This is a genomic window from Pseudomonas sp. NPDC090755 (assembly GCF_044769005.1).
Classification (GTDB): Bacteria; Pseudomonadota; Gammaproteobacteria; order Pseudomonadales; family Pseudomonadaceae; genus Aquipseudomonas.
On sequence record NZ_JBIVXC010000022.1, the window covers coordinates 1 to 57,671 of the forward strand.

The 57,671-nt window shown below is 61.3% G+C and carries 40 protein-coding genes (1 of these 40 running past the window's edge); 17 read left to right on the top strand and 23 right to left on the bottom strand.

The features are described from left to right. Positions 1-2,994, bottom strand: a 2,994-nt coding sequence (locus ACIQUS_RS23815) for an autotransporter outer membrane beta-barrel domain-containing protein (RefSeq protein WP_403052420.1), incomplete at its 3' end; no start/stop codon positions are given. A gap of 594 nt (positions 2,995-3,588) precedes the next feature. On the opposite strand from ACIQUS_RS23815, the gene ACIQUS_RS23820 reads away from it, so the two are divergent. Next, positions 3,589-4,449, top strand: a complete 861-nt coding sequence (locus tag ACIQUS_RS23820; RefSeq protein ID WP_403052423.1) for a CAP domain-containing protein — start codon at positions 3,589-3,591, stop codon at positions 4,447-4,449. A gap of 57 nt (positions 4,450-4,506) precedes the next feature. Continuing rightward, positions 4,507-4,749, top strand: a complete 243-nt coding sequence (locus tag ACIQUS_RS23825) for an SDR family oxidoreductase (RefSeq protein WP_403052426.1) — start codon at positions 4,507-4,509, stop codon at positions 4,747-4,749. Between the two features lie 19 nt (positions 4,750-4,768). Here ACIQUS_RS23825 and ACIQUS_RS23830 read toward each other — a convergent pair whose 3' ends face one another. From ACIQUS_RS23830 to ACIQUS_RS23865, 8 genes are all read right to left on the bottom strand, one after another. Next, complete coding sequence (locus ACIQUS_RS23830; RefSeq protein WP_403052429.1) at positions 4,769-7,411, bottom strand: LuxR C-terminal-related transcriptional regulator; 2,643 nt, start codon at positions 7,409-7,411, stop codon at positions 4,769-4,771. 12 nt (positions 7,412-7,423) lie between these two features. Next, positions 7,424-8,992 carry a long-chain-fatty-acid--CoA ligase gene (locus tag ACIQUS_RS23835; protein WP_403052432.1) on the bottom strand — a complete coding sequence of 523 codons (1,569 nt, stop codon included), beginning with the start codon at positions 8,990-8,992 and terminating at the stop codon, positions 7,424-7,426. Between the two features lie 111 nt (positions 8,993-9,103). Further along, positions 9,104-10,255 carry an acyl-CoA dehydrogenase family protein gene (locus ACIQUS_RS23840; RefSeq protein ID WP_403052435.1) on the bottom strand — a complete coding sequence of 384 codons (1,152 nt, stop codon included), beginning with the start codon at positions 10,253-10,255 and terminating at the stop codon, positions 9,104-9,106. Positions 10,256-10,273: 18 nt separating this feature from the next. Continuing rightward, positions 10,274-11,104 (bottom strand): SDR family NAD(P)-dependent oxidoreductase, encoded by an 831-nt coding sequence (locus ACIQUS_RS23845; RefSeq protein WP_403052438.1) that lies wholly within the window; start codon positions 11,102-11,104, stop codon positions 10,274-10,276. A 46-nt stretch (positions 11,105-11,150) separates the two neighbouring features. Further along, entirely contained in the window at positions 11,151-11,522 is a 372-nt protein-coding gene (locus ACIQUS_RS23850) for a MaoC/PaaZ C-terminal domain-containing protein (protein ID WP_403052441.1), read from the bottom strand. A 72-nt stretch (positions 11,523-11,594) separates the two neighbouring features. Continuing rightward, positions 11,595-12,035: a MaoC family dehydratase N-terminal domain-containing protein gene (locus tag ACIQUS_RS23855; protein ID WP_403052444.1), complete on the bottom strand. Its 441-nt coding sequence runs from the start codon at positions 12,033-12,035 to the stop codon at positions 11,595-11,597. 31 nt (positions 12,036-12,066) lie between these two features. Further along, the gene (locus ACIQUS_RS23860; protein ID WP_403052447.1) at positions 12,067-13,254 is read right to left on the bottom strand and encodes a lipid-transfer protein; all 1,188 of its coding nucleotides are present in this window, start codon (positions 13,252-13,254) and stop codon (positions 12,067-12,069) included. 147 nt (positions 13,255-13,401) lie between these two features. After that, positions 13,402-14,529 carry a CaiB/BaiF CoA transferase family protein gene (locus ACIQUS_RS23865; RefSeq protein ID WP_403052450.1) on the bottom strand — a complete coding sequence of 376 codons (1,128 nt, stop codon included), beginning with the start codon at positions 14,527-14,529 and terminating at the stop codon, positions 13,402-13,404. A gap of 214 nt (positions 14,530-14,743) precedes the next feature. Between ACIQUS_RS23865 and ACIQUS_RS23870 the strand changes: the two genes are divergently transcribed. Next, the gene (locus ACIQUS_RS23870; protein WP_403052453.1) at positions 14,744-17,458 is read left to right on the top strand and encodes a LuxR C-terminal-related transcriptional regulator; all 2,715 of its coding nucleotides are present in this window, start codon (positions 14,744-14,746) and stop codon (positions 17,456-17,458) included. Here the strand turns inward: ACIQUS_RS23870 and ACIQUS_RS23875 are convergent, their stop codons facing one another. After that, positions 17,459-19,927 (bottom strand): LuxR C-terminal-related transcriptional regulator, encoded by a 2,469-nt coding sequence (locus tag ACIQUS_RS23875; protein WP_403052456.1) that lies wholly within the window; start codon positions 19,925-19,927, stop codon positions 17,459-17,461. 296 nt (positions 19,928-20,223) lie between these two features. Between ACIQUS_RS23875 and ACIQUS_RS23880 the strand changes: the two genes are divergently transcribed. Together ACIQUS_RS23880 and ACIQUS_RS23885 are read left to right on the top strand one after the other, a co-directional pair. After that, positions 20,224-22,056 (top strand): DUF1302 domain-containing protein, encoded by a 1,833-nt coding sequence (locus ACIQUS_RS23880; protein WP_403052459.1) that lies wholly within the window; start codon positions 20,224-20,226, stop codon positions 22,054-22,056. A gap of 23 nt (positions 22,057-22,079) precedes the next feature. Further along, positions 22,080-23,450 (top strand): DUF1329 domain-containing protein, encoded by a 1,371-nt coding sequence (locus ACIQUS_RS23885; RefSeq protein ID WP_403052462.1) that lies wholly within the window; start codon positions 22,080-22,082, stop codon positions 23,448-23,450. Positions 23,451-23,553: 103 nt separating this feature from the next. Here the strand turns inward: ACIQUS_RS23885 and ACIQUS_RS23890 are convergent, their stop codons facing one another. Both ACIQUS_RS23890 and ACIQUS_RS23895 read right to left on the bottom strand, forming a co-directional pair. Beyond that, positions 23,554-24,111, bottom strand: coding sequence for a DUF1214 domain-containing protein (locus ACIQUS_RS23890; RefSeq protein ID WP_403052465.1), 558 nt, complete (start codon positions 24,109-24,111; stop codon positions 23,554-23,556). 140 nt (positions 24,112-24,251) lie between these two features. Then, a complete protein-coding gene (locus tag ACIQUS_RS23895; protein ID WP_403052468.1) occupies positions 24,252-25,607 on the bottom strand; it encodes a DUF1214 domain-containing protein in 1,356 nt (451 codons plus the stop codon). Between the two features lie 274 nt (positions 25,608-25,881). On the opposite strand from ACIQUS_RS23895, the gene ACIQUS_RS23900 reads away from it, so the two are divergent. Further along, positions 25,882-26,442: a TetR/AcrR family transcriptional regulator gene (locus ACIQUS_RS23900; protein ID WP_403052471.1), complete on the top strand. Its 561-nt coding sequence runs from the start codon at positions 25,882-25,884 to the stop codon at positions 26,440-26,442. Positions 26,443-27,268: 826 nt separating this feature from the next. Here ACIQUS_RS23900 and ACIQUS_RS23905 read toward each other — a convergent pair. The 3 genes from ACIQUS_RS23905 to ACIQUS_RS23915 are packed head-to-tail and all read right to left on the bottom strand — an operon-like array spanning position 27,269 to position 32,955. Further along, entirely contained in the window at positions 27,269-28,672 is a 1,404-nt protein-coding gene (locus ACIQUS_RS23905) for an efflux transporter outer membrane subunit (protein WP_403052474.1), read from the bottom strand. After that, positions 28,672-31,806: a multidrug efflux RND transporter permease subunit gene (locus ACIQUS_RS23910; RefSeq protein WP_403052477.1), complete on the bottom strand. Its 3,135-nt coding sequence runs from the start codon at positions 31,804-31,806 to the stop codon at positions 28,672-28,674. The genes ACIQUS_RS23905 and ACIQUS_RS23910 overlap by 1 nt, the downstream gene beginning before the upstream one ends. A 15-nt stretch (positions 31,807-31,821) precedes the next feature. Next, positions 31,822-32,955 carry a MexC family multidrug efflux RND transporter periplasmic adaptor subunit gene (locus ACIQUS_RS23915; RefSeq protein ID WP_403052480.1) on the bottom strand — a complete coding sequence of 378 codons (1,134 nt, stop codon included), beginning with the start codon at positions 32,953-32,955 and terminating at the stop codon, positions 31,822-31,824. Between the two features lie 94 nt (positions 32,956-33,049). Here ACIQUS_RS23915 and ACIQUS_RS23920 point away from each other — a divergent pair, with 94 nt between their 5' ends. After that, positions 33,050-33,631, top strand: coding sequence for a TetR/AcrR family transcriptional regulator (locus ACIQUS_RS23920; protein WP_403052482.1), 582 nt, complete (start codon positions 33,050-33,052; stop codon positions 33,629-33,631). A gap of 62 nt (positions 33,632-33,693) precedes the next feature. Here the strand turns inward: ACIQUS_RS23920 and ACIQUS_RS23925 are convergent, their stop codons facing one another. Beyond that, the gene (locus ACIQUS_RS23925; RefSeq protein ID WP_403052485.1) at positions 33,694-34,893 is read right to left on the bottom strand and encodes a PucR family transcriptional regulator; all 1,200 of its coding nucleotides are present in this window, start codon (positions 34,891-34,893) and stop codon (positions 33,694-33,696) included. A 293-nt stretch (positions 34,894-35,186) separates the two neighbouring features. On the opposite strand from ACIQUS_RS23925, the gene ACIQUS_RS23930 reads away from it, so the two are divergent. Then, complete coding sequence (locus tag ACIQUS_RS23930) at positions 35,187-36,056, top strand: phytanoyl-CoA dioxygenase family protein (RefSeq protein ID WP_403052488.1); 870 nt, start codon at positions 35,187-35,189, stop codon at positions 36,054-36,056. Positions 36,057-36,187: 131 nt separating this feature from the next. Here ACIQUS_RS23930 and ACIQUS_RS23935 read toward each other — a convergent pair whose 3' ends face one another. The 7 genes from ACIQUS_RS23935 to ACIQUS_RS23965 all read right to left on the bottom strand — a co-directional run bounded on the left by ACIQUS_RS23935 (position 36,188) and on the right by ACIQUS_RS23965 (position 46,207). Then, positions 36,188-37,150 (bottom strand): WD40/YVTN/BNR-like repeat-containing protein, encoded by a 963-nt coding sequence (locus tag ACIQUS_RS23935; RefSeq protein ID WP_403052491.1) that lies wholly within the window; start codon positions 37,148-37,150, stop codon positions 36,188-36,190. A gap of 10 nt (positions 37,151-37,160) precedes the next feature. Further along, positions 37,161-39,575 carry an RND family transporter gene (locus ACIQUS_RS23940; protein ID WP_403052494.1) on the bottom strand — a complete coding sequence of 805 codons (2,415 nt, stop codon included), beginning with the start codon at positions 39,573-39,575 and terminating at the stop codon, positions 37,161-37,163. 8 nt (positions 39,576-39,583) lie between these two features. Further along, the gene (locus tag ACIQUS_RS23945) at positions 39,584-41,230 is read right to left on the bottom strand and encodes a DUF1302 domain-containing protein (RefSeq protein ID WP_403052497.1); all 1,647 of its coding nucleotides are present in this window, start codon (positions 41,228-41,230) and stop codon (positions 39,584-39,586) included. A 24-nt stretch (positions 41,231-41,254) separates the two neighbouring features. Beyond that, positions 41,255-42,676, bottom strand: a complete 1,422-nt coding sequence (locus tag ACIQUS_RS23950) for a DUF1329 domain-containing protein (RefSeq protein ID WP_403052500.1) — start codon at positions 42,674-42,676, stop codon at positions 41,255-41,257. A gap of 475 nt (positions 42,677-43,151) precedes the next feature. Beyond that, the gene (locus ACIQUS_RS23955) at positions 43,152-43,799 is read right to left on the bottom strand and encodes a hypothetical protein (protein WP_403052602.1); all 648 of its coding nucleotides are present in this window, start codon (positions 43,797-43,799) and stop codon (positions 43,152-43,154) included. 86 nt (positions 43,800-43,885) lie between these two features. Next, complete coding sequence (locus ACIQUS_RS23960) at positions 43,886-45,253, bottom strand: NAD(P)/FAD-dependent oxidoreductase (RefSeq protein WP_403052503.1); 1,368 nt, start codon at positions 45,251-45,253, stop codon at positions 43,886-43,888. 66 nt (positions 45,254-45,319) lie between these two features. Further along, positions 45,320-46,207, bottom strand: a complete 888-nt coding sequence (locus tag ACIQUS_RS23965; protein WP_403052506.1) for a phytanoyl-CoA dioxygenase family protein — start codon at positions 46,205-46,207, stop codon at positions 45,320-45,322. 290 nt (positions 46,208-46,497) lie between these two features. Between ACIQUS_RS23965 and ACIQUS_RS23970 the strand changes: the two genes are divergently transcribed. From ACIQUS_RS23970 to ACIQUS_RS24010, 9 genes are all read left to right on the top strand, one after another. Continuing rightward, the gene (locus ACIQUS_RS23970; RefSeq protein WP_403052509.1) at positions 46,498-47,079 is read left to right on the top strand and encodes a TetR/AcrR family transcriptional regulator; all 582 of its coding nucleotides are present in this window, start codon (positions 46,498-46,500) and stop codon (positions 47,077-47,079) included. A 311-nt stretch (positions 47,080-47,390) separates the two neighbouring features. Further along, a complete protein-coding gene (locus ACIQUS_RS23975) occupies positions 47,391-48,917 on the top strand; it encodes a flavin-containing monooxygenase (protein ID WP_403052512.1) in 1,527 nt (508 codons plus the stop codon). Beyond that, a complete protein-coding gene (locus ACIQUS_RS23980; RefSeq protein WP_403052515.1) occupies positions 48,914-49,789 on the top strand; it encodes an alpha/beta fold hydrolase in 876 nt (291 codons plus the stop codon). The genes ACIQUS_RS23975 and ACIQUS_RS23980 overlap by 4 nt, the downstream gene beginning before the upstream one ends. 217 nt (positions 49,790-50,006) lie before the next feature. Further along, positions 50,007-51,161, top strand: coding sequence for an iron-containing alcohol dehydrogenase (locus ACIQUS_RS23985; protein WP_403052518.1), 1,155 nt, complete (start codon positions 50,007-50,009; stop codon positions 51,159-51,161). Positions 51,162-51,176: 15 nt separating this feature from the next. Beyond that, complete coding sequence (locus ACIQUS_RS23990; protein ID WP_403052521.1) at positions 51,177-52,508, top strand: APC family permease; 1,332 nt, start codon at positions 51,177-51,179, stop codon at positions 52,506-52,508. A gap of 79 nt (positions 52,509-52,587) precedes the next feature. Then, positions 52,588-54,012 (top strand): gamma-aminobutyraldehyde dehydrogenase, encoded by a 1,425-nt coding sequence (locus ACIQUS_RS23995; RefSeq protein ID WP_403052524.1) that lies wholly within the window; start codon positions 52,588-52,590, stop codon positions 54,010-54,012. 50 nt (positions 54,013-54,062) lie between these two features. Then, positions 54,063-55,316, top strand: a complete 1,254-nt coding sequence (locus tag ACIQUS_RS24000; protein WP_403052527.1) for an aspartate aminotransferase family protein — start codon at positions 54,063-54,065, stop codon at positions 55,314-55,316. Positions 55,317-55,413: 97 nt separating this feature from the next. Then, complete coding sequence (locus tag ACIQUS_RS24005; RefSeq protein WP_403052530.1) at positions 55,414-56,793, top strand: aspartate aminotransferase family protein; 1,380 nt, start codon at positions 55,414-55,416, stop codon at positions 56,791-56,793. A gap of 56 nt (positions 56,794-56,849) precedes the next feature. Further along, on the top strand, positions 56,850-57,671 hold the 5' portion of the coding sequence (locus ACIQUS_RS24010; protein ID WP_403052533.1) for an NAD(P)-dependent oxidoreductase. It continues 87 nt past the right edge of the window; the window shows 822 of its 909 coding nt (coding positions 1-822); the start codon lies at positions 56,850-56,852; the stop codon falls past the right edge of the window.

Sequence of the window (57,671 nt, forward strand, 5' to 3'; positions counted from 1 at the left end):
GGCGCCTTCGTCGACCTCGAAGCGCTTGCCGATGGCGCGGGTCCAGATGCCGCCTTCGTCCTTGCCCATGCGCAGTTCGCCCAGGCGCTTGACCACCGCATTCATCTGCGCGTTCCACATGCCGGCGCTGGCGCCGTGCAGAGCTACGGCCGCATTCGCACCACTGGACAGGTTGTCCGGCGACGGGTTGAAAGGCCTGGCCGGTGGCGTTACCGGGGCCACTGGCTCAGTTGGCGGCGTCACAGGTTCCGTCGGTGGCGTCACAGGCTCGGTTGGTGGAGCTACCGGTTCGGTCGGCGGCGTCACAGGCCCAGTTGGCGGAGCTACCGGCTCCGTCGGCGGGGTCACAGGCTCGGTTGGCGGCGTTACCGGCTCCGTCGGTGGAGTCACCGGCTCGGTTGGCGGCGTTACCGGCTCCGTCGGCGGGGTCACAGGCTCCGTCACCGGCGTCGCCAGGTACCAGTCATCTCCCTGGCGCTGCAAGGTGTAGCGGAACGCACCGACATCAACATGATCACCGTACAGACCAAAGGAACCCGAACCGCCGTTGCCGTCCACCAGCATCAGCTGGGCAGCCGACACCGGTTCCTGGCCGGAGTCTTCCACCACCAGGGTGTGGGCGCCCAGGGTCTGGCCTTTCACTTGCAGCAGGTCACCCTGCGGCGTGGCCAGCGACGTACGCATGGCAAACACGCCATTACCGGAAAGATCACCGTTCACTTCCAGGGTCGAGAAACCCGCGCTGCCAGCACGAAAATCCACCACGCCATCGTTGACCAGGGCACCGACCGAAGAGTTGCCGGTCACATCCCAACGGCTGCTGCCATCGACCTTGACGTTGACCGGGTCGATGGTGCCGGTCAGACGGCTATTGTCGAGTAGGTTCAGCCAGCCCGAGCTGCTGTCACGGAAGGCGATATCACCGGTCAGGATCGAGCGCTCGACAGTGGTCGTCAGCTGGCTGCCGTTCTTGGCTTCCAACAGCAACGAGCCGCTGGTTGCCGCCAGCGCGGTGTCCTTGATAGTTAACTGGGCATCGCTAGCACCATCAGCCATGACCAAGCCACTCGCGCTTTCCAGCACGGCCTTGTCGACGATCGCGTGCATCGCGGCCGGGCCAGACAAAGTCAGGGCGGCCTTGCCGACTGCGGCGCCATGCCGGCTGTCTTCCAGCCACAGGGTGCCGCCCTTGAGTTGCAGGCCGCCGGCCAGCGAGGAGTCCTTGCTGATGCGCAACCCACCCGCCCCTTCCTTGACCACGGAACCTTCACCCATGAAGGTCAAACCAGAGTTGTACATGCCGTTCTGGCCAAGGGCGCCGGAATAGTCATACACCAGGTCGCCATCGGTAACCACGTAGGTCGAAAAAAGAGACTCCAGTTCCCCATCAATGAGGCGCGTGGTGCCGGTCAGGTGCGCCCCGGATTTAACCATCAGCACGCCACCATCGATGGTGCTGTTGTGAACGCGGTCCAGATCATTCATTGCATAAAGAGCACCACCCTTTTCGATGAGCACATTATTGGTGGTATGGGCATTGCCATCGATGTAAAAGTTACCGAGCGCATTCGTACCGGATGCCGAAGCACTGGTATAGGCAACCAGAAGTCCGCCAGCCTCCTGAGTGACATTCGTCGCACGTGAATCATCTTGTACGAAAAGCATACCGCCCGACTTCACGACGGTGCTGTCGGCGGTGGCTCCCGAGTACAGCCGCTGAATACCTGTTGCCGCTACCTCAGTGGCGAGGCTAAAGCCGTTCGCATGAACGAACTGCCGGCCATTGCCGGTTACTTTCGTGTCCTGCGTGAAACCAGTGACGTATTGAATCCCGCCGTTAACGAGCGAGGCAAAGGCCGAGCCATCAGTACCCACGTCCTGCGTAGCGCCTTTTTTCACCAGCGTGTTGTGGCTGCGACCATAGGAGTTTACGGTCTGCAGTCCGCCGGACTCGACAACGCTATCATTGCTCACGCCCATGCTGACAACCCGCTGCTCGCCCTTGACGATGCGCGTGCCATTACTGCTGCCGCCCGAGACAGACTGGAGGCCGCCATCGATCACCACATTGTTGGTTACGCCCGCAGTGACCGACTGGGTGCCGCCCTTGATCTGCGTGCCATTGGCCACCACGCCTTCGCTGGCCACGCGTTGTTCGCCGCTGATGATCGTCGTGTTGTTGTCCAGAGCGCTTTCAGAGAGATCCTGGATACCGCCATCAATGACCGTGTCATTGGACACGCCACCGCTGTTGACAAAGGTACCGCCGGCGCCAACGTGAGCGCGGTTGGTCGTGCCGCCAACCAGCAAGGTCAGGCGTCCTGTGTCATGAATGACGCTGTCGTTGGCTATGCCCCCGGCCCGTACTTCTTGCTTACCATAGTCGTAAACGTCCGAAGCGTTGGCGGTCCCACCTTTCAAGACCTGGCTGCCCCAGCCGTGCACTTTAGTGTCATTGGCTACACCACTGGCCTGGATTTCCTGATACCCGCCGTCTACATCCGTACCTTGTGCCGTGCCCAGGACGTATTGATAGCCACCACCGTAGATGGTCGTATCTTCTGCAACGCCAGGCCCAAAGACCGACTGGACACCATTGGCCTGGATGACGGTACCTGTCGAGACACCTGAAACTTCCTGGGAGCCGCCTGCGTTGATGGTTGCCGCACTCGCAGTACCTGCGACTTTTTGAGTCCCGCCATTCTTGATCGCCGCAGCATGACTACTGGCGTCCAGCTGAACACTCTCAACACCCTTGTCGTTAATAGCAGTGCCGCTTGACGACGCTCCACCTTCAAGATTCAGGATACCGCCACCATTGACAATAACGTTGGTAGCAGTCTCGCCCGCGTCCAGCGAATGATAGGTGTTGATTTCCTCATCATTCAACGATGCAGCATGAGAGATACCGCCAAACAACAACGAACTCGACGCGCACATCGTAACGGCAACCCCTTTGCCACACTTGTTAATCGCGCGAAAGATAATTGACATTACCGTGCTGCCTCGTCAAATGACAAAATTGAAATTCAGTCAACCTGAAAACATCAGCGCCTATTCAAAGAACGGCGCCGGTTTATGGACTGGAATTATTCGCTGACACGCTGGAAAATTATTGATGGTGCGCGAACATTTTTTGACATTTGATGACCGCAGCCCCTCACCCGCCACGGATCCGTAGCCGGCGACTCTCGGGACCGTCGCAAGAGCCGGGCTCGACGCGATTACGGTTGGAGAACGGCCCCAACAGCCGCCCCCTTCAATATTCGAGCCTCCACTGAATCAGAAACATAGAGACGGCAAATGCGATCTACGAACTGCATATAAACAGCACAAACCATCATGAATCTAGCGTGTTTTCATATGCCATGAGTCAGCGATGTTGCAGAGTCCTTAATTATTAAAACCAGAACCCGAGCGTGATCTACCCACGCAGACAAACAATATTTGCCATTTACGACAGGAACGGACGCATTGCTCCAACAATAAATTTGTACCCTTGCTCGTGAACCTTGTGTTGAGGACCGCAGTCTTAGCCGAGCCCTTTTATCGGCATTACCGCCCTCATCCCTTTAGAGCTATTCGCCCATGCGTCAAGCCGTCCGCTGCTCCCGCGTTGTCTCGCTCTGCCTCATTCCTCTACTCCCCTTGTTCGCCAGCCCCGTCCATGCCAGCGGGGAAAGGCAACTGGTGCAGGCCATCAACGACTACCGCGCCCAGCCCCAGCGCTGCAAGGGGCGCGTGGTTAAGGTTCCGACGCCGCTGGCGTTGAAGTCGAACCTGGCGTTGCCGATCGACTATCGCGGCGGTTTGCGGGAAAGGTTGAAGGCTGTTGGCTATCAGGCGGTGACGGTGCGGACCATCCGCCTGGTCGGCGCGCAAGATGCCGAGGAGGCCTTTGATATGCTCCAGAGCGACTACTGCGCAGCCTTGCTCGATACTCAATTTGCCGATATCGGCGTCAGTCGCGCCCGGAGCGAGTGGCGGGTAGTGCTGGCGCGACCCTTGCTCGATGCGCGGCTCGGCGATGGGCGATCCGGGAGCAAAGCGTTGCTGGCAGAGGTCAACGCAGCACGGGCGAAGCCGCGCCTGTGTGGTCGCCAGCGCTTCGGCGCGGCACGACCGTTGACCTGGAATACCGCCCTGGGGGTGGCGGCGCAGAGACACAGCCGGACGATGGCCAACGACAATTACTTTGCGCACCGTGACCCAGACGGCGATATGCCGGCAGATCGGGCGCGGGCTGCCGGCTACCGTGGCCGTCAGATCGGCGAGAATATCGCCGCCGGACAGGGCTCCCCCAGCAAGGCGATGGCAGGCTGGCTAGCCAGCCCCGGGCATTGCGCCAATCTGATGAACCCGATGTTTACCCAAGTGGGTGCTGCCTATGCCGCGAACTCGCGTAGCGATAAGGGTGTGTATTGGACGATGCTGTTCGGCGCGCCTTGAGGTCAGCGAGCAAGTCTGGAGCCACAGGTTATCGACCAACCTCAACGGTGCTGGCGCGTGGCCCGTTATGACATCCGGATCAACGCCATTGCACCGGGCTACTTAACCACCGCAATGACCGACGGTTACTTCGACAGCGAGCAGGGTCAGGCTTACCTGCGCAATGTCGTGCCAATGCGCCGCCTTGGACGCCTGCAAGAGCTTGAAGGGCCGCTTCCGCTACTGGCCAGTCAGGCGGGTGCCTATAGGTCAGGGTCGGTATTGGCGGTGGATGGCGGCCAGTGGCTGGGGAGTTGGTGAGACCACCTCCCGGTGGGCGTCATTCGCGCTGCCGACGCACCACCAGAATGGCGTCGTAACGGCTGGACACGCCAAGCTTGGAGAAGATGTTCTTCAAGTTCCACTTCACCGTCTGCAGGCTCAGGTTCAATGTCAGGGCGATGCGTTTGTTGGACATCGATTGCTCCAGCAGCTCGAGGATCTCCTGCTCCCGCCGGGTCATCAACGCGCTGGACGCGCGCGCAACCGGAGCAGGACGGATCGCCGGCGTCTTGAGCAGGCCATTGCGATAGCCCTCCAGCACCGCCCCGTCCCCCAGCTCAAGCTTGCCAAGCATCAGTTGAAACGGCTCACCTTCATCGAGCAACGTGCGCGCCAGGCCCAGCCGGTATCCGCAGGCCAACGCTGCCTGGAGCTTTTCCCGCGCTTCGGTATCACGCGTCAGGGCATGCAAGGCGAACGCCCGCAGCAGCTCGACCTGAACCCGCCAGCGTCCGCGATCGAACTCGCCCGCATAGCGATCAGCGATATCCAGCACTTGCAGCGCCGCCTCGGGTTGCCGGCGCGCCAGCGAGAGACGCGCCTTGGACAATGCCGCCAGGGCCATGATCTCGGCATCGCAAGGTGACGCCCCGCGATGGTTGCGGGCCAGCTCATCAAGCCTGCACTGCAACGTCTCGGCGTGAAACAGATCACCGCACGTCAGGGCCAGGCGCAGCTGCTCGGCAAGCATGCTGCCAGTGCCGCGATCCAGGCCCAGGTTGCAAAAATGCTCTTCCTTCTCAGCCAGGTAGTCCAGCGCGACCCGCGGCGATGCTTCCAGCGTCATCAACCGCGCATGGCAGAGTGCGGCACCGATCATCGACATCGGGGTGGAGAAACGCAGGATATCCAGGCGATTGGCCAACACCTCACGAGCTTGCCCTACACGGTCCAGCTCATAGCACGCTTGAGCCATCACCACCGCAGCGCCGCAGGCACTCACCGAGCGCCGCCCATGCGCAGCTTCAGCCTGTTCCAGCAACGGCGCGCACAGGCGTTCGGCTTCAAGCACCTTACCCTCCAGCAGGCTTATCGACGCCATGCTCAACTGTCCCATCAGCGCCATCTCGTCATCACTGCGCAGGCAGCGTGCCTCAGGCTGGCGGAACAGGCTGCGCGCCAGGGCATGCTGGCCGCGCAAGGCCAGACAGTTAAGGGTCAGGCCGATCCGCACCTGCTCCAGAAACGGCAGGTCCAGCACCTTGCCCTGCAGCGATTCCAGCAGGGTCATGCAGCGGCTGTCGTCATCGTTGTGCATGGCCAGTGATGCCTTCAGCAGCACCACCTGGACGGCCCATTGTTCCGCCAGCGGCTCACGCTCGAGTTCAGTGATCCAGGCCTGCGCCTTGTGCGTCAGTACCGTGAGCACAGCCCCCCAGATCCCCAGCAACAACAGATTGGGGTGCGCCGTCAGAACCCCACTGGGTACCTGATCCAGCCAGCGCATGAACTGGTTCAGGTGGCTGACCCGGCGCGTGGACGGCTGCATGCGTTCAAGCATTTCCACGATCAAGCCGAAGTCCTCGCACAACAGGCCGTGGCGCAATGCCTCCTGCACCAGTCCGGCGCGCTCGAACCACTGCGCCGCCCGCCGATGCAAGCAACGGACATCGCTTTGGCCGTTGTGCAGGCGCTGGCCGAGGAATTCGACAAACAACGGATGCAGCCGATACCACTGCTGGCCCGGCTGATCCACCGGCTGAATGAATAGATTGCGTTCTTCGATCAAGGCGATCAGCGCGCCAGCCTCGGGCAACCCGGTGACATGAGCGGCGAGCTCGGCGTTGAATCGCCGCAGTATCGACAGCTTTTGCAGGAACTCGAACAAATCATCCGGCAAATCAGCCATTACGTCCTGGGCCAGGTAGTCGGCCAGCGCTGTGCTGTTGCGTACCAGCAAGGTGCTTTGTACCGCCTTGCGCAGGTTGCTCTTGAGCGCGATGGCCAGCAGTTGCAGGCCGATCGGCCAGCCGTCGGTGAGTTCATGGGCGGCGTGTACCGTATCCAGGTCCATGTGCTCGTCGAGCTGTGCCCTGAGGAAGGCCAGAGACTCACGAAAATCGAAGGACAACTGTGCGCAATCCACCTCATGCACGTCCCCCTGCGCGCGCAACCGCCCCAACTGCAGGCGCGGCGCAATACGTGACGCCACCACCAGGTGAACGTCTTCTGGCAGGTGCTCGACGAGCATTTGCACCAGCCTGGTGATGCGTTCGTCGTGAGCAAGATGAAAGTCATCGAACATCAGGTAAAGATTGCCGTCACATCGCGCCAGTGCGTTGACCAGCAGCGCCGAGACCGTCTGCACCGCGCCACGCTCGGCATCGGCCAGCAGCAACAGGTCTTCGTCGACCGCAACCGCTGCATGGCGCAGCGCACCCAGCAGGCTGGTGCAGAAGGATTCGAAGTTGGCATCGTCCGCCGACAACGACAGCCAGGCCACCTGCGCACCGGCTGTGATCAAACGCTGTCGCCATTGGGCAATCAGTGTGGTTTTGCCGAACCCGGCGCTGCCGGTCACCAGCAACAGGCGACTGTTGCGCCAGTGTTGCAGTTTTTCCAGCAACTGCTCTCGCGCCACCGCCTGGGAGCCGAGACGCGGTGGTGCGAACTTGGTGGTGATCAACTGAACACGGGGCATAAATGAATCCGCTCAGCCGACATTGCGCGTGCGGTTTTCCCAGAAGGACTTACGCAGCTCGTTCTTGAGTATCTTGCCTACACCCGACAGGGGCATGGCCACGCGAAATTCGACACTGCGCGGGCACTTGTAGCCGGCAATACGCTCACGGCAATGGGCGACGAGCTGCTCGATGTCAGCATTGCCCTCGGGTTTGAGCACGACCACGGCGTGCACGGTTTCACCCCACTTGTCCGACGGGATGCCAATCACCGCGCATTGGGCCACCGCAGGATGACTGCACAGGGCATTTTCCACCTCGGCTGAGTAGATGTTTTCGCCACCGCTGACGATCATGTCTTTCAGACGATCGACGATAAAGACGAAGCCCTCATCGTCCATGTAAGCGCCATCACCGGTGTGCATCCAGCCATCTTTAAGGACTTGCGCAGTGTCTTGCGGCTTGTTCCAGTAGCCCAGCATGACGTTGGGGCCATGGACGATGATCTCGCCGACCGTACCACGTGGCACCTCGTGGCCCTGACTGTCGACGATCTTCACCTCCACGCAACTCACGGCGCGGCCCGCCGAGTACATCTTGCCGCTGACCTGGTGTTCTACGCAGTGGTACTCGGCATCAAGCATGGTGCCACCGGTGGTCAGCTCGGTCATGCCGTAACCCTGAAAAAAGCCGGCCGCCGGGAAGGCCTGGCAGGCACGATCAAGCAACGCCGGGGTAATCGGCGAGGCGCCATAAACAATATGGCGGACGCTCGCAAGTTCCAGATCGACGATGTCCGGGTTCGCCTGGCGGGCGTCCAGCATCATCTGGATCATGGTCGGCGCCAGCATCAGATCGGTGACCCCTTCATCGACAACCGTGGCCAGCGCAGCTTCGCCAGTGAATGCTGGCAGAATAACGTGCGTGCCACCACTGACCATCAGACAGTACAAGGCCGAGAAATCAGCGAGATGGAACATCGGCATGGCATGCATGAACACTGAGTTCGGGCCGAAAAAGCCCCGGGTCATCGCCGCCAGCCCGGCGAACGCCAGGTTATCGTGACTGATCATCACCCCCTTGGGGAAGCCCGTGGTACCGCCGGTGTAGAAGATCCCCAGCAACGCATTACCGCCACGCCGCACGTCTTCTACAGGTGACGCTTGGGCCAGCAGCGCTTCGTAGTTGAGCATGCCTGGCGGGGTTTCACCGTCGCCGGCATAAATGACATGACGCACGGATTCGGCCTGGCTGGCAATCAGCGCACCCAGGTCCTTGAAGGCATCATCGACGATCAGCAGGGTTGAGCCAGAATCGTTCAGGGAGTAGACGATTTCAGCGATGCTCCAGCGGGTGTTGACGGGGTTGAGCACGCCGTCGGCCCAAGGCACGCCAAGACTGTATTCGATGTAGCGTTGCGAGTTGCGCGCCAGCATGGCAATGCAGTCGTCGCGGACCATGCCCAGGCCCTTCAGGGCACCGGCCAGGCGCGCAACCCGCTCGGCAAGCTGGGCAAAGGTCAGGCTACGGCCTGATTCACGCACTGCAACGGCATCGGCACGTTGCTGCAGATGGCGGTGCAGTCCTTGGGTGATATTCATCCTAACCTCCAATCTTATTGTTGTTGTCTGAGCCTTCGGATCAAAAAGCTCAAGCCATCCCTGGCGAGCCGCGCGACACTCTCGTGGATGAGCGTTGCCCGGCCCATCCCCTTACAGAGAGCGTCCCACCAGCTCACGCTGGATTTCGTTGGCGCCGCCATAAATGCGAGCCACCCGGGCATCGGCGAACATGCGCGCAATCGGGTACTCGTTCATGTAGCCGAAACCACCGAAAAACTGCAGGCAATCGTCGATCACTTCACCCTGACGATCGGTCAGCCAGAACTTGCCCATCGAGGCCAGCGTAGTATCCAGGGTGCCCTCTACCCAGCGCTGCACAATCAGATCGGCGAACAGCCGTGAGGCGAGCACCGTGGCCTTGACTTCGGCCAGGGTGAAGCGGGTGTTCTGGAAGTCCAGGATCGATTTGCCAAAGGCCTTGCGTTCGCGGGTGTACTCCACCGTTAGCGCCAGCGCACGTTCGAGCGAAGCGGCGGCCTGGATCGAAATCTCGGCGCGCTCATAGGGCAATTGTTGCATCAACTGGACGAAGCCCTGGCCTTCGACGCCGCCCAGCAGGCAATCAGCCGGCACTTCGCAGTCCTGGAAGAACATTTCCGAGGTGTCCTGGCCTGGCAGGCCGATCTTGTCCAGGCACTTGCCGCGCTGAAAGCCCGGGGTATTGGTGTCGACGATGAACAACGAGATGCCGCGCGAACCCTTGGCTTCCAGGTCGGTCTTGGCGATAACGATCACCATATCGCTGTTCTGACCGTTGCTGATAAAGGTCTTCGAACCGCTGATCAGGTACTTGTCACCATGCTTCACTGCTCGGGTACGCACGCCTTGCAGGTCGGAGCCGGTACCTGGCTCAGTCATGGCAATCGAACAGATGCACGCACCCGAGGCGATCCTCGGCAGCCAATGGCGTTTCTGCGCCTCGGTGCCACTGGCCAGAATGTAGTGGCCAACAATGTGGTTGATGCTCAGGGCGATACTCATCGCACCGGCATAGGTCAGTTCTTCCATGGCCACCGCGTAGTGGGCCGGGGTGCCGTCGGCGCCGCCGTACTCGGACGGCATGTCCGGCAGGATCATGCCCATTTCGCCACAGGCAAGCCAGGCGCTGCGGTCGGAGCGATGCTGTTGGCGCCACTTGTCTTCGTGCGGTAGCAGTTGCTCGCGGACGAAACGGCGGATGCTGTCGCGGAAGGCCACCAGGTCGGCGTCTTCCCAAGGGGATACGTAGTTCTCTACACGCATGATGCGCTCCTTATCAGGTCAGACGTTGCCGAAGCCGCCGCCGCACACCAGTACCTGGCCGGAGACGAAATTGGATTCAGGAATGCAGAACAGGTAAACCGAACCGGCGGCCTCGTCCGGGGTGCCCGGACGGCCCAGCGGGCACAGCTGGTTGCTGGCAGCAATCGCAGCGGGCTGGATACCAACCTTGATCTCGCGGCCTTCGATGCTTACGGTTTTGCTGGCATCACCGGCCAGGGCTTGGGTCATGCGCGTGTCGATATGGCCGAAGGCCACGGCGTTGACGTTGACGTTGTAGCGCCCCCACTCCTTGGACAAGGACTTGGTCATGCCGAGGATGCCGGCCTTGGCCGAGGAATAGTTGGCCTGCCCAGCGTTGCCACCGGCGGCAATCGAGGAAATGTTGACCACTTTGCGATTGACCACACGACCTTCTGCGGCTTCCTGTTTGGCCAGCGCGCTGATGATCGGCTGGGCGGCGCGCAGGATGCGGAACGGCGCGGTCAGGTGACAGTCGATGATGGCGTACCACTGCTCATCGCTCATCTTCTGGATCACGTTGTCCCAGGTGTAACCGGCATTGTTGACGATGATGTCGATGCCGCCAAAGTTGTCGACTGCGGCCTTGACGAAGCGCTCGGCGAAATCGACAGCGGTGACACTGCCTACGCAGGCCACGGCTTCGCCGCCAGCGTCACGGATCTGGGCCACCACTTCTTCAGCAGGTCCGGCATCCAGGTCATTGATCACGATACGGGCGCCATCAGCCGCCAGTTTCAGCGCGACGCTGCGACCGATGCCACGACCGGAACCGGTGACCAGGGCGACTTTGCCTTCAAGTTTTTTCATTGTTATTGCCTTCTAATAAAGTCGGGTTGTCAGTGCGTAAGGAGCGTCAGGCCAGGGCCACGACCGCCTCGCCAACCACCTTGGCTTCGCCATACTGGTTGGCGCACTGGATCTGCAGGCGTACGCGCCTTTCGCCGTCGGCCTCGAATTTTTCGGTGATGCGCCCGCTCAGGTGCGGGATGTGGCCGATCTGGGTGATGCCGACAAAGCGCATCGACAGCGCGCGGATCTGCGTCTGTGGCACCCAGCCGGTCAGCAACCGGCCCAGGTAAGCAGCCGAGAGCATGCCGTGGGCGAACACGTCCGGAACGCGGGCCTTGCGGGCAAAATCGATGTCGATATGGATCTGGTTATGGTCACCGGACGCGCCGGCATACAGCGCCAGCGTGGTGCGATCGACCGGGCGCAGCTTGAGCAACGGCAGCTCGGTACCGACCTGGACGTCGCTGTACTGCGGGCTGTAGGTTCGTGAGTGAGTGATGGCTGTACCTCAGCGCTGCACCAGCGAAGAACGAAGGTCGGCGATGTGTTCGCCGTCCTGATTGGTGATACGGGTTTGCTGGACCACGAACTGCAGGGCCCCGCCCTTCTTTTCGTAGACATCGACGATGCGCGTATCGAAGGTCAGCACATCGCCCGCAAAGGCCATACGGTGGTAGCTGAACGCCTGCTCGGCATGCAGGATGCGCCCAAGGTCAAAGCCCAAGATGTCCTCGACGATCGCTTGCGGATTGCGCCCCTCGCTTTCCAGACACATCAAGAAGGTCGGTGGCACCGGCAGGGCCGGATAACCTGCCGCCTTGGCGGCTTCTTCATCGGTATATAGCGGGTCGGTCTCGCCAATAGCCTTGGCGAAGAAGCGCAAACGACCTTTTTCCACCGCACTGGTGGTGATACCAATGGAACGTCCGATCAGACTTTTGTCTGCCATTTCGATTGATTCCTGAAGGTTGACGGGGCGATCAGCCGCGACCGTAGAGGGTCACGACACCCGCACCACCCAGGCCGAGGTTGTGCTGCAGCGCATGCTGCAGGCCTTCGACCTGGCGGGCCTGGGCGGTACCGCGCAGTTGGTGGGTCAGCTCGTAGCATTGCGCCAGACCGGTGGCACCCAGTGGGTGACCTTTGGACAGCAGGCCGCCGGACGGATTGACCACCACTTGCCCGCCATAGGTGTTGTCGCCATCAAGCACAAACTGCTCGCCGCCGCCGACCGGGCAGAAACCCAGGCTTTCATAGGTCAGCAGCTCGTTGTGGGCAAAGCAGTCGTGCAGCTCGCAAACGCGAATGTCTTCAGGGCCGACGCCGGCCTTGTCGTACACCTGCCAGGCGGCCGAGCGGGTCATGCCGGAACCCACGATCTCGATCATCGAGGGTGGTTGAAACGCATCAGGCGTATCGGTGGTCATGGCCTGGGCCAGGATCGACACATCCATGCGCAGGCCATGGCGTTTGGCAAAGCGTTCGGACACGATGATTGCGGCAGCGCCACCGCAGGTCGGCGGGCAGGCCATCAGACGAGTCATCACGCCGTCCCAAACAACCTGGTCGGCCATCACCTCCTCGGTGCTGACGACTTTCTTGAACACTGCCAGCGGGTTGTTGGCCGCATGACGGCTGGCCTTGGCGCGGATCGCCGCAAAGGTTTCCATTTTGGTGCCATATTTTTCCATGTGCTCGCGGCCAGCGCCGCCGAAGAACATCAAGGCACCCGGCATGCCGATACCTTCCGGGAACACCTGGGCGGCACTGTCAAAACCCTTGCCCATGGTCAGCGGACGATCGGTCCAGAAATTCTTCAGCGCACCGGGCTGCATCTGCTCGAAGCCAAACGCCAGCGCACAATCGACAGCGCCGCTTTCCACTGCCTGGCGCGCCATGAACAGTGCGGTAGAGCCGCTGGCGCAGTTGTTGTTGACGTTGATCACCGCAATACCGGTCATGCCGACTTCATACAGTGCCGACTGGCCACAGGTGGAGTCGCCGTAGACATAGCCGGCATAGGCCTGCTGCAGCAGCTCATACCCGATACCGGCGTCCTGCAGCGCCTGACGTACAGCCTGGGCGCCCATCTCGATATAGCTGGCGCTGGCACCAGGCTTGGCGAACGGGATCATGCCGACACCGGCAACATAGGTTTTCTGGGACATCTGTTTCTCCGCGGTCAGTGGACTGGGCTGGCACACCGGTCGCTCCGGGGCCCTTTCTTCATGGTTGCGCAACGCTTTTGAGCTGTATCCCGCCCCCCGGGAGTAGAAAGGGGTGGGATTGGAGTGGGGTCACCCCACTCTTTTTGCTCAGGCAATCGTGCCTGCCTTGCGCAGCCCAGCAATCGCTGCTTCGTCCAGACCCAGCTCACCAAGAATCTGCACACTGTGCTGGCCGTTGCACACTTTCTCGCCGGCCTGCGCCGGGGTGCGGCTCAAGCGCGGAGCCGGGGCCGGATGAACGACGCCAGCGCTGTGCATGAAAGTGCCGCGTGCCTGGTTATGGGCATAGGCCGATGCCTCGCTGAAGTCGAGCACCGGGGCAAAACAGGCCTCGGTACCTTCCAGCAACTCACACCACTGGTCGCGGGTGCGGCTGCGAAACAGCGCTTCAAACTTCTCGCGTTGCGCCGGCCACAGGCATCGGTCCCACTGCGCCTTGAACAGCGGGTCGTCGATCTGGCACAGCTGCAGCAAGCGTTGGTAGAACTGCGGCTCGATGGCGCCGATCGAAATGAAGCGGCCATCGGCGCAGGTGTAGCAGCCATAGAACGGTGCCCCACCGTCGAAGATGTTTTCCCCGCGCCCGGTCCATTGACCGCGCTGCTTGAGCTCGTAGTACAGGGTGCTGAGCAGCGCCGCGCCATCGCTGATGGCGGCATCCACCACCTGCCCCTTGCCCGATTGACGCGCCTCAAACAGCGCACACACCACGCCGAACGCAAGAAACATCGCGCCACCGCCCATGTCGCCGGCCAGGTGCAACGGCGGCGTCGGCTCCCGGTCGGCATGCCCCATGGCATGCAGGGCACCGGTAATCGCCAGATAGTTGAGGTCGTGGCCGGCGCTCTGCGCCAGCGGTCCGCTCTGGCCCCAGCCGGTCATGCGCCCGTAGACCAGCCTGGGGTTGCGTGCCAGACAGACATCGGGCCCGAGCCCCAGACGCTCCATGACCCCCGGCCGGAAGCCTTCGATCAGCACGTCAGCGTCGTCGATCAGCTGCAACAGCACCTCGGTTGCCCCTGGCTTGCGCGGGTCGATCGCCAGGCTGCGGCGGCCACGGCCAATGACACTGTCATCACCATTGAGGAACCCTGACTGTTGCCGGTCGATGCGGATCACCTGCGCGCCCATGTCGGCAAGCAACATGGTGGCAAAGGGCGCCGGCCCGATTGCATTCATTTCGATGACCTTTACCCCAGTCAGTGCTCCTGCCATGGTTCTGCTCTCTGATGGTGAGTGGCATTGACGTCAGCAGCGCGAAGGCTTGCGACCGGCAACAGGCTAGCCAGACCGCCTGGGCTTACCTATCGCTCGAAAGAGTGAAGTTCGCACCGCGTTTTTTCCCCGACGCGCGTAGCCGTGGCATTATCGGCACACAGAACAATCAGAGGCCGCTAGTCACCAGCGGCCCACATGGCCAGAGAGACCCATGCCCGATCGCCAGGATCTTATCGCCCGCCTGAGCCTTGTAACGGGCGGCAATGCGCCCGCAGACGCACAGCCGGAGCCGGCCTTCTACCCTATCCGTGCAGAAAAATTCGCCCCGCCGGGCACCACTGCCAGACTGCTGTCCCGTGACCCTCTACTGCAAAGCATCGACCCACCCGGCGATATCCGCCTGATCCTGATCCGCGCCGCCGCAGGCTTCGGCAAAACCACCGTGTTGCGTCAACTGCGCGAGCGCTGCCTGGCCAATGGCCAAGGCGTGCTCTGGCTCAATCTCGACCGCGCCGATAACGACCCCAGGCGCCTGGCCGCTCATCTGCACGCCGGGTTGCAGGCCCTGGATGGCCAGTCAGTTGCCGATCCACTGGCCACCCCTCAGTCGCTTTTGCAACAACTGGGAAGGCTACAGCCGGGCTTCACGGTGGTGCTGGATGACTTCGAAGCACTCGATACCCCTCAGGCCCTGGCCTTTATCCAACAGTTGCTGGCCGCACTGGCGCCTGGCGCCCGCCTGGCCATCGCCTCGCGCGTCAACCCCGAGCTGGGGCTTGGCCGCCTGCGCATGCAGGGGCAGGTGCTGGACATTGACACCGATGCCCTGCGTTTACGCCTGGAGCAAACCCAGGCGTACCTGCGTGACCACTGCCAGTTGCCGATCACTGACGAACAGGTGGCGCGGCTGCAGGACATCACCGAAGGCTGGATCACCGGTTTGTTCCTGGCCACCCTGTCGTTCAACGGCCGCAGCACCCTGGCCGATGGTGTCGGTTCGTTTTCCGGCAACAACCAGGAACTGGCCGAGTACCTGACCGAAGACATCCTCGCCCGGCAGAGCGATGAGATCCGCCTTTTCCTGCTGCAGACCAGCATTCTCGACCGCTTCTGCGCGCCGCTGTGCGATGCCCTCACCCAGCGCCGCGACAGCGCCGGTCTGATCGAACAGTTGCTGCGCGCCAACCTGTTCATCCAGCCAACCGACCCTCAACAACAGTGGTTTCGCTACCACCGCCTGTTCAGCGGGTTCCTGCGCAACGCCTTGGCCCGTCAACTGCCGGGGCACGTCGAAGGACTGCATCGCGCAGCCTCTGGCTGGTACCTCACGCACAAACACCCGGCGGCGGCTATCGAGCACCTGATGCGCGCCAACGCCATCGACCAGGCGGCGCCACTGCTGGAACGGCACCTGGACGACCTGGTCGATGCCGGGCGCCTGCGCCTGATGTTGCGCTGGCTAGAACAGATGCCCGCTGACGCATTGCAAGGGCGGCCGCGATTGGCCCTCACCCACGCCTGGCTGCTGGTGCTCGACCGACGCTACCGGGATGCCATGCAGGTGATCGAACGCAATCCGGTCAGCCTGGAAACCGATACCATCCGCTGCCTGCTGCTGGCATTTACCGACCGGCTGGAGGCGGCGGTGAGTGCCGCACAAGCCCAGCTCGCCCGCCTGTCACCCAGTGACAACCTGCAATATGGGATGGTGGCCACGCCTCTGGCGTTCTGCATGATTGCCACCGGCCGCTATGACGATGCCCGCAAACTGCTGATCGACATGGCTCGCCAGGCACCTCAGGAACGCTCCGCCCTGGTGGATGGCATCGCGGTCTATATTGAAAGCGCGCTGGAGCTGACCCTGGGCCATCGCCATGCCGCCCTCGCCCGGCTTGAGGCTGCCAGCGGCGTACAGGCCGCAGTCCTGGAAGGGCGATGGGTAGGTGCCAAGGCGACGCTGGACATCCTCCATGCGCTGGTGCTGTACGAAGGCGATGAGCTGACGCAAGCCTGGACCTTGCTCAACCAGATCCCCCAGCATGCCCTCGATCTCGGCGGCCCCGATGCCCTTATCGCCCACCGCGTGGTGCTGGCACGTATCGCCTTGCAGCACGGCAACCGTGAGGCCTGGCTACGTCACCTGGCCGATCTTGAACAGTTGGGACGGCGCAGCGGCTCCTTGCGCATCCTCTGCGCGGCCTGGCTTGAGCGGGCCCGCGTTGCCACCCTCGAAGGCCGTCTGGATGTCGCTGCGCAGTCACTCTCGTCGGCACAGCTTGCCGGTGAGTGGGACCGCCCCGAAGTACTGACCTTCGCCTGTGATACCGATACACCTTTTATTGCCCGCCAGCGCCTGAGCATTGCCCGCGGCGACTGTGAGTCGGCCGCAGGCGAGTTGCGTACCCGCATCGAACTTGCCGAAAGTCGCCAGCAGCGGCGCCGGACACTCAAACTGCGCTTGTTACTGGCCATGGCCCTGGCGGGAAAAGGCCGGCAGAAACTGGCGCTGGAGGCACTGACACCCGCGTTGCGCCATGCCAGCCAGGAAGGTTTCCTGCGCACGTTCCTCGAGGAAGGCCCGGCACTGGTCAAGCTGTTGGAGCGCTGGGCGGTGACCTACCAGGCGTCGTCCAGCAACCTGGGCATTGCCCCGGAATTTCTCGCCGACTTGCTGCAACGCAGCGGTGCCCGGAAAGAACCGGCTGAAGGCAGCGAGTCAGCGCAGAGCGACCTGCAACTGACCGCGCGCGAGTTGCAGGTGATTCGTTTGCTGGCCGCCGGTCACCGCAACCGTGCAATCGCCGAACAGATGCACTTGTCCGAACACACGGTCAAGACGCACTTGCGCAACATCAGCGCCAAGCTCGACGCCCAGGGCCGCACCGAAGCCATTGCCATCGCCCGCGCCCGTGGCCTGCTCGACTGATCAGGCGAGCATCCCCAGGGATTGGGCACGCATCACCGCCTGGGTACGCCGCTTGACCCCCAGCTTATGGTTGATCTTTACCGTATGCGCCTTGACGGTATTCAGGGAGATGAACAGCCGCTCACTGATTTCCTGGTTGGACAGCCCGCGGGCCACCAACTGCAGCACCGAAAACTCCCGCGACGTGAGCCCGTCGCGGGCGCCCGGCCCCGACGGCGTCGCCGCACAGCCCAGGTTGCGCCAGTCGGCCAGAAGGCTGGTACGCACCAAGGCCGGAGGCTCATCCACACAGGCCGCACCGCCATGTTTGGCGATCTGAGCCAGCGCAACCCGCGCTTCCGCCAGCAGGCCACGGAAACTCAGGCGCTCACACGCCGCGAGCAGGGCCTGCAAGCGCTTGGCGGCATGATCCGGCTTGCCAGTCCCAAGCTCGGCAAGGGCGAGCATCAGTTGCAGGCGTTGCGGCAAAGACGGCGCATGCAGCGGTGGCAGGCGCCCGATGTCGGCGCTGATTGCATTGCGTGCCAACGGCAATATTGCCTCCCAGTCCTTCTGGCGGACCAGCAGGCGCATCTGCTGATAGTCGACAAGCCCCTTGTAGCACGCTTCGCTGACCCGGCAGCGCTGCATGTGCCGCTCGGCGTTGCGCAAGTGCTGCTGCGCCTGCCACCACTCGCCCTTGCACGAGGCCACTTCCGACAGACCGATCAGCGCATGCAGCACATAGGGGTCACTACTGTCGGTGCCACGCTCAAGGCCCGCGCGCAAAGCACTTTCGCCCGCCTGCAAGTCGCCCCGCAGCAGACACAGCTCGCCGCGCAGCAACAACAGACGACTGAGTAGCAGATCATGACTGCCCCCATCGACCGCAACCAGCGCCAGGCACTCCTGCAATACCGATTCGGCCAACGCCAGCTCATCGTTGAGAATCAATTGCCGAATGCGATCAGCGTTGATCAGTACTTCACTGGCAATACACCGGTGGCGGCGTGCCAGTTGCAGGGACGAATCCAGCAACTGGCGGGCCTGCTCCGGTTCGCCCGCAGCCATGGAGACCCGGGCCAGGGTCGAGTAACACAAAAACGACGACGGCCAGTCACGCAACTCCAGATGCTGCAAGGCCGACTCACAGTGCTCACGTGCGCTGTCGGCATCTCCGCTCAAACCGCAAAGTGTGCCCTGCAGCGCCTGCCAGTTGGCCAACAGGCGACTATTGTTGCGCGCCTTGGGCTGCGGAACTGCCCATGCCAGCCTGGCAATATGCGTCTGGGCATCGTCCAGTCGCCAGCTGCTAAGCAGCGCCCTGACGTTCAGGTAGATCAGGTTCGGCGAGCTTTCCAGCGTCCGCACGGGCAGGCGTGTCAGCCAATTGAGCCAGGTGTGCAAGTGGCGCTCGCTGAACATCCAGTCCAGTGTCAGGCGCTCCATCAGACTGGCCGCCATTTCCGGCTGTTGGGTGGACAACGCCAGCTCGATGGCTTCGTCAATGAAGCCGTCTTCGCACAACAGCCGGCAGGCATCCAGGCGCAAGCGATTGAGTTCTGCCACGGCAAGCTCCCCTTGCAACGCCAGCGCCACCGCGGGCAACAATCGATGCCATTGCCCATCTGCGCCCAGCGGCTGGAAGAAAGACTCGGACTGCAATAGACCTCGCAACAGCGTGCCAGCATCGCGTTCCGGCCACAGCCGTGCGCAGAACGCGATCGACACCCGTGGCAGGTAAGCAGCGCTCAATAACAGCTGGCGCTGGTCTTCGGACAAAAACGCCAGCAACTCACCCCCCAGATACTCGCGCATCCAGGTTCCCCCAGCCCGCTCATTGCGACCGCCTGCGCCCAACAACAGGCGCACCCCTGCGCACCACCCCTGGGTCTGTAGCCACAAGTGGGCAAGGCTGGAGGGGCCGGCCAGGGGGTCAAGACGCTCGGCCAGTGTTTCAAGCTCTTCGCCATTGAACGCCAGCTGCCCGGCGCCAAGCTCCAGCAGTTCACCTTCCAACAGCAAACGCGCCAGCTTCCAGGCTGGCCGTTGCCGGCAACTGACCCACAGCTGCACTGGTGCCTGGGAACGTAGCAGGCGGTCAATCCAGGTGTTGAGTTCGCCACAGGCATCGGCCGGAAAATCGTCGAAGGCAACCCACCAGCTCACCTTGCTGCTTTCCAGCAGGGCGAGCAGTGCATCGCCGCCTGCGGCGGCTTTCGGGTCCAGGCCAAGGCCATCGGCCAGGCGTTGGCAGAATTGGGCAAAGGTCGGCGTGTGCCCGCCCAGGTCCAGCCACAGGCACCGGGCCCCGGCGTCCAGGCGACGCATGCAATCGTTGAGCAGCACCGTCTTGCCATAGCCCGCCGGCGCACAGAGCAGACGCAGGCGATAGGTACGTTCAAGCAACCGATCCTCAAGCCGCTCACGCTGAAGGTGTGCCGAAGGGGGCCTGGGCAAGGCCGCCATTGCTGAAGGGAGCTGGGACACGGCGCCTCCTGAAGTCGCTCAAGGTCAGCGTCATATTCGCGCGCGAGGTGAAAATGCCCTATCCACCAATCGAGGTATTTTCAGTGTGCGGCCTCACTCGGTGGGAGCGGGCTTGCCCCGCGATGCGATGTGTCTGTGAGATCGCAATCGCGGGGCAAGCCCGCTCCCACCGGGTAACCTCCACCGGCATCTAATGCTTTCGGGTAATACGCAGAAATATCCAATCAGGCAATACACCACCCAGGTTCGCCCCCCCTAGGATGCCAGCGCTACATCATCCGAACCTGGAGAACCGCATGACAACAACAAAAAAGCGCGGAGTGTTTCAGCCAAGTCTGCTGGCTGCTGCAGTCGCCATCGGCGCAAGCCATCCGGCCTGTGCCGTTGACTTCAACATCGGGGAAATCGAGGGCCAGTTCGACTCATCCTTGTCGATCGGTGCCAGTTGGGCAGTGCGCGGTGCCGACCCGTCGCTGATTTCCAATTTCAATTCAATGGGCAAGCGCGGCACGTCGTCTTCACGCACCGTCGACGACAATCGCCTCAACTTCAAGAAAGGTGAAACATTTTCGAAGATCTTCAAAGGCGTCCATGACCTGGAGCTCAAATACGGCGACAGTGGCGTCTTCGTACGCGGCAAATACTGGTACGACTTTGAACTCAAAGACGAACACCGGTTGTTCTACGACATCGATGACAGCGGCCGCGACGACCTGGCCAAAGCCTCGGGCGCCGAATTCCTCGACGCCTTCGTCTACCACAACTACACCCTTGGCGAGCTGCAGGGTAACGCGCGCCTGGGCAAACAGGTGGTGAGCTGGGGCGAAAGCACCTTCATCGGTAACTCGATCAACAGCATCAACCCCATTGACGTTGCCGCACTGCGTCGTCCGGGGGCCGAGATCAAGGAAGGCCTGATCCCGGTGAACATGCTGTATGTCTCCCAGGGGCTTTCCGAGAACCTGACCGCCGAAGCGTTCTATCAGCTGGAGTGGGACAACTCGGTGGTGGACAACTGCGGCACCTTCTTCGGCAACGATGGCGTGGCCCAGGGCTGCAACGACCGTCTGGTGGTGGCCGGCCTGGACCTGCCGCCCGGCGTCTCCGACAACCGCGGCGCCCCGGACGCCAACAGCAACGTCTACATTCCGCGTCTTCAGGACAATGATCCGCGCGACAGCGGCCAGTTCGGCATTGCGTTGCGCTGGTACCTGCCCGAGCTGCATGACACCGAGTTCGGCGCGTATGCCATGAACTACCATAGCCGCAACCCCTTCCTGAGCACCGTGCGCACCACAGGTGCCGGCACACCGCCCAGCGCCCTGAACGTGCCGCGCAACGCGCACTACTTGATCGATTACCCCGAGGACATCCGCCTCTACGGCCTGAGCTTCCAGACCACCTTGAGTGGTATCTCGCTGGGCGGTGAAGTCAGCTACCGGCCGAATATGCCGCTACAGCTCAACACCGCCGACCTGCTCACCGGTACGCTCAACAGCGCCAGCTCGCCATTGATCACCAGCGGCTTTATTGCCCCGACGTCAGCGGCGGTGGCCGGCAGCGATATCAATGGCTACAAGCGCATGCCCGTGCTCCAGGCGCAAGTCACCGCCACCCAGTTCATCGACCAGGTCATGGGCGCCAGCCGCCTGACCCTGATCGGTGAAGTCGGCTACAACCACATCAACGGTCTGAGCGACAGCGACGGTAGCGACCTGCGCTTTGGCCGTAGCCCCGCTTATGGCTCCGGCATCCTGCCCGGTGCAGCCGGCCTTGCAACCTGCATCGGCACCGACGCCGGAACCCCGACCGCGAGCAATCCGGCCCAACAATGCAACGACAAGGGCTTCTACACCAGCAGTTCCTGGGGCTACCGCGTTCGCGCCAAGCTCGACTACCCCAACGTGTTCGCCGGTATCAACCTGTCGCCCAACCTGGCCTGGTCCCACGATGTCGACGGTTACGGGCCGAACTTCGAGGAAGGTAACAAGGCCATCAGCATCGGCCTGGATGCCGACTACCTCAATACCTACACCACCAGCCTCAGCTACACCGACTTCTTCGGTGGCGACTTCAACACCAACGTCGACCGCGACTATGTAGCGCTCAGCGTTGGCCTGAATTTCTGATGCAAGACCGGAGGAACACAAGCATGACTACTCTCACCATGATGCGCACTGGCGCACTGGCGCTGTCGCTGCTGGCCACCAGCGTGATCGCCGCCGTCTCGCCGCAGGAAGCGCAACAACTGGGCACCACCCTCACCCCCCTGGGCGCGCAGAAGGAAGGCAACGCCGATGGCAGCATCCCGGCCTGGACCGGCGGCCTCAAGCCCGGTGCGGCGCCGGTGGATGGCAATGGCTTTCTAGGCAATCCGTTTGCCAATGAGCAACCCCTGTTCATCATCACCGCCGCCAACGCCGAGCAATACAAGGACAAACTGACGCCCGGCCAGCTTGCGCTGTTCAAGCGTTACCCCGACAGCTACAAGATCCCGGTGTACAAGAGCCAGCGAACCGCCGCCGTCCCCGAGGCGATCTACGCCATCGCCAGGAAGAGCGCGGTAAGCACCGAGCTGACCGACGATGGCAACGGCCTGCGCAACTTTGCCGACACCCGCTACTACCCCTTCCCCATCCCGAAAAACGGTGTCCAGGTGTACTGGAACCACAACAACCGCTATCGCGGTGGCAACATGCTGCGTCAGGCCGCCCAGGCGGCGCCTCAGGTCAACGGCGCCTACTCGATCGTCGAGTACGATGATGAGCTGAGCTACCCGCAGTACATGGAAGGTGTCGATGCCAAACAGGCCGAGAACATCTTTTATTTCTACAAACAGAGCATTACTGCACCCTCGCGCCTGGCCGGCAGTGTGGTGCTGATCCACGAAACCATCGACCAGGTCAAGGAGCCGCGTCTTGCCTGGGTCTACAACGCAGGGCAACGCCGCGTGCGCCGTGCGCCGCAGATTGCCTATGACGGTCCGGGCTCAGGTGCCGATGGCTTGCGCACCGCCGACAACACCGACCTGATGAACGGCGCGCCGGACCGCTACGACTGGAAGTTGGTGGGCAAGAAGGAGATTTACATCCCCTACAACAACTACAAACTATGGTCGCCGAGCCTTAAGTACGCCGACATCATCAAGCCCGGCCATATCAACCAGGACCTGGCCCGCTACGAGCTGCATCGGGTCTGGCACGTGCAGGCCACGCTCAAGGCCGGCCAGCGACACATCTATGCCAAGCGCGACCTGTACTTTGATGAAGACACCTGGCAGCTCGCTGAAGTCGATCACTATGACGGTCGCGGCCAGCTCTGGCGTGTGGCCGAAGGCTATGCGGTCACCGACTACGAGCGAGGCGCTCCGGCCTACGCCATGCAGGGCATCTATGACCTGATCGCCGGCCGCTACAACGTCCTGGCGATGATCAACGAGTCCAAGCATGCGACATACTATGGCAGGCAGACCCGCATGAACGACTTCACTCCGGCGGCCCTGCGCAACGCAGGCGTGCGATAGGAACAGGCGGTGGGAGCGGACTTGCCCCGCGACTGCGGTGCGACCGGCACACCGCAATCGCGGGACAAGCCCGCTCCTACAGGCCAATTGGCCGCCGTTTGATTCAGGAAGCGGGTTGTGCCTCAGGCAACTTCCACGAGCCATCCAGAACCGCCCTGTCCGGCTGATAGAAACGCACCATGTAGTTCCAGCCCGGCATGATCGGCAAGCAGTTGGCAACCGTCGCCGTGCACCCGCCAAAGCGAACCGACACCGTACCGTCTTCACCTTTGCGCGCCGTGAAGTTATTCAATGCATAGGCTTGCTGGTCATTTTTCTGGAATTGCCCCTGCGCGTTGTAAACGCTGATGGACCAGAAAGCCCCTGCAGGCACATCGGAAACATCCAGCTGGTAAGGGGTATTACCATCATTAAGCGGCGGCGTCACAACCTGGTAGTAGGCGTCTTTCTCCGGGTTGCCGCCCCAGGCCATGGCACTGCCGATCAGGTGGCGTACAGGGTCGACGTCTTCACGCTTGCCGAACATGCCGCGCGAATCAGTAAGGGTCGAGCCCAGCGCCAACAAACTCTTTCTTACTTGCGCCCGGCTGGCTTCGTCCCAGTTCGGCACCTGGAACTGCCCAGGCCCACCGTCCTGCCTGGCGACAATGGCATCCTGCAAGGCGGCAATTTTGTCAGGTCCTGCGGGTCGGCGGGGTTGATCAGGGTGCGATCGCCGCCACCAGTGCTTTCAATTGATTCATTGTTCTTGTCCTTATAATGGCAATGGCCGCGGCGCTGTGGCCGTGGCCTGGAAGCACTTCAGCGCTTGACCAGCGCAGGCGGGAAATAAGTGCCAGCGGCGACCGCGCCCTTGGCGCCGTAATAGCGCAGTACCAGCCTGAATGGCTGTCCCGCGGCAGTCGGCAGCCAATTGCCCTGGTTGACGCCTGCCGGCTGTTGCGGACCGAAATAGAGGGTCAGCGAACCATCCGCGTTGTATTTCAGGTCCGATTGGTTGTTGAGCAGAAAACGTCCCAGCGGATTGGGCAACACGCGAAAGTTTTTCGCATCGGTGGCGGTGATCGACCAGAAGTAGCGGGCGAAATGCTGCGGTAACTGGTCGGCGGGGATGGTCAGGGAATAGCTTTGGCCACCCTCGAGCAACTCGCCGGTGCCCGTTACGGCCGCCCGGAAGTAATGAACCTCTTGCTGGGTGTTGGCCCAGATGCCGCCATAGTCGACCAGGGTTCGGGTCAGATAGTCGCTGCCGTACGCGCCGGAGACTGCCGGGCGCATCCAGCCGTTGCGCACGGTTCCCGGCCCGAGCGTGACCGCCGACCTGGCCAGTGCAGGATAGGTACGGGTTCTGACCTGCTGATCGATATGCGCGCGCGCGGCCGGGTCTGCAACCTGCATGGCGATTGCCCGAACCTTGGCCTGCACGCCTTGCATGCCGGGATTCAGGTCCGGCTCCTGCAGGGCAACCTCAGCCCTGTCGAATGCCTCCACGCCAGGCAACGTGCTCAGCTCGAACATCAGCGCCTCTGGAACAGCCGGCAGCGTGGGCGTGCCGGTAGGGCGCAAGGTGAACTGCTGTTGCAGCCGCTCGGCTTGTTTCGCATCTGCCCCCAGCTCCACCCGCGACAGCATGCGCGCAGTGCGTGCCGGCAGATCGATGCGCTTGACACCAGCGGGCAGCGTAACGTTTGCGTCCTTCAGGCACACCGCAAAGTCGCCATAAGGATGATCGGGCTGACTGCGCTCATTGATATTGGCCAGTGTCTCGCCCCAGCCATTAAGGAATTGCACTGTGTAGTAGCGATCGGTGATTTTCGGCACCGATATCTGCACGCAACTGCGCTCGTCCAGGGCTAGCCAGGCTTCCGAATAGGCAACATCCAGGTTGGGGTTGGGCCATTCGACATCCCCCGGCTTGCGGTGCACGAGCTGGTTCCACTGCATCCCTTGCTGAAAATCCAGCTGTTGTTGGCGCAGCACCAGCAGACGACCCAGCAAATAGATATAGGCGTCGCTGACATCCTGGTCCGAAAACTCCTGCGCTTGCGGCCCAGCAATGCTTTGAGTGGCGTGGGCAAAAGAGGACTGCAACGCGGCCGTCAGGCATGAAACCGCAAAAACGCCTCCGGCAAGCGCCAGTCGCGATGATCGTTTCATTATTATTCTCCTTGGTAATCCATTCTCTGCAGCCCCCCCAGCTTATGCAGCAAGCAACCCGGCTCCACACCTCCCTTTTGGAGTGGGCAGTTGCAACACAAGGCTCGTGCAATCCTTGCTCCCCCGTTTGATTTGCATCATGAGATTCTGGAAGTGGTCGTCAGAACCAGTGCATTCCAAAATGCCTTAGTTGAATCATTATTTGATCAAATGGGTGTCATATACCCATGTTTGCTTCACAATGGTCGCACAACAGGCAGTGTGGAATATTCTGATGCACCTCCCGATCACCGACGAGCGTCTGCTCAAAGCGTTGGCCGATGCGATTGTCGTCCACCCCCGCGCCACATTGAAGGAACTGGCAGAGGCAGCAGGCGTCAGCAAGGCTACCCTGCACCGTTTTTGTGGAACCCGTGACAATCTGGTGAGCATGCTGGAAAACTACGGGGAACAGATCCTCACTCAAGTCATAGACAATGCTGACCTGGACAATCCCGACTCGGTAACGGCCCTCCATCGGCTCATTGTCGAACACCTCAAGCATCGAGAGATGATGATCTTCCTGTTGTTCCAGTACCGTCCGGACTCATTCGACGAGAGTGATGCAAGTCGCCCATGGCGGGCGTATGCGGACACCCTGGATGCCTTCTTCCTGCGCGGCCAACAGGCAGGCGCTTTTCGCATCGACATCAGCGCTGCCGTATTCACTGAAATGTTCTTGAGTATGGTGTACGGCATCGTCGATGCCGAGCGCCGCGGGCGGGCGGCCAGCGCTACGTCCGTTCAGACATTGGAACTGCTTTTCCTCGACGGCGCTTCAGCACCTTCTCGCTAATCTACCTTCGCGAGTCAGAAAAAAGGTTCTTCACGGATTGTCGGGGGGGCGCGGGCCAGGGTTGGATTGGGCTGGGGTGTGGAGGCTGTGGGCTTATCCGATTGATGCCGCGACGCTGCCGGCCCCTTCCGCCTTTACGGCGGGTTCCTTTTGTCTTGGCAAAAGGAACCAAAACCGCTCGCTCCTGCATACGGCCCTACGCTGCGCTTCGGGTACCCTCGCTACGGCACCTTCCGGGGCCACGCGGCACTACGACTTGCTTCGCAAGTCTACGGCTCGCGTTCTTCAGCTACGCCGAAGGTGCTGCGCACGGCCCCTACAGGCGCCTCCACTCGGCCTTCTGAAGTCGCAAATTGCGGCGTCTGAACCTGCCCGTATGAAGAGCAAAAGCAAAAGCCAGAGCAAAAGCGACTGCAAGTCGTTGTGTTCGCTTCGCGTGCGAAGCCTGTCTTGCCGTGGTGATTATCCACTGCACAATCGACTTTCGAAGATAAAGCCAGTTCAGGCGCCGCCCGTAACTTTGCGACTTCAGGAGGCTGAGTGGCCCCGGAAGACGCCGGAGCGAAGGGACCCGAAGCGAAGCGTAGGGCCGTATGTAGGAGCAGGCGGTTTTGCCTACTTTTTCCAAGAAAAAAGTAGGCCGCCGTAAGGGCGGAAGGGGCCGACAGCGGCGCCACATCGAATGGATAAGCACACCTTTCTAGCATCCACCCAACCCAACCCTGGCCCACGTCCCCCCGACAATCCGTGAAGCACCAAAAAAAAGGCTCCAGGGATTCGTGCCCTGGAGCCAAACGGCTGGACTCGCCAACCAAAGGAGGCAGTTTCAGCCCTTGCTCGGCCACCCGCCGCCGAGTGCGCGGAACAGATCGACCAAGGCCAGTTGGCGCTCGGTGCTGACCTCGATGAAGGCCGCTTCATTCACATAGCTGCTGCGCTGCGCGTCCAGGTAGCGCAGGTGGTTGTCCACCCCGCCTTCGTAACGTGCCTTGGCCAGCGCCAAGGTCGCACGACTGGTATCGGCCAGAGCCCGGCGCGAGGCTTCCTCGCGTCGCAGGGTGTCAGTGGCAGCCAGAGCATCGGCCACTTCACGAAAGGCGACCTGTATCGTGCCCTCATAAGCGGCCACGGCCCAATCCTTGCGCGCCTCGGCCAGGCTCAGCCCGGCACGGTTGCGCCCGGCATCGAATAGCGGCACCGACAGCTGCGGCATAAAGCTCCAACTGCCCGAGCCTGCGTCGAACAGCCCCGCCATCTGCGCACTGGACGTACCGAAGGTGCCGGTCAGGCTGATCCGCGGGAAGAACGCTGCACGCGCCGCGCCGATATCGGCGTTGCGCGCCCGCAGCTGGTGCTCCGCGGCGAGGATGTCCGGACGGCGTTCGATCAGCGTCGAAGACGTGCCTGGGGCGATGTCCTGCAGCACCATTGGCGCCTGCGAGCGCTCGTCTGGAATCGCCTTGCCCGCATCCGCGCTACCCAGCAACAACACCAGGGCGTTGTACGCCTGGCGTTGCTGGCGCACCGTGGACTCGCGCTCGGCACGGGACTGCTCGACCAGCCCCAGCGCCTCCTGATGATCCAGCTCGGTAGCCGTACCGGCCCGCAGCCGCTGGACAACCAGGGCCAGCGAATCCTCGCGACTGGCCAGGGTCTGGTCGGTCAGCGCCAGGCGCCGCTCGGCGCCGTCCAGCGTCAGGTAGGCCTGGCTCACCTCGGCGATCAGGGCGATGCGCGCGGCACGGCCAACCTCCTCGGTGGACAGGTACTGCTCCAGGGCCGCATCGCTCAGGCTCTTGACCCGACCGAACAGGTCCACTTCATACTCCGGCAGCGACAGGCCCACCTGATAGGCGCTGCCGACGCCCTCACGACCATCGCTCGCCAGGTCCGAGGGCAAATGCTGACGGTTGCCGGAAGCCCCGGCATTCAAGCCCGGTACCCGGTCGGCGCGCTGAATGCGGTACTGCGCACGGGCCTGCTCGATGTCGAGCAAGGTCTGACGCAGCGAGCGGTTGTTGTTCAACGCGGTTTCGACCAACTGGTGCAGCACCGGATCGACGATGAACGCCTGCCAGTCCAGTTGCTCCACCTGCCGCCCCTGATCGCTGACGGCATTGCCCCACTGCGCCGCTACCGGAGTCTCCGGGCGCTGGTAGGTCGGTGCCAGGGAGCAGGCGCCCAAGGTGAGGGCCAGCGTGAAGGGAAGAATAAGCGTACGCATGACCATCACTTCACGACCTCGACGGCAGCCTCAACGGGTGCAGGCTTGGGTTTACGCTTGAGCAGCGTCAGCACCCAGACAAAGCAAATTGGCACGAACACCACGCCCAGCAAGGTGGCACTGAGCATGCCGCCGATCACACCGGTACCGATGGCGCGCTGGCTCGCCGCGCCGGCGCCGGAGGCGATGGCCAGTGGCACCACGCCGAGGATGAAGGCCATGGAGGTCATCACGATCGGCCGCAAGCGCAGGCGCGCGGCCTCGATGGCGGCGTCGCGCAAGCTGTAGCCCTTCTCCCACAGTTCCTTGGCGAACTCGACGATCAGGATGGCGTTCTTCGCCGCCAGGCCAATGATGGTGATCAAGCCGACCTTGAAGTACACGTCGTTGGGCATGCCAGTGAGCATCACCGCCCACACCGCGCCGAGGGCACCGATAGGCACGATCAGCATTACCGTCAGCGGGATCGCCCAGCTCTCATACAACGCCACCAGCAGCAGGAACACCACCAGGATGGCGAGGGCGAACAGGCCGGCGGCCTGGCCGCTGGAAACCTTCTCCTGATACGACAGGCCAGTCCAGGCATAGCCGATTCCCGGCGGCAGCTCGCTGACCAGACGCTCCATCTCGGCCATCGCCTGGCCGGTACTGTGGCCTGGCGAAGCGTCACCGGCGATACGGATCGACGGGTAACCGTTGTAACGCACCAGCTGCACTGGGCCTTCTTCCCATTGGGTGGTGACGAAGGCGCTGAACGGCACCTGCTCGCCGTTGGCGTTTGGCGCATAGAGGCGCAGTACGCTTTGCGGGGTCATGCGCTCGCCCTGTTCGGCCTGCACCACCACGCGCTGCTGGCGCCCGGCATTGGTGAAATCGTTGATCACCGCCGAACCGAAGGCGGTGGCCAGGGTGCTGTTGATAGCCTCGAAGCTCACGCCCAGGGCGCGTGCCTTCTCACGGTCGATCTTCACGCGCAGCTGCGGTGCCTCGGCCAGGCCTTCCATCATTGCGTAAAGGATCACCGGGTTGCCGTTGGCACGGGCCAGCAACTGGTCACGGGCCGCCAGCAGCGCTTCGCGCCCCAGGCCACCGCGGTCCATCAGGCGCAAGGCGAAACCGCCCGAGTTGCCCAGGCCGTCAATGGGCGGCGGCATGACCGCAGTGATGGTGCCGTCGCCATGGGTTGCGAACTGCGCGTTGATCGCCGCGGTCTCGGCATCCGCTGATTGCTCGTGGCTACGCACGGACCAGTCCTTGAAGGTTGGGAACGCCAATGCCGCGTTGTCACCCTGCCCCGAGAAGCTGAAGCCGCTGACGATGAACGAGTGCTCCACCGCGTCACGGGACATCAGGAACTTCTCCAACGCCTCTGCGGTGTGATCGGTGCGTACCCGGCTGGCACCCGGTGGCAGCTGCACGTCGACGACGCTGTAACCAAGATCCTCCGCCGGCACGAAGGCCTCCGGCAGACGCAGGTAGGAATAGCCGAGCACCACCAGGATGCCGACATAGGCCAGCATCCAGCGGCCGGCACGCGCCACCAGTTCGCTGTTGAGCAGCGAATAGCGCTCGGTCACACGGGCAAAGCTACGGTTGAAGGCGCCGAAGAAACCGCCCTTCTCATGGTGACCCTGGGGTATCGGCTTGAGCAGTGTGGCGCACAGGGCCGGGGTGAAGGTCAGCGCCAGGAAGCCGGAGAACAGGATCGACACCGCCAACGACACGGAGAACTGTTGGTAGATCACCCCCACCGAACCGGACATGAACGCCAACGGCAGGAACACCGCCGCCAGCACCAGGGTGATGCCAATGATCGCCCCGGACACCTGCCCCATCGCCTTGATGGTTGCGTCCACCGGCGACAGGCCCTCCTCGGCCATCAACCGCTCGACGTTCTCCACCACCACGATGGCGTCGTCCACCAGGATGCCGATGGCCAGCACCATGCCGAACATGGTCATCATGTTCACCGAGAAGCCGAGCAACTTCATGATCATCAGCGTGCCGAGCAGGCACACCGGCACCACGATCGAAGGGACCAGGGTGTAGCGGACGTTCTGCAGGAACAGGAACATCACCAGGAACACCAGGACCATGGCTTCGATCAGGGTGTGGATCACCTTCTCGATAGCCACGTCGACGAAGCGCGAGGTGTCGTACGCAATCGTGTACTCGACATCGTCCGGGAAGAACTGTGACAGTTCGGCCAGACGTTCCTTGACCAGCGTCGCGGTCTGGATGGCGTTGGCGCCCGGTGCCAACTGCACCGCACCCGCCACGGCCGGGTTGCCATTCAGGCGTGCAGACAGGTTGTAGTTCTCGCTACCGATGGCCATGCGCGCGACATCGCCCAGGCGCACGCTGGAACCGTCCGGATTGGCGCGCAGGACGATGCCGGCGAAGGCCTCAGGGGAATCCAGGGTGCCCTGTACTGCCAAGGTCGCGGTCAATTCCTGCTCGCTGGCACCCGGTGTGCCGCCAAAGCTGCCAGCCGGTACCTGGACGTTCTGGCCACGAATCGCATTGTTGATGTCGTCGATGGACAGGCCATAGCCCACCAGCTTCTGCGGATCGACCCAGACCCGCATGGCCGCTTCGGAGGCGAAAAACTGCAGCTTGCCCACGCCGGGTACACGCAGCAGTTCGTTGTTGATGTTGCGTGCGGCATAGTCAGCCAGGGCCGTGGTATCGCCACCGCTGCCGGCCTTGCTGGTCAGGGCGTAGATCAGCAGGAAGCCGGAGCTGGCCTGCTCCACCTTGAGCCCCTGGGTCAGCACAGGCTGAGGCATACGTGCCTCGGCCTGCTTCAATCGGTTCTGTACATCGACCTGAGCCATGTCCGGATCGGTGCCCGGCTCGAAGGTCACTATCACCTCGGCCACACCGTTGGAGTTGTTGGTGGACTCGTAGTACAGCAGGCCCTTGGCGCCGTTGAGCGACTCTTCGATGATGCTGGTCACCGACTCCACCATCACCTTGGCCGAAGCACCGGGGTAGGAGGCAGTGATGGAAATCTGCGGTGGCGCTACGTTGGGGTACTGCGCCACGGGCAAGGATGGAATCACCAGCAGGCCCGCCAGGGAAATGAACAACGCCACAACCCAGGCGAAGTTCGGGCGATGGATGAAAAATCTAGACATCTCGCTTGCCTCGCATCAGTCAGCGGCAGCCGCTTGTTTCAGGGAAGGTGCCACCGGCATACCCGCAGCCAGCCCCGCCGGGCTGCCAACGATGACCTGATCACCCGGCTTGAGCCCCGCTGTGATCTGCCAGCGAGCGCCCTGCATCGCACCGGTTTGTACGGTGCGTGCTTCGGCGATGCCATTGGCGGCCACGAAGACCCGCGCCTGACCATCGCTGCCGCGCTGAACGGCGCGCTGGGGAACGAAAATGGCTTGGTTATCGGTGCCTTGAGGCGTGCGCACACGCACATACATGCCCGGCAGGAGGGTGCCGTCGGCGTTGTCGAATCGGCCGCGCAGGATGACCTGGCCGGTACCCCGATCCACCGTCACGTCGGTGAACATGAGCTCGCCCGATCGCTGGAAATCAACACCCTCCACGTGCGCCGTCAAACGCCCGCCGTCTGCCGCGAGCGTGCCATCCTTCACGGCTTGGCGCAGACGCAGTGCGTCAGCAACGGGCTGCGTGAAATCGACGTAGATCGGGTCGAGTTGCTGGATGCGTGCCATCAGCGTCGCATCGCCCTGCCCTACCAACGCGCCCTCGGTGACCAAGGCACGGCCAATACGTCCGGAGATCGGCGCGGTGACCGTGGCGTAGCCCAGGTTCAGGCGTGCGGTCTGCACATCGGCCTGGCCAGAACGCACGGCCGCCCGGGCGCTGTGCAACTCGGCGGTGGCGCTGTCGAAGTCCTGTTGGCTGATCGCCGCGATCTTGACCAGCGGTTCATAACGCTTCACCCGCGCCAGGACTTCCTGCTGCACAGCCTGGGCACGAGCCAGGTCGGCCTCGGCGCGGGCCAGGGCAGCCTTGAACGGCGCCGGATCGATCTGGAAGAGCACCTCGCCGGCGTTGACGTCAGCCCCCTCCTCGAAGCGCTTGTGCAAAACGATACCTGGCACCCGCGCCCGCACCTCAGCAACGCGCATCGGCTCAACCCGGCCCGGCAATTCAGCGGCCAATGTCACCTGCTCCGCTGCCAACGTCACGACGTCTACCGGGTAGCTCGCATTGGCTGCACCGTCCTGTTCTGCTGCGGGATTGCATCCGGCCAAGGCAATCGCCGCTGCCAGTACTCCCACTCTGATCGAACCTTTCTTGCCCATCACTCACCCGAGCCTTGATTGAAAACGGCTCGAATGCTACTTTCAAAATCATAATGAGTCAATTATGTCTCATTAAGTTCACGAGAGACTCCCGATGAACTCCCTGATCTCAGGTGTTGATTTCACAAGCCCACTTCTGCCAGACAAGCTAGTGAACGCCCTCTATGCGGCGGTCGCCTTACGACCAGGCGCCTCCATGGGCGAGTTGGCTGCGCTTGCTGGCATCAGCCGAGCGACCCTGCATCGTTACTGCGGTACAAGAAATAACCTGGATAGCCAGCTCGAACAGCACGCCAAAAAAGCCCTCCTCCAGATCCTTGGCCACATCGAACTGCTCTCCACGCAGCCGCTGGCTGCTGTGCATCAGCTGATCGAGGAGCATCTGGATCGTGGTGAACTGATTATGTTTCTAGCGTCCCGTTACCCTGTGCACACCAAAGCGCAACACGAGATCGGCCTGCCGTTCTACCTGGAGAAGCTCGATGGGATGTTTCTCAACGGACAACAGCAGGGCGTATTTCGTGTGGATGTCAGTGCTATGTTGCTGACTGAGATGTTCGTATCGCTGTTGCATGGCGCAGTAGATGCTCGCCAACGCGGCCGCATGCCAAGAGCGTGCAGAAAAATGCTGGAAAACACTTTTCTGCAGGGCATCGCGACGCGACCGCTTGATTGAGAGGTCGCGAACAGCAACAGCAGTGAAGGCGCGCTGCGACACCGAAAGGAAAGGGATGGAGGCTATTGCTCGCCGTCATCCAGCGGCGTACTCCAGATCACCAGCTCAAGCGCTGCGGCGATCTGGATGCGATGGTCGGCAAGCTCGACGGGCAGCAGGTGCTGGGCGCGCTCCAGCCGACGCAGCAATGTATTGCGGTGCGTACCCAGCACTTCAGCGGTCTGGGTGATATTACAGCCATTGGCCAGGAAGGCGTGCAACGAGCGCTGAAGCGCTGTGGGCTCGGTCGCCAACCGCCCCAGCGTACTCAAGACAAATTGCCTGGCCGCACGGGCGTCCTGGGTCATCAGGGACACCATCCTCACCTGATCGATCGTGGCAACGGCGGGGGCGCCAGCCAACCGGCCCATCAATCGCTGGGTGGTCAAGGCTTCCAGGTGTGATCGACGAAAGCCATTCATGCCCGCGCCGGCAGAGCCGATTGCCGCGCGTATCTTGGGAAACTGCCGAGCGACGCCTTGCAGCAGGTTCAGGTCCAGCGGCTTTGCCGCATTGCTCCAGACCCACAGGGTCGCGGGGCCGGCGAACACGATCAGGGGTGCTACCGTGCCCGTGAGATGCGCCAGCGCGCGGGCCATTTCCTCCAGCGGGCGGATCTCTGCGTCCGGGGTTTCGCTCCAGACGAGGCAGGCATGGTGCTTCTGAAAAAGGCTGTAGCCCAGTCGTCTGCTGAACTGCTCCGCCTCCACATCTCTGCCATCGAGCAACCGACTGACCAGGCTGCGTTTGTCGATAGGGTCGTCATGGGCCAGGGCGCTCTTTTCTTCCAGGATGATCTGGGTCACCACGCGCATGTTGCTGTCGATGAACTCCGAGATCGAGCGCGACGAGACGTCCAGGAACTCCTCGAGCACCACAGGATCCTGCGTCAGGCTGAACGCCATCTTCATCCACAGCTCCCAGGCTGTGTTTTGTGTCGACCTTGCGACATTCATCAGCAGTTCGGACAAACCCCTGCGGGCAAGCTCCCTGGCCGTGTCCACCATGTCGGCAGACACGTAGGCTTCCACCGGCTCTCCAGGGCGCTGCAGATTGGCATTCGCCCAGTGCAGCAACTCTGCCCGATTGGCGCGCCGGCACGCCGCGAGGATGACCGGGTCCTCCAGCAGCTTCGCATCGTCCGGTGAAGAGAAAAGCGACTGGTTCAGGCGCTCGACCCACTCCGGCGGTAGCGTCTGAGCGAGCTCGGCGCCTTTGCGCATGAGTTCACGAACGGCTTCCGAAGGGCGTGGCCAGGGGGATGGCGTGCTGGTCATGGGCAGTGCAAATCACTCAAAAATACGAAGGGAAATGGTGCAGTTTGTACCTTGGCGTGAGGCAAGGGGAAACCTAGCATGAACTCACTGCCTGAACAAAAAATACAAGGAGGCACCGTGACGCTCCCTGTTCTTTTTTTGGGTTTAGCGCAGTGGCAAGCGGGCGTGTTTTTTGATGCCCGTTGATGGGGCATCAATCCGCCTGCGCCAACCGTTCCTTTCAATCTGGAGTGTTCTCAATGTCAGCCTCTCGTGACGCCTTGCCAAGTCTGCCCATCGTAAACCGATCGACTTCCGCGCAAGAGATTGTTCTGCTGAGTGACCAAGCGGGTGCGGTCATCATCCGTAATTTCATGACACCTGAACATGTAGCAAGAATCAACGACGAACTCGAAGCACCACTTGCCGCGCTCGATGCAGGCTCCAAGCACGAACACGAATTGATTGCAGCGTTCCATGGTCATCAAACCAAACGGCTGACCAACCTCGTTACTCACAGCAAAACCTTTCGTGAGGAAATCCTGGATGACGACCTTTTTCACGAGTTGGGACGCGTGCTTTTTGAGCCGGAGTGCGGTGATTGGTGGTTGACAACGGCCCAGCTGATCGAGATCGGCCCAGGCAACAAAGCTCAGATGTTGCATCGTGACATGGCGCAGTACCAACCGTTTGTGACCATGAACAAGCATGCGCCACGCACCATTACGAACCTGATGCTGGCGCTAACGGATTTCACCGAGGAAAACGGCGCTACGCGCTTGATTCCGGGGAGCCAGGACTGGGATGACTTCGAAGATGTCGGGACCCCGGAGATGACGATCCCAGCCCTGTTGAAGGCTGGGGATGCCGTGCTGTTCAGCGGGAAAGTCGTTCATGGTGGCGGGGCCAACGTAACAACTGACTATTACCGTCGCGGGCTCACGATTCCGATGCAGGCCTCGATCATTACACCTGAAGAAGCCTATCCGTTGATCGTGCCGCTTGAGGTGGTCAGGACGCTTTCCCCACGCGTGCAGAAGATCCTCGGTTTCCGTTCTCAATACCCCAATGGCAGCCCTGGCCTGTGGCAACATAACTACGCCGACTTGGCGGATTATCTCCAGCTCTAGAAACACAGACAATGAAAGAGGCCAGGCATCGTCTTGCGATGCCTGGCCTCTGCACGAGTGGCGGTAAACGCCTCATGGCTTGCGTACCACAGGCAGTTCGCCCGTTGGCGCGCAGGGCCATGAGCAACCCTTCACTCCTGGTAGGGCACTACTCCGCGACGTGAAAACAGAACAGGTGCTCCATCGGCATTGAACAGCGCCGCCGTCAGCGAGACACCATCAGCGGACTGTTTTTCCTGGAAACTGTGTCCACCATCGCTGCTCTGTACCATCAGCCCATCCAGCCCAACCGCCAGCACGTCAGGGCCCGCTACCGCGACAGAGGTGACAGAGCCTTTGCTTTGCGTTGGCACTCTGCGAAAGACCTTGTCACTCACTGAGCCGTGCAACAGTGTCCCACGCTGGCCACCAAGCAGCAGACGCCCATCGGCCAGTACCGCGCCAGACCAAAGGGTGCCTTCGTAGCCGGTATCCAGATAACGCCAGCTTTTTCCATGGTCTTCGGAGTGCAACACTTGCCCATGCTCGGCCGTAGCGTAAAGCGTGTTGCGGCTATCGGCAAAAAGCCCCATCAGGTTGAGGTCGGCCCTCTTCGCGCCTGGTGGTGCCTGCAACGGCTGCTCCGTCCACGTCTTCCCACCATCTTCGGTCGTCATCAGCAAAGACCAGAGGCCTACCGCAACGCCGTGCTGGGCATTGAAAAAGTGCACTGCAAACAGCGGTCGATCCTCGGCAGTGGAGAGGCGCTGGACCTGCCAGGACTCTCCGCCATCCGTGGTGGACAGGATCGCGCCCCAGTGACCAACCGCCCACCCCCGCTTGGCATCCACGAAGGACACCCCCGTCAACGGTGTGGACAGCGGTACCGAGTTCGCCTGACGGAAATTTTTACCGTGATCATCGGACAGCAACACAACGCCGTGGTCGCCGACAGCGACCACGCGCTCCCCGGCCCACGTGGCATCCAGCATGGTGGCCTGCGTGGCATTGCTCGCCTGCGCGGCCGGCACGGCCTGCAACGGCGCGGCCTGTAGAGACATCAGTGGCAGTGCTGCAACAAGCAAGGCCGCGGTAAATGAACCTATGTATCGCATGCTTCTCTCCTCAGTGCACCAACGCGCCGATCATGCGCACGGGGCGCTTACGCGGGAACACCCGCTCCAGCCATACGGCGAAGGCCGGCAGCACGGTCATGGCCATGACCATGTTGACGATGAACATGAAGGCGAGCAGCTTGCCCATGTCGGCCTGGAATTTCAGATCCGAGAACGCCCAGGTGGCGACGCCAACTGCCAGGGTGATCGCGGTGAAGATCGTGGCCACGCCCACCTCGAGCAGCGCGTATTCGACCGCCTTGGTGATCGACTGGCCATGGGCCTGGTGCAGTTGCAGGCGGTTGTAGATGTAGAAGGCGTAATCGACGCCAATGCCCACCGCCAGCACCATCACCGGCAAGGTGGCAATGGTCAGGCCGATCTGCAGTTCCTTCATGAACCAGTAGCCAATGAACGTACCGATGGTCAAAGGCAGGCAACACACCAGGACCGCCCGCAAATCGCGATAGACAGCGAACACCAGCAAGGCGATGGCGGCATAGACGTAAAGCAACATGGGGGTTTCGCTTTTCTCCACCTCTTCGTTGATGGCTGCCAGGACACCGGCGTTGCCTGAAGCGAGGCGAACCGAAAGGCCTGGCATCGGATACTCGCTTCGGAAAGCCTTGGCGGCTTCCACCACCCTGTTGATCGTCGTGGCTTTGTGATCCGCCAGATACAGGTGCACGGCCGACATGCTGCAGTCGGTACGCATCAGCCCGGGCGTGCGCGCAACCTCGGTGGCCAGCGCGGCGTAGTTCATCGGGTCGATGGGTACCGCAGCCATCTTCGGATTGCCTTCGTTGTACCCCTCGTTGAATTGGCGCATGTTGGTGGAGAAGGAAGCGACCGACAAGACGCCGGGCACCCCCTGCATGGCCCACACGAAGCGATCCTGGTATTGGCCCAGGGCGACCTGCTCGCAGGCCACCTGGTTGTCTTCGCCAGCGGTCTCCTGATTGACCTCGAACACCACGCTGAGCCAGTCCAGACCGATGTCGTAGTTGCTGGCGATGGAGACTGCATCGCGATTGAAGCGCGAGTCCTCACGCAACTCTGGCGCACCCGCCTGCAGTGTACCGACGACACGGTCATGGCTTTGCCAGATCGCGACCAGAAAGATTGCCAATGCAATGCCAAGCACCCACTGCGCCTTGCGCGGCTCGGCCAGCCGAGCCAGGCCTCGTAGCCAGCGGGACCGGCGCTGCCGGGAAATCTCCTGCGCCGCAGCGTACTTGTCATCGACACGCAGCAAAGACGCCATCAACGGCAACATCACCAGGTTGGTGACGATCTTGTAGGCCACGCCAAGTGATGCGGTGATCGCCAGCTCCCGCACCATCGGGATGGGGATCAAGAGCAGCGTCACAAAAGAAACCAGTGCGGTCACCAACGCCAGTGTCCCAGGGATCAGCAAACCCGTGAAACTTGAGCGCGCCGCCTCTTCGGCACACTTGCCAATAGCGATTTCACGGACGATGAAGTTGATTTGCTGCACGCCATGGGAGACCCCGATGGCAAACACCAGAAAGGGCACCAGGACCGCCAGCGGGTCGAGGCCATACCCCAGCAGGCGCAGGCTGCCGAACTGCCATATCAGCGAAGCCAGCGAACAGACCAGCGCCAGCAGCGTGAAGCGCAGCGAGTGGCAATACCAGTACACCGCCCCCGCCGTCAGCAGCAGCGCCAGCAAACAGAACTCCAGCACAGCTGAAGCCCCGTCTGCGATGTCGCCTATCTGCTTGGCGAAGCCGATAATCTGGATGTCGAAATCGCCATCCTCGAATTGCTGGCGGATCTCGCTCTCCAGCCGATGGTTGAACGCGACATAGTCCAGATGGGCCCCGTTGGCATCGAACTCATTGAGTTCCGCGGTGATCATCGCGCTGCTCTGGTCACGGGAGACCAGCGTGCCAATGAAGCCTCCCTGCGCAGTGGAGTTGGAGATCGTCGCGATGATCTCGTCATTCAAGTGCTCGGGGGAAACCGTCCCTGGTACCAGTGGATCGGCGCGAAAACCTTCTTCAGTGATCTCGTTGACGAAGGCATTGGGCGTCCACAACGAACGCACACTGCTGCGCGAAACACCCGGGAGGAAGGTCACCGCCTGGGTAACGTCATAGAGCCGCTTCAGGCCTGGGGCGCTCCAGATATCGCCACTTCGGGCCCTGACCACAAGGGTCAGCCGGTTTGCCCCCAACAGGTCATTGCGGTACGTCTCGAATGTCTTGATGTATTCGTGACCGATCGGCAATTGCTTTTCGAAGCCGGCATCCATACGCAGTTGCACGGCGAACCAGCCCATGATCAGCGTGAAAATGGCCAGGCTTGCCAGCACCAGTCGACGATGACCGAACAAGACGTCCTCAACGCGTGACAGCACGCCACGAGCCCTGATTTCAGATAGTTTTACAGAACCGTTCACGGCAGGCCTCACAAGGTGCGGGAGATCGCGACACCGACATAATCGCGGTCACGGTACAGCTGATCGTAGGGCGTCTCGCCCCCCATGAACTTCGCGTAGTTGAGGGAAATCTGCCAACTGGCGGGGTTGCGCACGAAGTTCAGGTAGAGGTTCATGCTGCTCGCGTCTTCAGTGAAGGTTGCGCTGAGGTTCGGTGTTCGCCCTCCAAGCGATCGTGAATAGAAGACGCCAGGCGTGACCTGCCACCCCGGCAGCAACGTGCCGTCATAGGTAAGGCTGAAATCCAGGTTGATACCCGACGAGGTCTTGTCGCCGTGGGCTTTCGGTGCTGTCGCCGGGTCCAACTGCCAGGTATTGAGGCCCGCCGCGATCGGCTCACCGTTGACCTCGTCATGCAGCCCCGGGTAGTTGATGACCACGAGTTCAGTCAGCAAGGTGCCCGTGCTGGCCCCGGTGAAATCGAGAAACGTCGGGGAGTTGGAAGGCGTGAAGCTATACAGGCCTGTCAGGTGCCACTGGAATTTCTGTTCGTCCTTCCAGCATTTGCCACCATTGGCGGCACACAGGTCGATGACCGGGTTGAGCATTACCGAGTCCTTCGGTCGGTACGACAGTTCTGTACCGACCGCCCAGTCACCTAGCGGCATGTTGGCACTGATGCCATACATCATCCGATCTTCCTGGTACTCCCAGGTCGGTGCCGCCGCGAAGGTGTCCGGGTCAAGAATATCGACACGCAATGACGGCAACTTGTCGTGATAACGCATCACGTAGAGGCCATAGTTGATGTCGCTGTCCTCCGGTTGCCAACGCAGCGAAAGGCCCCACTGACCGCTATCGCGGGCGTCCTCTTCAGAGAACCCGTAGTCCCCCCTGCCCTCGCCGAGCCCGTTGGTCGTGGACCAGTAACTGCCCACCGGGGGGAGTTCGCTCTTGTTCCAGCGCAATTGATAGTAAGCCTCGATATTCACCCCGGCGCCCAGGCCCGACGCAACGCTGAGCATGGGCGCCGGCAGCACGGCCTCCTTGAGCTGCACGCCAGGACGCGCCAAGGCTTGATAGTCGTAGGCGTTGGTGTTGTTGATACCCCCCGCCACGAACAGGCTTTCGCCCCAGTTGATCACCTGGTTGCCCAGGCGAGCCCGCACCCGCTGCCCGCCCAGGTCGAAGCCTTTGCTCACCCACAGGTCCAGCAGGCGCGCCTTGAAGGCGAGGTCGTCTTGAGCGTCGTCACTGAGCCCGTTGCTGCCGACACTCTCGGGGGTGTTGAACGACAGCGTGCCGGTGGTATCGGTGGCAGCGAAGTCCCGGATCCAGGTGCCACGCGCCATGAACGTGACGTCCTCGGGCAGTTTCAGCAACAGCTCATGAGTACCCTTGAGGTAGTTGGTGAACAGGTCGCCCCGGTCATAGTTCAGGTCCCCTTGATCAGCCACGCCTGAGCTCTGCGCCAGGCAGCCGGAGGGCACATTGTGCCCGGTCGCTCCCTGGTTGATCAGATTGCAGCCGCGCGACTCCGTACGCAGGCCCATGCCTGCGGTGATCGTGGAGTCGAACGAGCCATGAAGAGTTTCGGTTTCAAAGGTGAACCCCATTGCCAGTGGGGTTGCGCACACGATGACAAGGCCTGACGCTTTCGTAATTATTTTTTTCATGCTGGCTCTCGATCTGACGTCGTTCTAGCGCTCGCTGATGGCTCGCAGGTTGTCGGAGGTGAAGAAATCTCGTTTCAGCCGAGGGCTGCCACTGTCCTCGGTGAGCCAGCGAATATCGCTCTTGCCCGCACCGATCGAGGTCATGTCGAAGAGATAGCGGCCATCGACCAGGTTGTACTGGACCTGCGCCTGCACATCGCAAGTGCCCGTCTCGTACACGGGAATCGAAAACCCTTCACGCACCTTCCAGATCTGCCCTTGCTTGTCATAGTCGACGGCCAGCAACGGGTTCCAGCTGTCCTCGTCGATGTAGAACATGCGTTTGGGTGCCTGATGGCGCATACCCTGGCGGACAGTGGCCTCGACGACCCAGACGCGATGCAGCTCGTAGCGGCGCGACTGCGGCGCGATCGAATCGTTACCGGCGAACGTTTCCGCCTTGGTGGCGGTGTCATAGGCACCGAAGGCGTTATATGGCACCAGCAGTTCCTGCTTGCCGACCAGTTTCCAGTCGAAGCGGTCCATCGTTCCGAAGAAGACGTTCGCCTCATCGACGGTGTACTGGTTATCCAGCCCGATCTGCGGAGCGTCGTAGGAGTACGACGGCATGCGCCGGACTCGACGCTGGCCGGGGAAGTAGTAGAAGGTCGTGGCCTGCTCGCCGGCCACGGCCGTCTGCACCGCCGACTGGCCGGCCAGCGCGGCGGGCTCCAGGTAATTGAAGAAGGTCGCGTTTTCCAGGCGGCCGACGGACGAGAACAGCGCGCTGCCTTTCTTCCCCCAGGGCGTGAAGAAGAAGGTGTCTGTGGATTGGCGTAACCACTCCCCTCCCTTGCGCGGCGAAATACCCGAAATGCTTTTCGGGATTTCGACGCCAACGCCGCGGTAGCGCATCTTCATGTTCCACATCACCTCAGCACCGGTGTTGGGCAGAGGGAACGGGATACCCGGCACATGGGCTTCCTCGAGGGCAACCCCCGTGGAATCGAGCTTGGCGAAGCCAGCGTTCTGCCGGGTGTTCTCAGCCACGAAGTCCGGCACGCCGCAGGTACGGCGGGTCGGATAGACCTCCATGCGGTAGCCTGGAATCTTCTTGAACAGTTCGAGCTGGGCGGGAGACAGTTTGCTCGCATGCTGCGCCACATTGCTCGAGTCGATGCTGTAGAGGGGTTTGTCGCCCTTGAACTTCCAATGCGCTGCTCGCACCTGGCCGTAGCTCCAGCCTGTCCCCTGCGGCCCGGGGGCTGCCCAGGCCGGAATCTCCCCGCTTGAACTCGCGGCGGTCTCGCCACCCAGCGGCGTCAGCTTGGAACCCAGCGCCTCGGCCCCCTGGGACGCGGCCTGTACCGAGCAGATCGCGGTCGATGCAACAAGGGTAACGAGCAGCTGCCTGAAAATACGGCGGGTGGACACTTCACCTTCCGGCCGTGCAGTTACTTCTTTCATTGGAGGATCCTCAAACAAAGGGCTTGGACCGGCGGCTCAACCCTCCAGGTGGGAAGATCGGCGCCTGCTACATCCTGATCATCTGACATGATCAATTGACCATGTCAGATGATCAACACGCAAGCCATATGCCAGAAATTCTGATTTGTGGAATACATTAGATAAATCAGCTAGTTAGGTTTTGTTCTTGATTTATGCCTGCCACGCGTCTGCACCATTATGGGAACTAAAGAAACACGTGTTACCAATAGAGGCTCGCTCATGACGCACCGCGTAGACATACGCTCGGTCGTTATATGGTTATTGTTAATCCAAGTGATTCCCATGAGCACAAATGTTTCGCCCATAAAAAAACCGCCCCTAGGGGCGGTAAATAAGCAGGCCTTGGCCCGCCATGGAGTAACATCCAAACCACAAACAAACTGAAGTACTGCCTTCTGTCAGCAACAGAACAGCGCGTCACCTCTTGAACAATTCAACCGGAATGGAGCATTGCGCAAGAAGACACTTTCCTTGAACGCTGAAGTGCACCATAGGCATAGAACAACTGCACAATTGAATATGACCAGGCCAGGAAGGCGAAGGTCATGAAGATCATCTTCGTGTCATCACCCGGAATCGGGAAGAAGTCATACCTCAGTGCTACCGTCAGCCCCGCCGCCCCGCCCAGGAAGGTGGCCAGCGCATGCAGAAGCTCGCCTGCACGCGCCAACCGCCAGGCAAAGTAGGACAGGTACAAGGTGTAAGCTGACCACATCAGCACATAGAAATAGGGAAGTGACGCGTTAAACGCACTCGACAGGAAGTAAGTGGCCGCGGCGACAAAACCAGCCAAAAACAGCAGGACGTCCTTCGCGGCAGAGGGCTTGTAATTGTGCGTTACGGCCATCAACCCGAGCGTTGCAATAACAGGTACTCCAACCCCTCGGGAAAAGGCATCGAGAAAGATGGCGATATTGTAATTGGCTTGCCAGCCCGTAGCGATGAAGGCCGTGAAGTTTGTTGCGGATATCCCTACAATTAAAAACTCCACGCCAAGCAGATAATTTCTACGCCTGATAAATGCGGCGCCATAATACAGGCCGCACACCACCAGCAGCACGCATGAAACCAACGCAAACAAATCTCTCAGTTCCACGATAACAGTCTCTGTAAATAGGGTCCGTTTTCCTGCAGCTACTTACGCAGGGCAACAACATTTCGTTGCGCTCAGTCTTTCATGGCATTGTCTTTACGCACTTTTCTGTCAGTCCAGGCATCCAGCAACTTGGCTGCCGCAAAAGCAGACTGTATGGCGCACCATTGAAACGGCTCAGGCAACATGGACGGTGTCCTGTGTTGCAACGCCGCTAGCAGCTCAGGCGCTTTGCCATTGATTTGCCCGGCAAAAAGCGACCCCATGAGCGATTGAGTGGCCAGTCCGTGACCCGAACAGCCCGTCGTATAGAAAATATTCTGTTTAGCGCCCATTGCGCCGACCACCGGCAGGAAGTCATAGGCGCCACTGACATAGCCACTCCAGCAGTGCTGAATGCCAAGGCCTTGCAATGCAGGAAAGCGCTCGCGCAACACCTGCGCCAACGCCGCGTAGGCGCCATGGTCTGGAATATTGGGTGTCTTCGACCCGTAGGCATAACCCAGCTGCTTGACAGTCAACACCAGGGTGCCGTGGGCCGTCAGGCGGTGGCTTTCCATGGTGTAATGCGGCGTGATGATCCCTTCCCGCCCTTTCCAACCCAAGGCAGCCAACTGCTCTGTCGATAGCGGTTGGGTTTCGATTGCCGAAACCCGAATCGCCGCAACCTTGTTACGCAACACTCCCAACTGAGGTGTGTAGGCATTGGTTGCCAGCACCATTGCCGGAGCGCTTGCACGACCGTGCGCAGTCTTGCAGGTGATGACCTGCCCCTCACTGAAGGAGAGCAACGGCGTACGCTCGTAGAGTTTCACGCCAGCCTCGATTGCCGCACGCCGCAGGCCGCTGACGTACTTCCCCGGATTCAAGGTGCCACCGCGCTGCTCGGTGCCGAACAGAAATGCAGGCGGGATGCCCCGCGCACGCATCTGGGCACGGTCCACGAAGCGGGTGACCGACCCCAGCGTCTGACCCAGCTCCATATTTTTCCGCAAGCGCTTTTCCTGGCCTGGGTGAACAGCGGCCCGAATCACGCCCGAAGGGGTGTAGTCACAATCGATACCCAACGTCGTCAATCGCCCTTCCACGTAGTTGACAGCCTCGTCGTAGAACCTGACGAACTGCCTTGCCTGCTCCACGCCCACCCGATTGACAAAGACCTCGCACTCGATCCCCATGCTACCCAGCAGATAGCCCGCATTGCGCCCACTGGCACCGAAGCCGGCGAACTCCTGCTCCAGCACGATGACATCCGCTCCAAGCGCCTTTAGCTCCAGTGCGGTCGATAGACCGGCAAAGCCGGCCCCGATCACGATCACATCGGCATGCTCGTGACCCTTGAGCGCCGGCTGCAGATCGCCTGGCCGCTCCACCCATCCACCCAGGCTGCGGAATCTCAACGGCGCAGAATCGCCGTGGGCTGCTGTGTTCAACGCATTCATTCACATGACTCCCAGGATACCGGCCAGTGTTGCCAACATGGGTCGCCCCATGGCGACTCGGGATTGTCAGAACCCTTTTCCCGCCTCGGAGAAAGCGGGCATGCCCAGGAGCTCTTGCGGGTCTCGCATCTGGCCATCGATTTCCACCCAACCCAGCAGCGTGGAGCTGGCACTCCAGCCCAGCAGGCGTTGCATTTCTGCAGGGAGCTGGCGAACGCGCTCAACGGGAATGGACAGGAAGTGATTCTCTTCAAGACGCAGGAAGGCCAGGTCATAGGCCATCGTCAGCCCGGTACGGGGAGACGCGGACGTGTTGGCGCCGCCGCCGTGATACACCGACCCCATCCACAGCAGCGCGGAGCCAGCCTTCATTTGCGCGGCGACGGTTTCTTCCTGGGTTGGCATTCGCTCGTCATCCCATTGATGACTACCGGGAATGACACGCGTTGCACCGTTCTCTTCGGTGAAATCTGAAATGGCCAGCATCATTTGCAGCCGGGCCTCACGACCGTACTGGGGGTGCCGCCAGAGCGACGTGGCATCGTCACGATGCAGTGGCTGAAGGCCTTGGCCGGGACCAATCTGAATCGCCTGGGTAATGCTGAGCTGAATGTCAGGCTCGATCTCGACGCGCTCGCTTCCCACCCAGACGTGGGTAGGTGTCTGCAGGATCTTTCTGGCCGCGCCAATGAACAGCGGGTTCAGTGCCACCTCCACCGCCGTGTCGCTGCGCCCGATGATACGGGCGACACGTCGTGTCTGCGTGCCTGCAAAATAAGGGTCCACTCCGCAAGGCGTGGCATTCAGGTAGGTGTCCAGCTCTTGGGCAAGGGACTTCAGCGTCGCTGGCGAGACAAAGTCGGAAATGATGATCCCCCCGTCACGCCTGATGATCTCCACCACCTGCTCGATCGATGCATCGCTGCTGACCGTCGAGAGTTCTCGTGTATCCATCTGCTTTCTACCTGTCTGGTTTTGTCATTGTTCTATCCAGCGAGCCTGGGCAACCCGGCTCAGCCCACCCGTGCCAACCAGTTCGGCGTGGCGTAGGTGGAGAACTCATCATTACCGAACATGGTCATTTGATCAAGTCGTTTGATTTAAGTATTTTTCGTACGACTACATACCCCTGGGGAATGGGATTGCATCGACTCATGGATTGAGGCATGACCTTGCGATAGCATTCGTCACCGTCGACACCAGACCAGAAGGCTGGCGGCAACACCGAATAGGGAGAACGCTCAATGGCTCGGATAGGCGCTGAAGAGCGCAGGCAGGACTTTATCGAGGCCACCGTGAAGGTGATCGCGGAACACGGGGTGGCCAACGCCACGACCCGGCGTATTGCAGCGGCGGCGGATTCTCCGCTGGCTTCGTTGCACTATGTCTTCCACACCAAGGACGAGTTGTTCTATGCGGTCTACGAGTCCTTGATAAACATGCCGCAGCAATCGTTGCAGCACGTGCCGACAGGCGCCACGGCAGCGGAATCGGTGGGAGAAATGTTGCGCCAGCTGGTCAACTGGTTCACGGCCCATCCTGAAATGGCGACCACGCAGTTCGAACTCTTTTGCTGGAATCTGCGCAACAACCCGGCGATGGCGGCCAAGATCTATGCCGTCTCCATCGAAGCGACCCAGCAGGCCATCGAAAAGGTCACCGCCTGCGCGCTGGACCAGGCCGCACTGACCACCATCAGCCGTTTGCTCATCAATCTGTTCGACGGATTGATGCTCGCCTGGTCCGCCCACGGCGACCGTGCGCGCCTGGAGGCGGAGACCGAAACAGCCTGCCAGGCGGTCAAGCTATTGGTGGCCAGCTACTGAGACGCCATTCGGATGCGCCGTGCTGCGCTGCGGCACGGCAATCCGAAGACCTGGACGTTTTTACCAGACCGGCAGGCGAGCGCGCCTTGTCGCACCCTGGCCCCTTCCCACTATCGGCCCGGCTTCTCCCTCACGACTGCACCTTGGCGGCCAGCCTGGTCAATGCTCGCCGGAACACCAAGGTGCAAATCATCCTAAAACGATAGCGAGCTGGTGCATTTTGCACCTTGCTCCGTACTGTTGACCGCCCTATTCTGGTCAAATGATCAAGTCAATAGATCAGTCTCTATAACACAACAATAGGAGGCGACATGTCCTCGCACACTGCTCTTGCGGTTGAGCCGCTCGATATATTGATCATGGGAGCCGGTGTGTCTGGCATCGGTGCGGCGGCCTACCTGCGGCGCCATCAGCCAAACAAGGTCTTTGCGATTCTCGAATCCCGTGACCGAATGGGCGGCACCTGGGACCTGTTTCGTTATCCCGGCATCCGTTCCGATTCGGACCTGTACACCTTCGGTTTCGACTTCAAGCCCTGGACCAAGGCAAAGTCCCTGGCGGACGCGGCGGACATTCTCGAGTACCTGCATGAAGCCATCGACGAGCATGAACTGGCCCCCTTCATCCAGTACAAGCAGAAAGTCATCTCGGCGAACTGGCAGAGCGACAAAGGGTTATGGGCAGTCCGCGTCGAGGATGGTCGCACCGCAGAAACCCGCACCATCGAGTGCCGCTGGCTGTTCAGTGCAGGCGGTTACTACCGTTATGACCAAGGGTTCAGCCCACGCTTCGAGGGCACGGAGCAGTTCAAGGGGCAGATCATTCATCCGCAACACTGGCCGGAAAACCTGGACTACACGGGCAAGCGCGTCGTAGTCATCGGCAGTGGCGCAACGGCCGTGACCCTGATTCCGGCCATGGCCGACAAGGTCGCCAGCATCACCATGCTGCAGCGTACGCCCTCCTACATCATCAACCAGCCCGCCCATGATGCCGTTGCAGCGTTTCTGCGCAAGATGCTGCCCGCGCAAACCGCCTACGCCCTGACGCGCTACAAGAACGCCAAGATTACCCTGGCCTTCTGGGGATTCTGCCAGCGCTTCCCCAAGCTTTCCCGAAAACTGCTCCTTTGGGCGACCCGCAAGGAGTTGCCAAAAGACTACCCGGTGGACGTGCATTTCAACCCGCCCTACAACCCTTGGGACCAGCGTTTGTGTTCGGTACCCGAAGGCGATTTGTTCAAAGCCATCAGCGCAGGTAAAGCCGACATCGTCACCGATCATGTCGAGCGGTTCACCGAGTCCGGTGTATTGCTCAAATCGGGCAAGACGCTGAAGGCCGACATCATCGTTACTGCCACGGGGCTGAACGTACAACTGTTCGGTGGCATTACCCTGCACAAGGACGGCAAACCGGTAGTGCTCAGCGAGACCCTGGCTTACAAAGGCATGATGCTCTCCGGCGTACCCAATTTCGCGTTTGCGGTGGGCTACACCAACTCGTCCTGGACCTTGAAAGTCTGCCTGCTGTGCGACCACTTCTGTCGCCTGCTGGGGCTCATGGAGCGTAAAGGCTACAACGTCTGCGAGCCCAAGGCGCCGGACGGGATCGAAACCCGCCCCTTGCTGGACTTTGGTGCCGGCTACGTGCAACGCGCGTTGGACAGCATGCCGCGCCAAGGGCCGCGCGAGCCCTGGGTGATGTCGATGGACTACTTTCGCGATGTCAAAGTGCTGCGCCGCGGCACAGTGGCTGACAAGTGCCTCGCGTTCACGACAGTGCCCAATGCGCCCTTGCACGCCGGCGTCGTGCTGCAGCAACAAGGTAGCCGCCAATGAGCACCGATCGCTTCTGCGAGCTACCGGGGCAACGCAAGCTCTGCTATCGCAGCCACGGCGCCGAAGACGCCCCGGCGGTCCTTCTCATCGTCGGCTTGGGGCTGCAACTGACCTACTGGCCGCAACCACTCATTGCCGGTCTGGTTGAGCAGGGATTGCGCGTCATCACGTTGGACAACCGTGACTCGGGCAGGTCGTTCTTCACTGAAGTGACGCCCCCCACGGTCATGCAGCAGTTCTTGCGCAAGCGGACCCCCGGCTATGACCTCGGTGACATGGCCAACGACGTGATCGGGCTCATGAACGGTTTGAAACTGGAAACCGCGCACGTCGTGGGGATGTCGATGGGTGGCATGATCGCCCAGACACTCGCTGCACGTTACCCCGAGCGCATCAGGACCCTCACGTCCATCTTCTCGACGACCGGCTCGTTGCGCGTAGGCCAGCCAGCGCTAAACGCCATTTTGCAGCTCCTGCGCCGCCCTGCGCGCAATCAGCAGGAAAGTGTTCGGGACTACCTGGACATCATGGGTCTGATTGGCTCGACACTCGAGTGGAACGAGCAAGCATTACGTGACTATGCCCAGCAGGCCTGGGAGCGAGGTGGCGGTGAGGCGAGCAACCTCGGTACCGCCAGGCAGATTGGCGCAATCATCAATTCGGGTGACCGCACCCAGGAGCTGCAGCTGATTCGTTGCAGCACGCTGGTCATTCATGGGGACAAAGACCGCATGGTCGCGACCAACGGAGGGTTCGCCACGGCCGCGGCGATTCGTCGCTCAAGCTTGGTTCTATTGCCGGGGATGGGGCATGACTTCCCCTCTTGCCTGTCAGGCACGCTGCTGTCCCTTCTGGCAGGACACATGCGTTAGCACTGCTTCCCGTTCGGGGCGTGCAGCTTGGCCGCCTCTCTTTCTATCCCACTGGAGGCTTCTCGCAGCACGTTTCACCAGCACACAAAACAACAACGTTCCGGCTTATACGAAACCGTCGAGCCACACATCACACGCCTGAACTGTTTCGACAGCCTGGCGTGGGTGCTCCTCAACTGCCCTTTCAACAATGACAACAATTGAGCAAGAGGTACGTATGGAATTCAAGTTCTTACTCCCCACCAAAGTCGTGATGGAGCCAGGCCTGCGTGAGCGCACCGGTGAACATCTACGGGAACTTGGCCTGACACGCATCCTGATCGTGACAGATGCCGGGGTCAAGGCAGCGGGCCTGCTGGACAGCGTCTATGCCAGCCTGAACAGGGCAGGCATCACGTTCGAGGAAGTGTCGGACATCAAGGCCAACCCTCGCAGCGAGGATATCAACCACACCGCCGCGCTTTACCGGGGCAAAGGCATCGATGGCCTGCTGGCCATTGGTGGCGGCAGCGCGATGGATGCGGCCAAGGCCATCAGCCTGCTACTGACCCACGAAGGTCGTATCGAGGACTACGAAGGGTCGTTCACACTCAAGCATGCCATACCGCCTATCGTCGCCATCCCGACCACAGCAGGCACCGGCAGCGAGGTGACATGCTTCTCGGTGATCACCGACACCGCCCGTCATTTCAAGATGAATGTCCTGGATTATCGAATCGGCCCGGTACTGGCCCTGCTCGACTCGGACATCACCACGACACTGCCGTCGTCGATTGCTGCGGCAACCGGTATGGATGCCCTCACCCACGCCATCGAAGCCTACACCTGTCGCGTATCGAACCCTATCAGCGACGGGCTGGCACTGCATGCCATACGCCTGATCAGCCAGCACCTCAGGGCTGCCGTGCAAGAGCCGCACAACCAGCAAGCCCGTGAGCAAATGCTGGTGGCCAGTCTGATCGCCGGCATGGCATTCGGTAACGCAGACGTTGGCAGCGTGCACTGCATTTCCGAAGCCATCGGTGGCATGTACGACACACCGCACGGCGTGGGTAATGCGATCTTCCTGCCCTTTGTGTTCGGTCACAACCGTGATGCCGACATCACCCGCCACGCTCACGTTGCCTATGCACTGGGGATCGACCCCAACCTCTCGCCGGTCGATGCCGCCGAGGCAGCTGTCGGCTACCTGTTCCAGATGAGCAAGGACCTGGGCATTCCCCGCTTCGCCGAGGTGAAGGGCGTACGCGAGGAGGACTTCCTGACCATTGCTCAAAAGTCGAAGAAGAACTTTTCGGACGGTAGCAATGCCAAGGAAATGACGGTGGAAACCTACCGCGAAATCGTCGTAGCTGCTTACAACTTCTCATAGTGAGGTGTGTCAGTCATGAGCGAATCAACCCCGAGCGCTTCGCTGAAGCGCACCCTGGGCCCGTTTTCCGTTCTGCTGTTCGGTTTGGCATTCCTTGCCCCGCTGATTGTCTTCGGCACCTATGGCGTGATCTCGCAGGCAAGCGGGAACACCACGGCGATGGCCTACATGGTCGCGGCAACCGGTGTGATTTTCACGGCGTTGAGCTACGGCCGGCTGGTCAAGGTGTTCCCGGTAGCCGGTTCGGCCTACACCTATACCCGCAAGATGCTGAACGCGAACGTCGGGTTCATGGTGGGCTGGGCCGCCCTGCTCGACTACTTCTTCATTCCGATGCTGATCTGGTTGCTCGGCGCCAGCTACCTCAACATGGCATTTCCAGAGGTGCCCCAGTGGGTGTGGATCACAGGGTTCATCGTCTCCACGTCGCTGCTCAATGTCCTGGGCATCCAGGTCGCCAACCGTTTCAACGTGCTGTTGATGATGGCGCAGCTTGCCATCATCGCCGTGTTCATCGGTCTGTGCGGGCATTACATCGTGGCCGCCAACGGCCCTGGCGGGCTGCTGTCGGCCAGGCCGTTCTTCAACCAGGACGTGCCGTTTGCCACCACCATGGCCGGCGCCGCCATTGCCGCGTATTCCTTCCTGGGCTTTGACGCGCTGTCCACGCTGAGCGAGGAAACCCGCGACCCGGGCCGGACGCTTCCGCGTGCCATCCTGCTGGTCGCGTTGATCGGCGGTACGGTGTACGTCGGCTCCTCGTACTTCATGTACCTGGCGCACCCATCCCCCGCGTTCGAGCATGTGGAGGGGGCCGCCTTCGAGATCGCCCGGATGATCGGGGGAGACCTGTTCTTCGCCGTGGTGCTGGCGGGCATCATCATCGCCCACTTCGCCGCCGGGATGTCGTTCCAGGCAAGCGTGGGTCGACTGCTGTACGCCCTCGGCCGGGACAACCAACTGCCACGCACGTTGTTCGGCGCCCTCCACCCTCGCTACAAGACACCGGCCTTCAACATCCTGCTCTGCGGTGTTTTCGGCACCGCAGGTTTTGGCTTGACGATCGCCACCGCAACGTCCCTGGTCAATTTCGGCGCTTTTCTCGCCTTCACCGCCGTCAACCTTTGCGCATTGCGGCTCACCTTCGATGCACGCGCCAAGGACGGGGCAGGCGTGTTGCGCGGCGTGCTCTTCCCACTCATAGGCCTGGTCACCGCCGGGTGGATGCTGGCCAGCCTGGACAAAGACGCACTGGTCATGGGCTGTAGCTGGCTTGGCCTGGGTGCGGTTTATCTCGCCTGCCGAACCCGCCTCTTCCGCAACCCGGTACCTGACGCGCTGGTATAGCGATCACCTTCCAATCGAACGCTCTGACGACAACCACAAGGCAAGCCACTGGCCTTGCCGTTCAATGGCGAGAAACGACATGCAAACAAAACTCCTGATCAATGGCGCCCTCGTGGCCGGCGAAGGCGAAAACCTGGCCGTGTACAACCCGTCCCTGGGCAGTGTCCTGGTACAGACCACCGAGGCCAGTCGCGCCCAGGTCCATGCCGCAGTCCAGAGCGCGGATGAGGCCTTTGAAGCCTGGTCACAGACACCCCCCAAGGACCGTGCGGCGCTGCTGCTCAAGCTCGCCGACAGCATCGACGCACAGGCACAGGTGTTCGCTCGCCTGGAAGCGGACAACTGCGGCAAGCCTTTCACTGCCGTGCTGCAGGACGAATTGCCAGCCGTATCGGACGTGTTCCGCTTCTTTGCCGGCGCCGTTCGCTGCCTGCAGGGCTCGGCGGCGGGCGAGTACATTCCGGGCCACACCTCGATGATCCGCCGCGACCCGGTAGGCGTCGTCGCCTCCATCGCGCCGTGGAACTACCCCTTGCTGATGGCGGCGTGGAAACTCGGCCCGGCCTTGGCCGGCGGCAACACCGTGGTACTGAAACCCTCGGAACACACCCCGATGAGCACTTTGAAGCTGGGGGAACTGCTCGCCGACATCTTCCCCGCCGGCGTGGTCAACATCGTCCACGGCCGAGGCGCCTCGGTGGGTGAACCGCTGACCAGCCACGCTCAGGTTCGCATGGTGTCATTGACCGGCTCCATTCGTACGGGCAGCCGGATCATCGAAGGTACGGCCGACAGCGTGAAACGGATGCACATGGAGCTGGGTGGCAAGGCCCCCGTGCTGATCTTCGATGACGCTGACATCGACGCCGCCGTCGAAGGCATCCGCGCCTTCGGCTTCTACAACGCCGGCCAGGACTGTACCGCTGCGTGCCGCCTCTATGTACAGAAGGCGGTCTATCCGGCGTTCGTTCGCAAGCTCGGCGAAGCCGTGTCCAGCATCCAATGCGGACTTCAGGATGACCCGGCAACCGAAATGGGCCCACTGATCACCCAGGAGCACCTGGAGCGTGTCGAGGGCTTCGTGAACCGTGCCAAAGAGCTTCCCCACATCGAGGTCGTCACGGGCGGCAAACGCGCCGCGGGTGCCGGGTTCTTCTTCGAGCCTACGGTCCTGGCCGGCGCCAGGCAGGAGGATGAGGTGGTGTGTCGTGAAATCTTCGGCCCGGTGGTGACGGTTTCGCCATTCGAGGACGAAGCCCAGGTACTGGCATGGGCCAATGAATCGGACTACGGCCTGGCCTCTTCGGTGTGGACCGCCGATGTGGGGCGGGCCCATCGACTGGCCGCTCGCCTGCAATACGGCTGCACTTGGGTCAACACCCACTTCATGCTGGTGAGCGAGATGCCCCATGGCGGGGTGAAGTTGTCCGGATACGGCAAGGACCTGTCCATGTACGGGCTGGAGGACTACACCGTGGTGCGGCATGTGATGTTCAAGCACTGACACCGTAAACCCATGAAAAACCGCTGCCCAGAACTTTCAAGAGGTTATGCATGAACAACATCGAGACCTTCGAGCGACTCGAATCCAACGTGCGGATGTATTGCCGTGACCTGCCGCTGGTGTTCGACACGGCTCAAGGGAGCAAGATCCACGCCGAGGATGGCCGCCAATACCTGGACTTCTTCGCCGGCGCCGGCGCCCTGAACTATGGCCACAACGACCCGCGCATGCGCGATGCCTTGATCGCGTATCTTTCGGCCAATGGCGTGACCCATGGCCTGGACTTGCACACCAGCACCAAGCGCCAGTTCCTTGAGTCGATCGAGCGTGACCTGTTCAAGCCTCGCGGCTGGGACTACAAGGTTCAATTCACCGGCCCAACCGGTGCCGATGCCGTCGAGGCGGCGTTGAAGCTTGCGCGCAAGGCGACGGGACGCACCAGGATCATATCGTTTTACGGGGCTTACCACGGCATGACCGCCGGGGCCCTGGCGATCACCGGCAACCGCACTCGCCGAGGCCCCGGGTTGTCCGGCGACGCGGTTTTCGTTCCGTACGAAGACAGCCCCTACGGCGAGTTCGACAGCATTGGCTTCCTCGAGCGCCTGGCCAACGACCAGGGCAGCGGATCGGAACTTCCCGCGGCCGTGATCGTGGAGTCCGTCCAGATCCAGGCGGGTGTCTATGCGGCATCCAACGATTGGTTGCAACGCTTGCGCAAGTGGACCACCGATCACGGGGTGGTGCTCATCTGCGATGAGATCCAGGCGGGCTGCGGCCGGACTGGCGACTTCTTCGGTTTCGAGCGTTCCGGGATTCAGCCAGACCTGGTCACCTGTGCGAAATCGATCGGCGGCTTTGGCCTGCCGATGGCGATCGTGTTGATTCGCGCGGAGCTGGATGTATGGCAACCCGGCGACCACATCGGCACGTTCCGCGGCAACCAGCTGGCATTCCTGACAGCCCAGATCGCGCTCGGCTATTGGCGCGATGAGCCGTTCCTGAAGTTGCTTGCCGACAACTGCGCGGCCATGGAGCGTTCGGTTGCAGGTTTTGCAGAGATTCCTGGCATAGCGTCCGCACGCTGTCGCGGCATGATCGCTGGCATCGACTTCGGCCGCGGCAACGTTGCGTTTGCCAAGGATGCCCAGCAGCGCGCGCTGCAGGCAGGGGTACTGGTAGACCGCTGCGGCCCGAACGGCGAAATCATCAAGCTGATGCCACCTGTGAATACCCCGACCGATCAGCTTGAAGAAGGCCTGAAAGCATTCGGTGAATCAGTCGCGGCAGCGCTGAACCAGTAACTGCATGGGCCTGCCGTGCGGCGTGTATCGGTACATGTGCCGCACGCAGGCTCATCACATGCAGTCGACAATCCGTCCGTGGCAGGAAATCACGCCAATGAGCAACGTTACTTCAATCGTTCAGAACGATCTGTCTTCATTGATCCACCCCTACACCAACCTGGCACAACACCGTGAGGCAGGCCCTTTCGTGATCGCCGGCGGGGACGGCGTGCGGGTCTTCGATGACCAGGGCAACGCCTATATCGAAGCCATGTCGGGCTTGTGGAGTGTTGCCTTGGGGTTCAGTGAAAAACGGCTGGTCGACGCCGCCATCGAGCAGTTCAAACAGCTGCCGTACTATCACAGCTTCAGCCACAAGACGAATGCCCCCGCGTCGGCGCTCGCCGCCAAACTGGCCGAACTGGCGCCCGGCGATCTCAATCATGTGTTCTTCACCAACTCAGGTTCCGAGGCCAACGACTCGATGGTGAAGGTGGTCTGGTACGTGAACAACGCGCTGGGCAAACCGCACAAGAAGAAGTTCATCTCTCGTCAGCAGGCCTATCACGGAACCACCGTGGCCTCCGCGAGCTTGACCGGAATACCCTCGATTCATCGGGATTTCGATCTGCCTGCCATCCCTGTCCACCACCTGACATGTCCGAACTTCTACCGGTTTGCCCGGCCAGGGGAGACCGAAGAAGCCTTCTCGGCCCGGCTGGCAAATGAACTGGAGCGCTACATCCTCGCTGAAGGGCCGCAAACCATCGCCGCCTTCATCGGCGAGCCGGTCATCGCGGCGGGCGGTGTGATCCCGCCGCCCCCAGGCTACTGGGCGGCAATCCAGGCGGTGTGCAAGCGCTACGACATCCTCGTGGTGATTGATGAAATCGTCACGGGCTTTGGCAGGCTTGGCACGATGTTCGGCGCTCAGCTCTACGACATCCAGCCCGATGTCATGGTGCTGTCCAAGCAGCTCACCTCCTCCTACCAGCCGCTGGCGGCCCTGGTGGTGTCCGATGCCATCAATGACGTCCTGGTGAGCCAGAGCCAGCGGCTGGGCGCGTTCGCGCATGGTTTGACCTGCACGGGTCATCCCGTCGCCACCGCCGTTGCGCTGGAAAACATCCGCATCATCGAGGAGCGCGACCTGGTTGGCCATGTCCAGCGCTTGGCCCCTGTGTTCCAGGGCCGTCTGCGCGCTTTCGAAGATCACCCGTTGGTAGGCAACGTCCGAGGCGTCGGGCTGATGGGCGGGATCGAACTGGTTGCGGACAAGGCCACCCGCCAACCCTTCGCCCAGCCAGGCGCGTTGGGAGGCTACGTATTCAAACAGGCTCACACGCACGGGCTGATCATTCGCGCCATCTACGACACGATCGCGTTCTGTCCGCCGTTGATTACCACGCAGGACGATATCGAGGCGATCTTCAGCGCATTCGAGCGGACGTTGGCTGACGCGACAGACTGGGCTCAATCAGAAAACCTGCTGTGAGCAAAAAGCTGCACGCGTTGCACATCAGGTAAAACAATAATCATGAGGGTTTGACTGTGCGCGAACAAAACAATGAGCGTTTCGAGTTTGATGTGTCCGTGGTCGGGCTCGGTGCCATGGGAGTGATCATGGCGCAAGCGTTTCTCAAACAAGGCAAACGCGTAGCGATCTGGAATCGATCACCCGGTAAGGCCGCGGCGCTCGTTGCCGCCGGCGCTCACCTCTGCGACTGCGCCGAGGCCGCGCTGAACGCAAGCCCGGTCGCGATCTTCGTGCTTCTGGACAACCATGCGACACATGAGGTGCTCGGGATGCCGGGGGTGATGCGTGCACTCGCCAATCGTACGATCGTCGATTACACGACCAACACCAAAGACGAGGGCCTTGAGCTTCAGGCCCTCCTCAATCGGGCGGGCGGTCATTACGTCAAAGGGATGATCGTGGCCTACCCTCGCAATGTCGGCCATCACGAAAGTCACTGCATCCATACCGGTGAGCGTGAAGCCTTCGAACAGCATCGGGCGCTGCTTGAAGGGCTCGCCGGCCATACGGTGTTCCTTCCCTGGGACGAAGCACTAGCCTTTGCGACCGTGCTCCACGCGCATGCTTTTGCTGCGATGGTTGCTTTCTTCGAGGCCGTGGGTGCGAGCGATCGGTTTGGCCTGCCTGTTTCGAAGACGGCCCGGCTCTTGCTCGACACTTCACGCTTTTTCATCGCCGATGCACTCGAGGAAGCGGTACGCCGGCTCGAAACAGGGGATTTCGCAGGCGACCAGGCGAGGCTCGATGTGCATGCGGACGCCTTCGCGCACATTGCCCAATCCCTGCACGCACAAAGGGCCTGGACGCCGGTCTTCGACGCGGTGTGCCAGGTCGTG

Excerpts from the sequence above, each read along its gene's own strand:
- ACIQUS_RS23820 (WP_403052423.1), top strand. The coding sequence starts at position 3,589 with ATGCGTCAAGCCGTCCGCTGCTCCCGCGTTGTCTCGCTCTGCCTCATT.
- ACIQUS_RS23830 (WP_403052429.1), bottom strand. The coding sequence starts at position 7,411 with ATGCCCCGTGTTCAGTTGATCACCACCAAGTTCGCACCACCGCGTCTC.
- ACIQUS_RS23835 (WP_403052432.1), bottom strand. The coding sequence starts at position 8,992 with ATGAATATCACCCAAGGACTGCACCGCCATCTGCAGCAACGTGCCGAT.
- ACIQUS_RS23840 (WP_403052435.1), bottom strand. The coding sequence starts at position 10,255 with ATGCGTGTAGAGAACTACGTATCCCCTTGGGAAGACGCCGACCTGGTG.
- ACIQUS_RS23845 (WP_403052438.1), bottom strand. The coding sequence starts at position 11,104 with ATGAAAAAACTTGAAGGCAAAGTCGCCCTGGTCACCGGTTCCGGTCGT.
- ACIQUS_RS23855 (WP_403052444.1), bottom strand. The coding sequence starts at position 12,035 with ATGGCAGACAAAAGTCTGATCGGACGTTCCATTGGTATCACCACCAGT.
- ACIQUS_RS23860 (WP_403052447.1), bottom strand. The coding sequence starts at position 13,254 with ATGTCCCAGAAAACCTATGTTGCCGGTGTCGGCATGATCCCGTTCGCC.
- ACIQUS_RS23865 (WP_403052450.1), bottom strand. The coding sequence starts at position 14,529 with ATGGCAGGAGCACTGACTGGGGTAAAGGTCATCGAAATGAATGCAATC.
- ACIQUS_RS23870 (WP_403052453.1), top strand. The coding sequence starts at position 14,744 with ATGCCCGATCGCCAGGATCTTATCGCCCGCCTGAGCCTTGTAACGGGC.
- ACIQUS_RS23880 (WP_403052459.1), top strand. The coding sequence starts at position 20,224 with ATGACAACAACAAAAAAGCGCGGAGTGTTTCAGCCAAGTCTGCTGGCT.
- ACIQUS_RS23885 (WP_403052462.1), top strand. The coding sequence starts at position 22,080 with ATGACTACTCTCACCATGATGCGCACTGGCGCACTGGCGCTGTCGCTG.
- ACIQUS_RS23895 (WP_403052468.1), bottom strand. The coding sequence starts at position 25,607 with ATGAAACGATCATCGCGACTGGCGCTTGCCGGAGGCGTTTTTGCGGTT.
- ACIQUS_RS23900 (WP_403052471.1), top strand. The coding sequence starts at position 25,882 with ATGCACCTCCCGATCACCGACGAGCGTCTGCTCAAAGCGTTGGCCGAT.
- ACIQUS_RS23905 (WP_403052474.1), bottom strand. The coding sequence starts at position 28,672 with ATGGTCATGCGTACGCTTATTCTTCCCTTCACGCTGGCCCTCACCTTG.
- ACIQUS_RS23910 (WP_403052477.1), bottom strand. The coding sequence starts at position 31,806 with ATGTCTAGATTTTTCATCCATCGCCCGAACTTCGCCTGGGTTGTGGCG.
- ACIQUS_RS23915 (WP_403052480.1), bottom strand. The coding sequence starts at position 32,955 with ATGGGCAAGAAAGGTTCGATCAGAGTGGGAGTACTGGCAGCGGCGATT.
- ACIQUS_RS23920 (WP_403052482.1), top strand. The coding sequence starts at position 33,050 with ATGAACTCCCTGATCTCAGGTGTTGATTTCACAAGCCCACTTCTGCCA.
- ACIQUS_RS23925 (WP_403052485.1), bottom strand. The coding sequence starts at position 34,893 with ATGCGCAAAGGCGCCGAGCTCGCTCAGACGCTACCGCCGGAGTGGGTC.
- ACIQUS_RS23930 (WP_403052488.1), top strand. The coding sequence starts at position 35,187 with ATGTCAGCCTCTCGTGACGCCTTGCCAAGTCTGCCCATCGTAAACCGA.
- ACIQUS_RS23935 (WP_403052491.1), bottom strand. The coding sequence starts at position 37,150 with ATGCGATACATAGGTTCATTTACCGCGGCCTTGCTTGTTGCAGCACTG.
- ACIQUS_RS23945 (WP_403052497.1), bottom strand. The coding sequence starts at position 41,230 with ATGAAAAAAATAATTACGAAAGCGTCAGGCCTTGTCATCGTGTGCGCA.
- ACIQUS_RS23950 (WP_403052500.1), bottom strand. The coding sequence starts at position 42,676 with ATGAAAGAAGTAACTGCACGGCCGGAAGGTGAAGTGTCCACCCGCCGT.
- ACIQUS_RS23960 (WP_403052503.1), bottom strand. The coding sequence starts at position 45,253 with ATGAATGCGTTGAACACAGCAGCCCACGGCGATTCTGCGCCGTTGAGA.
- ACIQUS_RS23965 (WP_403052506.1), bottom strand. The coding sequence starts at position 46,207 with ATGGATACACGAGAACTCTCGACGGTCAGCAGCGATGCATCGATCGAG.
- ACIQUS_RS23970 (WP_403052509.1), top strand. The coding sequence starts at position 46,498 with ATGGCTCGGATAGGCGCTGAAGAGCGCAGGCAGGACTTTATCGAGGCC.
- ACIQUS_RS23975 (WP_403052512.1), top strand. The coding sequence starts at position 47,391 with ATGTCCTCGCACACTGCTCTTGCGGTTGAGCCGCTCGATATATTGATC.
- ACIQUS_RS23980 (WP_403052515.1), top strand. The coding sequence starts at position 48,914 with ATGAGCACCGATCGCTTCTGCGAGCTACCGGGGCAACGCAAGCTCTGC.
- ACIQUS_RS23985 (WP_403052518.1), top strand. The coding sequence starts at position 50,007 with ATGGAATTCAAGTTCTTACTCCCCACCAAAGTCGTGATGGAGCCAGGC.
- ACIQUS_RS23990 (WP_403052521.1), top strand. The coding sequence starts at position 51,177 with ATGAGCGAATCAACCCCGAGCGCTTCGCTGAAGCGCACCCTGGGCCCG.
- ACIQUS_RS23995 (WP_403052524.1), top strand. The coding sequence starts at position 52,588 with ATGCAAACAAAACTCCTGATCAATGGCGCCCTCGTGGCCGGCGAAGGC.
- ACIQUS_RS24000 (WP_403052527.1), top strand. The coding sequence starts at position 54,063 with ATGAACAACATCGAGACCTTCGAGCGACTCGAATCCAACGTGCGGATG.
- ACIQUS_RS24005 (WP_403052530.1), top strand. The coding sequence starts at position 55,414 with ATGAGCAACGTTACTTCAATCGTTCAGAACGATCTGTCTTCATTGATC.